Genomic DNA, 55641 nt, shown 5'->3' with positions numbered 1-55641 from the left:
ATGCGGCAACCGCCGCGAAAGCAAATGTTGTTTTCATGTTCCCTTATCCTTGTTCTGGTTTGTCCTGTATGCCTTATGCCGTCAGTGCGCCTCGCTCCTGGGAGAAAAGTTAGCTGGCTTCATAATCTTGTTTTCCGCCACCTCGATGAGATCGCGGATCTTGGGCAGGAAGGCCTGCCACCGGGGATCGGCCAAAAGCCTCTGGCGCCTCGCCTCCCGGTCGTCCAGGCTCGCAAAGGCCCAGATGTGAACGATCTCGTTGATCGTCCCGATCTCCGAAAAGAAGTAACCGACGAGCGTACCGAGATGGCTCTTCTGGATCTCGATCCCCTCCTCCTCGACGACCTTGAGATATTGCGGGATCGTGCCGTTCTTCAGCCGATAGGTCCGGATCTCGTAAAACATCGGCGCTACCTCATCACGAAGGGATCGGGGATCGGATCGTCCGATGTCCTGAGCCAGATCGTCTTGGTACGGGTATAATCGAGCGCCGCGGCCATGCCGCCCTCCCTGCCATGGCCTGACAGGCCGAAACCGCCGAACGGCGCGATCGGCGAGACGGCGCGGTAGGTGTTGACCCAGACGATCCCGGCACGCAGCCCCTTCATCAGCCGGTGCGCCCGGGTGAGGTTCTGGGTGAAGACGCCGGAAGCCAGGCCATAACGGGTATCGTTGGCGAGCCGCAGCGCCTCGGCCTCCGTCTCGAATGACACGACGGACAGGACCGGTCCGAAGAATTCCTCGATCAGGGAGGGCGAGGCGACATCGTCGCAGTCGAGAATCGTCGGCGGGAAATAATAGCCTTCGCCGTCGATCTTGCGTCCTCCCGTCACGAGCCGGGCGCCGCTTTCAATCGACTTGGCGACGAGGGCGCCGATATTGTCCTGCTGGCGCCTGGTGGCAAGCGGGCCGACTTCTGTCGCCATATCGAGCGGAGCACCGATCCGGATCGCCTCCGCCTTCTCGCGTAGCAGGGCGACGAATCTATCCTTGACGCTGCGTTCGACGATGAGGCGCGATCCGGCAACGCAGCTCTGCCCTGTCGCGGCGAAGATGCCTGCGACCTGGGCATTGGCCGCACTTTCGAGGTCCGCATCGGCAAAGACGATGAATGGCGACTTGCCGCCAAGTTCAAGCGAGGTGGAGGCGAGGTTTTCGGCCGAGTTGCGAACGACGTGCCGGGCGGTTTCGGGTCCGCCGGTGAAGGCGACGTGCGCGACCTTCGGATGGCGGCCGAGGGCGGCGCCACAGGAGGCGCCGAAACCCGTGATGATGTTGACCACGCCGGCGGGAAAGCCTGCCTCGTGCACGAGCCGTGCAAATTCGAGAAGCGGCGCCGGCCCGTCTTCCGAGGCCTTGACCACCATCGTGCAGCCGGCCGCGAGCGCCGGGCCGATCTTCACCGCGGACAGGAAGAGCTGGCTGTTCCATGGCACGACCATCGCAACGACGCCGATCGGCTCGCGACGAAGCCAGACATCCATGTCGGGCTTGTCGATCGGCAGATAGGCACCTTCGATCTTGTCGGCGATGCCGGCATAGTAGCGATAGTATTCGGCGACATAAGCGATCTGCGCCGAGGTTTCGCGGATGATCTTGCCGGTGTCGCGTGTCTCCAGTTCAGCGAGCACGTGCGCGTTGGCAGCAACGAGGTCGGCCAGCTTGTAAAGCAGCTTGCCGCGTTGGGTGGCCGTCAGTTTCGGCCATGGGCCGTCGTAAAGCGCCCTGTCGGCCGCGTTTACGGCCCGATCGACATCGGCCTCACGCGCTTCGGGCATATCAGCCCAGACCGCGCCGGAGGCTGGATCGATGCTCGGATAGCTGGCCTCGCCATCTGAAAATTCGCCATCGATATAGTGCTGGAAACGTCGCATGGTCTTACTCCTGAAATGCCGGCATGACCTCGGTGATGAAGCGCTCGAGCGACGCCTTCTTGCGCTCGAAGCTCATGCCGGTGTCGATCCAGAAGGAATATTCGTCGTAGCCGAGCGCTTCATACGCCTTGAGCCGGGCGATGACGGTCTCAGCGTCGCCAACGACATTGTTGGTGCGCATGACCTGGTCCGACAGCATCGCGTTTGCTCTGATCTGTTCGTCCGGGATCCGTTCGATCAGACCCTGGGTAACCGGCTTCTCATTTTTGAACCAGGCGAAGAAATAATTGTAGTAGACGCTGAGTTCATGGGCGGCCTGGGCGACATCGTCCTCCGACGAGCCGACATAGGTATGGCGCAGCAACATGATCTTGGGCCGCTCGATCTCAGGGTTCTTGGCGCATGCATCGTTGAAGCGCTCCATCAACGACTGAACCTCGTCGTCGCCCTGCCAGAGGGGCGTCACCTGAACGTTGCAGCCGTTGGCGACGGCAAATTCGTGCGAGTTCGGATCGCGCGCCGCCACCCATATGGGCGGGTTCGGCTGCTGCATCGGTTTCGGCGCCGACGTGGTCGACGGGAACTTGAAGAATTCCCCGTCATGCGCGTAGTCGCCAGCCCATATGCCCTTGACCGCCGGGATGAGCTCGCGCATGCGCTGGCCAGCACCCCAGGCATCGAGACCGGGCAGCAGACGCTCGTATTCGAAAGAATAGGCCCCGCGCGCGATACCGATGTCGAGTCGTCCATCGCAGATGATGTCGGCCATGGCCGCCTCGCCGGCGAGTTTGATCGGATGCCAGAAGGGGGCAATCACCGTCCCCGTCCCAAGCCGTGCCCGCGATGTGCGGCGCGCCAGATCGGCAATGGTCACAAACGGGTTAGGCGCAATGGTGAAATCCATGCCATGGTGTTCGCCCGTCCAGATCGCGTGCATGCCGCCCTTGTCGGCGATCTCACAGAGCGCGACGAATTCCTCGTAGAGACTCTTATGGCTTTGATTGGCGTCGAGCCGTTCCATATGGACGAAGAGGGAGAACTTCATGCTTTTGCGTCCTTGGCTGGAATGGGGTGAACAGTGCCGCCGGTCTCGTCGCCGAAATAGACGCCGAAATTGCCGATCGAGCTTTCCATCGCAAAACGGTTGACGATATCGGCTGTCGAACTGGTCTTGAACTTTGCCGCAACCAATGCGTCAGGCTTCAGGAACCTGCCGACGACAGGCTCGCCATCTCCGGCAACGGCGTGATAGACGATGTGCTGCTTGCCGTCGCTCTTGCCCTCATAAACCGAATAGAGAAAGCCGATGCTGACCTTCAGCCCGGTTGATGTCTCCAGGTATTTTTGCAGTGCCTCGGTCGGGCTGCCGTCATGGGCGTCGACACTTGGCAGGGAGAGCACATCCTCGCCGAGCAGCAGAACCTCCCCGCGGCGCTCGACAACGGCCGCAAGTTCCATATTGCCTTCGCTTGCCGCGGACACTGCCTTGCTTGCGAGCGTCGGCGTGAAATAACCGCCACGCGCATAGCCGAGACCGTTGCGGCCGCTATTGTCGAAAGCTTCGATGCGCCCCATCAAGATGACGTGGTCGCCAGCCTCGATGACCTCTTCCATGGCACATTCGAACCAGGCCGCCACGCTTGAGAATATCGGGCAGCCTGCCGATCCCCTCGCCCACTCGACCGCCGCGAATCTATCCTCGACCGGTCGCGCAAAGGTGTTCGACACGTCTTTCTGCGTTTCCGAAAGCACGTTGATTGCAAAATGCTGCGCTCCGGTCATGATGGCGAAATTGCGCGATGTCTTGGCAAGGCAGACGAGGAGAAGCGGTGGATTGAGCGAGACCGAGGTGAAGGAGTTCGCCGTGAAGCCGATCGGATTTCCATCCCCGTCACAGGCGGTGACGACAGTCACCCCGGTCGGAAAGGCCCCGAATGCATCTCGCAGTGCTCTTGGGTCGACAGTCTGGATTGTCATCGTTCATCCTCCCCGAACGACAGCCACTCAGCGAGCAGCGAATTGACGATATCAGGCGCGGTCAGGTTCACCATATGACGATGACCTTCGACGATGCGAGCGTAGCCCCGCGGCGCAAGCTCTGCCATTTGCGTTGCCATCAAGGGCGTCGAGTTCGGATCATCGGACCCCGTCAGAAACAGGGCCGGACCAGCCACGTCTTTCCAGCCGTCAGCGTAGGTCTCGTCTCCTCCCGCGAAGGCGGCGTAAGCGACGGCATATCCCTGGGGATCGACGAGGTTCAACCATTTTCGCGTCAATTCACGCGCAGTGATGCTGTCCGCGTCATCGCCGAACCAGCGGGCCAGAGGACCTTCCTTGTCGACGCCCGATACCGGAATGGCCGCGGCGCGCGAAAGCACGGCGGCCTTTGCTTCAGGGTCACGCTTGTAGACACCGTTGAGGTAGGCGACACGGCTGATACGCTCGCCAAAGGTCGCGGCCGCCCCTCCTGAAACCAGTGCGCCCATCGAGTGCCCGGCAACATTTGCCGTGTCGATTGCCATCTCGTCGAGAAAGCGTCCGAACCAGGTGACGAACTCCTCGAGCCGACTGCCCGCCGGCAGCTTTGCGCTCTCGCCATGTCCCGGCATATCGACAGCGATGACGCGATGGCCTGCAGACAGGAATGCGATCTGCGGAGCCCAGGCTTCGAGCCGCATGCCGACGCCGTGAATAAGAACCAGCGGCTCACCGCTGCCGGCCTCGTGATAGGCCGTTCCACTTGTCGTCTTCTTTCGGGGCAAGGCACCAGCGGCGTTTGTTGCTGCAGCGGTGCGTGTGGTCGATCCGGCTGTCAGCATCTCAGAGCCGCTCCCTCAAACGCCCGCAGGATTGGCAACGTCCTGCCCCAAGTCTTTCAGATCCTGGTAGCGGTCGCCGATGCGGTGATGCGGGCGCCCGCCTATCGAAGCACCGAGAGCCACGACGATCTCGTCGGCAGCAGGCGCGTCGGGGATCGACGTCTGGATGGTCAGGTAGTGCGAACGGCGGCCTTCATCGTTCTTGTCCATCAGCGGGATCATGATCGGCGCGTTGGCAGGACCGCGTGTGTTACAGAAGGCGAGATAGGACTTGGCGCCGACGGCCTGGCGATAAAAATTGCCGAAGCGCAGCGTGTGGATGAGCGCGGACCCGTGTTCGATCTCGCCGTCCAGGCCGACGACAGCGGATTTTCCATATCCTTCGACAGCATCGCCGGACCCGACCGCATCGATGATCATCTTGGTCAGCAACTCGCCGAGCACCGGAGCGCCTGCGTGAATTTCGGGCTTGAGGTCGTCGACAAAGCCGTGGCCCGCCCAGGGATTCTTCACGACCGCGAAGGCGGTAAACAGCTTCAGCGGAACCGCCGCGGCCTTGCCGCCTTCGATCAGCGTCGTTTCGATCTGCAGTCCCGTCTTGCGAATTTGAATGGCCATCAAGCACCTCATTTCTCAATATCGTATTATGGTATACCATAATATATGAGTGTCAAGTTGGTTCCTGGGAGAACGCGGTTCAGGCCGAGGCGGAGATCTTCAGTTTGGGCGTGCGCTCTCGACCCTTCGGAAAGCGCTTCTGGTCAGCGCGTTGTCAGCTGACAAACGACATGGCGGCGCCCCGCGGAGGCAGGCCGAGTCCAGAAGTCACGGTCGTCCCAGTTCATGGTACCGCCTTATATATTATTTAATATGGCATACCATCACATTGGACAAAGTTAGGTGTCAAGCGCGGAGTATGGATTGCGCTGAATTGCGCGGAACATCATCGCAAATGGAGTGACTTCGACAGCCGAGGTGAGCGCATTGCCAGGGCCTGCGGAGAAGCGGCAGGGGCCTGCTCGTGCCTAGTCGGCAGGCTTCTTGGCGGACAGCACCGCTTCGGCAATCGCGCTTGCCGCGGCGACGTGATCCATCGCGGCCCGGTAAGCCCCCTCGCCGTCACCAAGGCGGATGGCGTCGACGATCTTCGACATCTGCAGAGGCCCTTCGATGCCGCGCCTCTCCGTCTTGATTGTCATCGAGCGCAGGTGGTTTATGCGCACGGTGAGGAGATTGACGACACCCCAGGCAACGTTCCTGTCAACCATCGTAAACAGCGTATGATAGAAGGAAGAGGTGTTCGTCAGCACAGCTGACATGTCGTTGTCGCGGTAACTGTTGCGGATCCCAGCCAGCGATTCCTCCAGCGCGGCGACGATCTCGGGGCTGCGGCGCTCCGCGCACAGCCGCGCCGCCATGCCTTCCAGCGCGCCGCGGATCTCATAGATCTGTTTGGCTTCGTCGATGTCGAGCTGCGCGACGATCGGCCCCTTGTTCGGCAGATTGGCGACAAGCCCTTCCGATTCAAGATGTCTCAGAACCTCGCGCACGACTGTTCGGCTGACGCCGAGCTGGGCGCAGAGGTCACGCTCGACAAGGCGATCTCCGGGACGGAAATATCCGTTGACGATGGCTTCGCGGACCTTGTCGAGCGCCAATTCCCGCAAGGTCTTTGCAGGACGCTCGACTCTAATGGCGTCCTTCAGAGCACCGCTCATTCTGTACCTCAGTGTTGGACTTTGCACGCTCAACTTCCGCCGCGGCAGCCGAATGCAAGAATCGTATTATGGCGTACCAGATACTGTAGCTGGCGGCGCCCGGCAATTCAACAAGCGCTGTGCCGAGCTATAGCAGCGGGCGTCTTTTCAGACGCGCAAAAGAGGCTCTGCTGCCTACATGTCGCGAGCTAGCCTCTTGAAACGATCTCCTCGGCCACGGCCTTGGCCTGCACCCGGATATCCGGAACGGCGGTGATCTCCCAGAACTGCCCCGCCGTCAGGGCGCCGACCGCAAACAGTCGGGCAGGCGAGGACGGGGCTATCACCTTGGAAGCGGCATCCACCTGGATCCCGAGGCCGAGAGGATCGGGGGCGATCAACTCAAAGCGGCTCATCTCCTTCAAAAGCGGTGAATGGCTGATCCCGGCCCGCTCCATTCCTGTGCAGTTGACGAGCCAGTCCGCCCTGATCTCGGCGATCTCGCGCGTCGCTCTGACCCTGTAGCCGGCAGCGAGCCGCCCCTCCTCGGCCCCAAGCGATTTCAGGAAGCCCGCGTGGAAACGAACGGTTCCGTCTAAAACCAGCTTCTCAAACCTGTCGAACACGTCAGGCGCGACCCGGTGACGATGGATGTTCCACCAGGGAAGCGCATGCCTGAGGAAGCGTGCGCGCCCCTCGCTCGAAAGCCGTTGCCAGAGAGCCTGTGTTGCAGGCCTCAGACCGTCCATCACGGCTCGCCAGTCGGCAGCCGTCCTGCTCTTCGCCCGCAGGGTCTTCAATATGCCGCTGATCGTCTCGGGAAGCCTCTCGACGTCGATCGGCAGAGGCGCCGGCGGCTTCCACGCGTGTCCGAGCGGTGCGAGCCCGCGCCGCGAAAGCACATCGATCTTGCCGCTGTGGCCATGGGCGCGAAGCGCGAGGACCTGATCAATCATCGTCAGGCCGGATCCGAGGATGCACACCGCATCGGACGGTGCGACGCGCCTCAGCCAAGAAAGCCGCCACGGGTTCTCGATGATCCGCGATCGCAGCGATGGTGGGACGCCATCCGGAGCGACCGGCAGGGTCGCGTTCCCGACGCCGAGGCAGAGCACGACGTTCTTCCCGGCAATCTCGTCACCATTGCCGAGATGGAAGGCCAGCGTGCTGCTATAACGTTCAACGCATCCCGCCGCCTTGGCCTTGATGAAATCGACCCTGCAACGGCCCTCCCGCTTTCGAAGCAGCCGCGCAAGTGTATCGCGGACATAAAGACCGTAATCGCTGCGCGAGGCGAAATCGCCTGCCTGCAACCGGCGACCATGGCCTTTCAGCCAGTCGACAAAGTCGTCGGGTTGATGCGGCAGCAGGCTCATGCGGCCGGCAGGAACATTGAGGCGATGGAGATAGAGCTCCGTCCGGTACGCCGTCCCGCGGCCGAAACCAGGATCGTCGCCGACGACGGCGACCTTCGCCGAAGCGGGAAGCTGCTCGATGAGATTGCAGGTAACCGCTATCGCTGAAAAACCGGAACCGACCACGATAACATCATATGTCAAATGCATTCTCCCTGAAGCTCAGAACGTCATCGAGACATTTCGCCATTCAAGCCTCGTGTCGCTCGCCGGTCCTTGCGGATCGCACGAGCGGCAGAATCACGAAAACAATTATCTCTATAGTCTATAAATATAGTTTGTTATTTCTCCCGCTAGCCCCTCCCCAACGATTACGCTTTTGAGGGTGAGATCAAGGGCCGTGCGGCCCTGAACAAAGGGGCTCAAGATGAATTTCAAGAATTTGGTTACCGCAATCGCCGTCGGCGTCGGCACTCTAACAGCGGCGGTTGTCGCTGAAGCGGCGGACAAGAAAGTCGTCGTCGCCTATCAAACCGATGCTTTGCCGTCTTCCGTGGCGATCGCCAATGGCGAATTCGCCAAGGAGACGGGATATGACGTCGACTTCCGCAGGTTCAATTCGGGCGCCGAAATCTTTGCGGCGATTGCATCCGGCGATGTCCAGGTGGGCTATGTCGGCTCCAGCCCGTTTGCGGCTGCAGTATCACGCGGGCTCGAGGTCAAGGCCTTTTACCTCGCCTCCATCTCGGGCATCGACGAGGCTCTCGTCGTCCGTAACGGCTCCGGCATCGAAAGCCTGAATGATCTGAAGGGCAAGAAGCTTGCCGCTGCGCCGGTGTCCACGGACCACTATCAGCTGCTGGCGCTGATCAAATCGCTGGGCCTGACCGAAAAGGACGTTCAGGTTCTTCGCAATCCCTCAGCCTGAGATCGTCGCAAGCTATAATCGCGGCGACATCGACGGCGGCTTCGTCTGGGATCCGGCACTCACCGAACTGAAGAAAAACGGGAAGGTCCTGGTGACCTCCAAAGAGGTGGCAGACAAGGGTGCGCCGACATTCTCCGCCTGGGTCGCGACCTCGACGTTTGCCGCCGACAACCCGGAATTTCTGAAGGGTTTCGCCTCGGTCATCAACAAATACTACGCATCCTTCGCATCGGACAAATCCGCCTGGGGTCCCGACAGCGACAACGCCAAGTCGCTTGCCAAGCTTCTCGGCGGAACAGCTGAACAGCAGGCCTCGGCCCTGAAGAACCTCACGCTTCTGACACCTGAGGTCCAGGCATCGGATGCATGGCTCGGCGGCGGCGAAAAGGCGGGTGCCGGCAAGATCCTCAAGGACACGGCATCGTTTCTGAAGGAACAGGGCAAGGTTTCCGATGTGCTGGCGAATTATGGCGCCTTCGTCACCGCAGATGCCCTCACCGGCGTCAGCAACTGATCCTCCCTGGCGCCGGCGCAGTCGTTGCGCCGGCGTCAAACTTGCGAGCGGCAATATGCTTAAAGTCGATCACGCCAGCGTTTTCTTCGCAGCCCGCGACGGGCGGACCGTTCACGCGCTCGATCGCGTTTCCTTCGATATTCCCGAACGGGGCTTCGTCGTCGCACTCGGCGCGTCGGGATGCGGCAAATCAACCCTTCTCAACGCGATTGCCGGTTTCCTTCCGCTTTCGGATGGCCGCATCACGCTCGATGGCCGCGCGGTCGAACAACCCGGCGCAGATCGCGGCGTCGTTTTTCAGAAAGACTCGCTGCTGCCCTGGAAATCCGTTGTCGACAATGTCGCGCTCGGTTTGAAATTCGCCGGGGTCAAGCGCAAGGAGCGCGAAGCGCGCGCGCTGGAGCTGCTCCGGCTCGTCGGCCTCGACGAATTCGCCGGCGCTTTTCCCTACGAGCTGTCTGGCGGCATGCGCCAGCGTGTCGGCATCGCGCGTGCTCTGGCGACAAATCCCGACATCCTGCTGATGGACGAGCCGTTCGGCGCGCTCGACAGCCTGACGCGCGAGCAGATGCAGGAACTGCTGGTTTCCATCTGGGATAAAACGGCAAAGAAGGTTTTCTTCATCACGCACTCGATCGAAGAGGCCTTGTTCCTGGGCACACAGGTCCTGGTCATGTCACCTCGACCGGGACGCGTCGTGGCACGCTTCGATCTGGATTTCGTTCGCCGCTTCGCCGAAACCGGCGACGCCCGATCGATCAAGGCGTCGCCGCAATTTGCCGAGCTGCGCGAGGAGATCCGCGCCATTCTGCACAGCACCGAAGACCTCAGGAGCGCCGCATGAGCGATATAGTGCAGGCCCCGCCGATTGCAGCGGGTAGAGAGGACCGCCAGGTCAAGCTGGTAAAAATGGCAAGCTTCGGAGCCGGTGAGAAATCGACGGTGGCCATCAGCATTGCCACGGCGCTGGCCATACTGCTGCTGTGGTGGCTCGTATCCGCGCTCGGTGTCGTTCCACACCTGTTCCTGCCGCGCCCGGACGAGGTGCTGACACAAATCGGCGCCATCTATCGCGACGGTTACGCCGGCGCGTCGCTCTCCGAGCATGTTTTTGCGAGCCTGTTCCGCATCGTGGTCGCAGCCCTCATCGCCGTCTCCGCCGGCATTCCGCTCGGCTTGCTCATGGGGCTGAACCGCTGGGCGAAAGGCGTGCTCGACGCGCCGATCGAGTTCTACTGGCCGCTTCCACCGCTCTCCTACCTGCCGCTGATGATCATCTGGCTCGGCATCGGCGAGACATCGAAAATCACGCTGCTGGTGCTTGCGATGTTCGCACCGATCTGCCTTTCAGCCCAGGCCGGCGTTCGTTCGCTGCCGATCGAGCGCGTCAATGCCGCCCGTTCGCTGGGCGCGAGCCGGCTGCAGCTCTTTCTTGATATCGTCCTGCCATCCGCCCTGCCCGAGATCCTTACCGGCATTCGGATTGCGCTCGGTGTCGGCTGGGGTACGCTGGTTGCGGCTGAATTGATCGCGTCCACGCGCGGGATCGGTTTCATGATCATGTCGGCTTCACAGTTCCTGGCAACCGACGTCGTCTTCGTCGGCATCGGCATCATCGCGATCTGCGCGTTCACCTTCTCGGCCGCCATTCGTTTTCTGGAGGCGTTCTTCGTGCCCTGGAAGGGCAAGCTCTGACCAAACGGCGGCAGCGACGCCTGTTTCAATGGCCTCCTGCCGCCGCGTTCAGCCCGTGTATGGCAACAAGCTCGGCTGCGACCAGTTTCTGAAGCCGCCATAAATTGCGGTCCCGGATGCCGCGTTCCTCCAGATGTTTCACCGTCAGATACAGATATTCGGCGCAGGAGCCCATATGTCCGCAGGCTCTTGCGAGCACCTGCGCCACCGTCTCCAGCGGCAATTTGCGCGAAACACGCTCGCCCTTGGGACCAGCCCAAAAGACCAGCGCGCGCACCAGCCCATGCGCGGTCGCGACCGGGATCCAGCGAACCGACGCAGCATCGTCGATCGTGCCGACTTCACGACGGATCAACCGCCGAATCTGGCCAAGGCGATCATCATCGGCAAGCCTGAAGACGATGCCGTTACAACGTCCACCGCGGTCAAGTGCCATCATCAGACCCGGCTGGGCCCGCGTCCCCCGCCAGCGAGTCATCTGCAGGCAGAAGGAGCGATGCCACCCTCTTGTTGCGCCATGTTGCGATTCGACGGCATCGAAGTCCGGCTTCCATATCAATGACCCATAGGCGAAGATCCAAAGCGGAGCACCGGTAGACTCGTGGAGAAGCCGGTTGGCGAGCATCTCCACCTCCGCTTCGGTCAGCGGCTTTCGATGTGGCTCGGGGCCGACATCGATCGCGGGGCGAAGGCTCAGCGATACGAGCTCGTCCGTCAGCGCCATTCTTGATCCGGTCATCAAAAGTTTGCTTCCCCGGACCGTCACCAGCTTATGCTCCCGGATATCCGTCATGTGTCAATGCACCGTAAATCTGGCCGCATCGGCTTGGCGCCGCTGCAGGCTGCGTATCAGCATCGCGGCCTCCCTGACGATTGCCGAAAACGTCACATCATCGGCCTCTGCAATCCTTTCCGTCATCTCGCGGATGATCGTCGTCAGATGGAGGATCGAATGGCGATGCTGCGCATCTCCCGGTCCGATTTCGGCATCGGCCATGGCAAGCAGCGTCTGTACCAGCCGCTCCATGATTTGCCGGCGCCTGGTCCTCGGGTCAGCATTCGGATCTTCGCTAAGGCGCAACAGGTCGGCGACAATATCGGACATTCCACTCTGTCTCACATAGCAAAAGCCGGCGGCATCGAAACGACATGCCTTCGACCGCGCGTTTGCGTCTTCAAGCCCTCCAGCAATCGGTAACCGCTGCGCCAGCGACCAAAGCCGCTGGCGACATTGATGTGCCCGGCAAGGCCGATATTCCTGGTCTCGGCGTTCCACAAGCGGCCAAACAAGGTCAACCGATCGACCGTCATGTAGGCATCGTTCATGCTGCCGACGACGATACTTGGAAAAGGCAAAGGCGCCGTCGGCATGGCGCCAAACGAGATATGCCCCGGATGCAGGTTTTCCGTGACCGGCAGATCGCATGGAGCAACGAGCAATGCCCCTTTGACGCAACGTGCGGCACTTCGCCCGGCCAAGCGGGCGGCAAGCAGGCATCCGAGACTATGGGCAACCAGATAGGCCTCGCCGGCCTCTTCAAGCGCGCCTTCCAATCGCAGCAGCCAGTTGTCAAGGTTCGGATGATCCCAGTCATCTTGAGCGACGCAACGACTGCCCGGCTGATCCTGCAGCCAGTGCTGTTGCCAATGCCCTTCTCCCGAGCCGAAAAGCCCTGGAAGAATAAGTACATCGATCATCTGACGGCATCCTCTCTGAAGCTGCGCGCCGGTCTTTTTCCCGGTCGGGGCAAACATCGGACATCACTCATCAGATCCACCCGATCACCAGGGCGAACAGGAAAGTGAAGGAGCTGACGATCGTGCAGATTCCGGCCGCATGCCTGAAATACGACATGACGCTGCCTTCCGCTCTTCTCGCACCGTGCCGACGCAGGTCGGTCTCAACGACAATCGCCATCACGCCGTCCTCCTCAATACCAAAGGCCGGGCATGGTGCCCCAATAATGGAGTTCGTATTCGCGCGCGGACCGGTCGCGCTCGTCGTCCCGCGCGGACAATCCGTTTACAGGCTCCCGTGCAGCGGGCGGCTTCAGGCCGAGGAACCGGCCGATTGCGCGCTTCAGCCAGAAGTGAAAATCAAGCTTCATGCGAACCTCCTGTCAGGACCTGCTATTCTTCAGCTAAGAAATCAGCGAATGACGTTGTGCATTGGCGAGAAGAACGTGAAGCGATGCCGTTGGTCCGTAGAGCATCAGCAGGCGGTTCTCCTCGCGTTTGGCGAGACGATATCGTCGGGCGAATTCGAAGACGCTCCACAATTGATCGCCTGGCCCTGGCCTTTCCGCATCGGTGATCGTCGCTTCCTGAGATCGAACCATCGCGGCGACTCCTACTCGGCGGCCGCCAGGGCCGGGTTTGCGCCCGGAAAGAAGGCCGCCAATTCGCCGATCACGTCGTTGATGCGGGCCAAAAGCGCGTCGGATGAAACCGCATAGTCTGTGAAATCGCGATCGGACGCATAGACGGCAGTCGGTAGGGTGTGGGCCATGAAAAAACCAAACAGCGGCCGAAGCTGATGCTCGACCATCAAAGCATGCCGGTCACCGCCTCCGGTCGCCGTGATGATGATCGGCTTGCCCCGAAGTTCGTGGGGGTCGATCAGGTCGATGAGGTGTTTGAAATGGCCGGGATAAGAGCCCTTGTAGGTCGGCGAGCCGATGATCAGGGCATCGGCCTGCACGATCTCGTCGATGACATGCCTGGCCTGCGCGTCGAGATTCTTGCGCCACAAGGCGCTGCCTAGCGACGGACCGACATCATGCAGATCATAGGTCCTGCTGGTAAATCCATAGCGAATGCTCGCACGTTCGGCGACGTGCCGGACGAGTGCCAATGTCTTCGATGGACGGTTGAAGCTGCCAGCGATGCCGACGAGTTTGAAACCTGACATGGTTTTTCCTCTCTTTGCGTCGCCCAATTATTGTCTACAAAATTGATAGATTAAAGGAACGTGCGTCTCTCCTTCTTCGCCTGGTTGAAAAAAACGTTCGCTGCCGCTCCAGCACGCATAGGCTGCATGGCGATCGCCGTCGACATCTGCGACCTCCGGACGCTGCAATTCCAAGCCTAAGGCTTGTCGCCATGAAGATGACGTTCAAGGAAGGGCAAATTGTCCTGTCCCCAATAGATCTCGCCATCATAGACATAGGTGGGAAAGCCGAAGACGCCGCTGTCGCGGGCATGCACGCGGTCCGCCGACCATTTGTTCTGGACATCGTCATCGGCTTGTCGTCTGAGGAGTGCTGCGCCATCGAAACCTGCTGATGTCACGATCGCCTCGCGCACATCGGGCTTGCCGATATCCTTCGCCTCGCTCCAGAAGGCGTGCTGCAGGGCGCGGGCAACGCCGATCCAATCCTGTCCGTCGAGGTAAGCCGCAATCACGAAGAGGGACGCCGGCGTCGGATCGCTCAAATCCGGGCGATGTTCGAGCCGCAGTTCCTTGCCGCGCACGCGCGCCCAGCGCTTAAGATCCCGCGTCCAGTAGGCGCGCCGGATCTCCGGGCGATTGCGCGAAAAGATACCGCCATTTTCCTCGACCACCGTCGTCAGATAAGGCGTGATGACGACGTCGTTCCTCGCCGCAAGTTCGGCGAAGGCATCGAAGCCGATGTAGGACCAGGGCGAGCCGATCGAAAAGAAATATTCTACCGATTTGGTCACTGATGAATGTTCCCTGTGAGGTGATTGTTCTGGCGTCGAATGGACGACGGCATTTTCAGGAAGCGGCGCGGATGTCGGATGGCGCTTTCCATCCGAGTTCCGGTGCGATCAGCGTCGCGAAGTCGTGGAGAATCTGGCAATACTGCTCGTGCTCGAACTCGTAAGGAAGCTCCAGCCTCAACTCGCTGACCTCGGGCAGGATCGGATCGGCAAAAAGCTGCGCCAATATCTCGTCCGATGTGCCGACGACATCTCGGGCAAACAGGGTGCGCCGCTCGCCCTGCGGCGAAAGCGTCCGCTCATGGCGGCCGTCGGCATAATCTCGATATCGGCGGCGCGTTGCCGCATCGGCGCTGTCGAAAGGCACGATGACACGACCCAGCGCGACGCGGCGCTGCGACCCGGCGGCGCGATAGGTTTCGATCAGCCGCGATTGAGCGATGAAGAAATCATCGGTCCCCTCCCCTGTTATCACATTGCCGGTCAACAGGTTGAAGCCATTGCGGCCGGCCCATTCGGCCGAGCGCTGTGACCCGCCGCCATACCAGATCCGGTCGATCAGGCCCTTGGCATAAGGCTGCAGCCGTGGCCGCTGCGGGCCGAAGGGCGTCTTGATCAAGGTCTGCTCGTCGCCGAGATAGCTGCCACGCAGATTGTCGGCAAAGCGCAGCACGCGGTCATGCGAGAAATCGTAACCCGTCCAATCGCCGTCGAAGACGAACGGGGCGATCAGCTCGGCGTGCAGCGGTCGGCCGGCGCTGACGCCGATGTTCAGCCGTCCGCGCGACAGAACATCGACGGTGGCGAGGTCTTCGGCCAGCCGATAGGGGCTTTCATAACCGATCGGGATGACCGCGGTTCCAAGCTCGATCCGACTGGTTCGCTGCGTCGCCGCCGCCAGGAAGGCGCTCGCCGAAGAGATTCCAGGCTCCAGGTGCCGCTGCCGGACCCAGGCGCTGTCGAAGCCCAGATTTTCGCCATATTGCAGCTGCTCAAGCGTCTGCTCCAATCCCGACAACGGATCTTCGTCGGGATAATTGCCGGGGGTGAGGAAGCCGATATGGCTGATGGATATGTTGAACACTCGTGCCATCCGATGATCAGTATTTCGGCAGGCCGGGCGGGTTGGTCTCGGATACCGGCAAGGCTTCCTCGGAGAGATGCCAGTGATCGAGGATTTTTGCGTAGGTGTCGTCTTTGATCAGGCCGTTGGTGGCGGCAGTCAGCGCATCGGCCAACCCACTTCCCTTGCGAGTGGTGATCGCCACATCCGAGCGATCCGGCCAGCCGGCGCTCAGCGTGCCGACGCGCTTGATGTTCTTGTCGCGCGCGGCGATGAAGACGAGCTGCGCATGCGGCTGGATGATGACATCGGCCCGGCCGGATCGCAGCGCGAGAAGGCTTGCCGCCTCGTCGTCGTAATATTGCAGCTCTATCGGCTTCAGGCCCGCGGCGACATCTTCCTCACTCCACTTCACCAGGATGCGCTCCTGGTTGGTGCCGGCCCCGACGATGATCCTGAGGCCTGCCGCATCCTTGGGCTCCTTGATCGAGGTGATAGGATTGTCGGATTTTACGAAGAAACCGTGCAGGCCCTGGCGGTAGGTGGAGAAATCGAATTTTTCCTTGCGCTGCTCGGTGACCCCGACATTGGAGATGACGGCATCATACTTGCCCGAGGCGAGGCCGAGCGGCCAGTCGATCCAGGCGACCGGCACGATCTCCAGCGTTAGCCCGAGGCTGTCGGCGATGGCATAGGCATAATCGGGATCTGCCCCGACCACGGTCTTGGCGTCGGTGGCATAGGTGGCAAGCGGCGGGCCGCCGGGGCTGACGGCGATGGTGAACTTACCAGGTGTGACGAACTTGAAATCCTTCGGGATTGCGGCAATCGCCGCCTCGTTCCTGGCGGCATGAAGCCGGCCCGGTTGTTCCGGGCTGAGGTCGAAATCCTCGGCTGCTTGAGCTGCGCCAAAGGAAAGGGCCGACGCCATGGCGGCGATCAGCAGGGTCAGGAATGCCGGAAGGGCAATCATCGTCTTCAATCTCCAAATTGTCAGGCAGGAATGGCCGGCAGCATTGCCGCCGGCCCAATAAGGATCGATCAGGAGCCGCTCTTCGGCAGGCCGGGCGGGTTGGTCTGGGCCTTGTCGATCGCCTCCGGACCGAGGTTCCACGTATCGAGGATCTTCCGGTAGGCACCGCTGGCGATCAGGTCGTTGACAACATCGGTCAAGGGAGCAGCCAGGCCGCTGCCTTTGCGTGTGGTGACGGCAATTTCCGCCGTGATCGGCCAACCGCCGCTGACGGTGCCGACAAGCTTGGTCTTGCCGTTGATCCCCGCCGAATAGGCCTGCGTCGCGTTCACGCTGAAGACGGTGTCTGCTCTGCCGGACTGAACGGCGAGATCCTTGACCGGGTCGTCGTCATAATATTGCACCTCGATTGGCTTCAGGCCGGCGGCGACGTTCTCACGATCCCATTCCAGCAGGATCTTCTCCTGGTTCGTGCCGGCATCGGTGATGACCTTCAGGCCGGCAATATCCTTCGGCTGCTTGATCGCCGTGATCGGGCTATCGGCCTTGACGTAGAAGCCCAACTCGTCCTTGCGGTAGGTCGAGAAATCGAACTTCTCCTTGCGTTCTTCGGTGACGGTTACGTTGGAGATCACCGCGTCGAATTTTCCGGAGGTCAGCCCCAACGGCCAATCGGCCCAGGCAACAGAAACCAATTCGAGCTTCAGCCCCAGGCTATCGGCAATGGCCTGCGCCAGATCGACGTCGTAACCGATGACCGTCTTGGAATCGGAGGCATAATCATGCAGCGGCAGATTGCCGCTCGAGCTGATGCCGACGGTGAAGACACCATTTTCGACGAACTTGAAGTCCTTGACTTCGGCAATGCGCTTCTCGTTCTTTTCCACTCGCAGCCGGTTCGGCTGCTCGGGGCTGAGATCGAACTTCTGCTGCGCCTGAGCGGAACCGAAACCGATCGCGGTAATAGTGACTGCTCCCGCTATCAGAAGCCTTGCCCTATCTGTAAATGTCATGCCCCTTCTCCGTTTCATCTTTAGGTTGTGGTTGTTATTGTTCGGCCGGAGCAGCCCGTCGCGGCCCGGCATTTCGCCAGCGCTATCAGGCGCTAGAGAACCTTGGCGAGGAATTCCCGCGTACGGGGATGTTCCGCTTGTGCGAAGATGCGGGCCGGCGGACCAGCCTCCAGGATGCGGCCGCTGTCCATGAAGACGACCGTGTCGGCGACTTCGCGGGCAAAACCGACCTCATGGGTAACGATGACGAGCGTCGTGCCGGTGCGGGCAAGTTCCTTGATGACATCGAGCACTTCGCCGACGAGCTCCGGATCGAGCGCCGAGGTCGGCTCGTCGAAGAGCAGCACCTTCGGGCGGAGCGCCAGTGCACGAGCGATCGCCACACGCTGTTGCTGGCCGCCGGAGAGCTGGCGCGGATAGGCGTTGATCTTGTCGCTGAGGCCGATGCGTGCCAGCAGCTCCTGCGCCAGCTGCACCGCTTCCTCGCGGCCGATGCCGCGAACCTGGATCGGTGCCTCGATGAGGTTTTCGAGCACGGTCAGATGCGGGAACAGATTGAAGCTCTGGAAGACCATGCCGATATCGGCGCGGCGTTTGAGGATATCCTTCTCCTTGAGCTCGTAGAGCGTGTCGCCCTTCCTGCTGTAGCCGACGAAATCGCCGTCGACCGAGATGAAACCCTCATCGACACGCTCCAGATGGTTGATGGCGCGCAGAAGCGTCGACTTGCCGGAGCCGGACGGACCGAGGATGGCGGTCACGCTGCCGGCGGGAAGGCTGAGCTCGACATCATCGAGCACTTTCAGCGAGCCGAAGCTTTTGGAGATTCCGTGGATGCGCACCGCGCCGCCTGCGGCCCGCAGCGTCGCCGCATCCCGGAAACCGATCTTGCGCACGGTGTCGGTCGCCGTATCGAGAACAGGCAGCGGACGGCGGAAACGCTCGAAAAATGCCTGGAAGGGCAACGGCGTCGGGTTGCGCACGGCTCCTTTGGAGAAGTAGCGTTCGATATAGCGCTGAGCGATCGACAGCACCGTCATGATGATCAGATACCAGACGGTCGCGACCATCAGCAGCGGAATGACTTCGAGATTGCGGCGGTAGATCACCTGGACCGTATAGAAGAGCTCCGGCAGCGCAAGCACGTAGACCATGGAGGTGCTCTTCGCCAGTCCGATGAGTTCGTTGAAGCCGGTCGGCAGGATCGAGCGCATGGCCTGCGGCAGCACGATGCGGAAGGCCTGGCGGCGGCGCGGCAGACCGAGTGCTGCGGCGGCCTCCAGCTGTCCGTGATCCACAGCGAGGATGCCGCCGCGCACGATCTCGGCGAAGAAGGCCGACTGGTTGAGCGTCAGGCCGAGAAAGGCGGCGGCAAAGGGCGTCAGCAACTGCACGGTGGGATAGTCGAGGAAGACGGTATTGGTGAAGGGAATACCGATCTTGATCGTCTCGTAGAGGTAGCCGAGATTGTTCAAGATCAGCAGCAGCACGATGACCGGGATCGAGCGCAGCAGCCAGATATAGCCCCAGGAAAGGCCAGAGAGCAGCGGCGACTTGGAAACGCGGGCGAGCGCCAGAGCCGTTCCGAGGATGGAACCGGATATGGCGGCAAGCACGGTCAAAAGCAGTGTCCTGCCGAGACCGACGAGCACCGGCTCGGCAAAGAACCATTCAGCAAAGACACCCCAACCCCAGCGCGGATTGGTGAAGATGGAATAGAGAACGGCGATGATGACGACCGCGGCAAAGATCGTGCCCGCCAGGCGACCCGGGTGACGCGCCGGCACGATGCGGTAACGGGAATAATCCTTCGATCCTGCCGTCCTGCTGCCGGGGTCGATGCCCACGAAATCCGTCGTCAGTGCCATTGTGCTTCCCTTTTATGATTGTCGGTCTTTGCCGTTTTCAGAAATTTGCACCGGCCACGCGCAGGCGCGGTTCGGCGTCTTCGTGAGCAGGCTCAGCGAGATGGGTGATGTCCTTCTCGAAGGGCAGGCTCTTGTAGATCTCGGGATCGGCGGAGGTGTCGAAGAGAGCGGTGTAGCCGTAGTTCAGATAGAGGCCGACGGCTTCGGGCTGGCGAAAGCCGGTCGTGAGGTAGATGCGGGAATAGCCTTGGCGCGCGGCCTGGGCCTCCAGTTCTACCAGCACGTTGCGGGCAAGGCCCTGCCGGCGCAGATCGGAGCGCGTCCAGATGCGTTTGAACTCGGCCGTGCGTTCGTCATAGTGCTTGAAGGCGCCGCCGCCGATGGTTTCGCCATCACGGACCAACAGGAGAAAATTGCCGTCAGGCGGCGCAAAGGCTTCGGGAGGATAACGGTTCAACTCGGCCGCAGCTCCTTCGGCATTGAAATAGTTGCCGTAGCGGCTGTCATACTCGTAGATCAACTCATCGATCAGCGGCTTAGCGCGCGGGTCGAGAGGGCTGGTATAGAGAAACGTATCGCTCATATCGTTCATCACCCGTTGTCATCAGTGAGGAAGGTTTCGGCGAGCCGCACCCAGTAGCGGGCGGCCGGCGCGATGATCGCGTCGTTGAAATTGTAGTGGGCGCTGTGAAGAGGCGCGCTGTCGCCATTCCCGACGAAGAGGTAGCTGCCGGGATTTGCCTGCAGCATGAAGGCAAAATCCTCGCTCGCTGTCCTCGGCCGGAAATCCTTCTCGATCGCCGCCGGGCCGAGTGCGCCGTGGGCGACATCGCGGGCGAAGGCGGTCTCGGCTGCATGGTTGACCAGCGCCGGAAAGCCGAGGCGGTAATTCACCTCCGCCTCGGCGCCGAAGCTTTCGGCCTGGGCACGGGCAAGGGCCGGAATGCGCTCTCGCAACAGCTGACGAACGGTCTCGCTGAAGGCCCGCATGGTCAGCTGCATCTCGACGCTCTCAGGGATGACGTTCGAGGCGGAGCCGGCATGGATCGAGCCGACGGTCGCGACCGCCATCTCCTGCGGATCGACATTGCGCGAGACGACGCTCTGCAGCGCAGTGATGAAGGAGGCCGAAGCCAGTACCGGATCGACGGTCCGGTGCGGTTCGGCGCCATGGCCGCCCTTGCCGATGATCTTGATGATCGCCTTGTCGACCGAAGCCATGGCCGGGCCGGCGACGAAGCCGAATTGGCCTGTCGGCACACCCGGCCAATTGTGCAGCCCGAACACCGCATCGACAGGAAAGCGCTCGAACAGGCCTTCCGAGATCATCTTGCGGGCGCCGGCGCCGATCTCCTCGGCGGGCTGGAAAATCAGCCGCAACGTACCGCTGAAATTGCCGCTTTCGGCAAGATAGCGGGCGGCGGCCAAGAGGATCGAGGTATGCCCGTCATGGCCGCAGGCATGCATGACGCCGGGATTGCTGCTGGCATAGGCAAGGCCGGTCGCCTCCTCGATCGGAAGCGCGTCCATGTCGGCGCGAATGCCGATCCGCTTTTTGCCCTCGCCGCGCCTGAGGGTGGCGACGATGCCGGTTCCGGCGATGCCCGTCGCCACCTCATAGCCCCAGGAGGAAAGGCGGGAGGCCACGAGCTTGCTGGTCCTGAGCTCCTGGAACGCAAGCTCCGGATATTGATGCAGATCGTGGCGAAGCGCGATGATCTCGTCGAGATAGGCAGCGATACCCTTCTCGACCGGATCGTTGCTGCGCGGGTTCTGAGCGATGATGTTCATGACGGTTCGTCGGCGCCTCAGGCGCCGACAGCCTTTCCGCGCTCGACCTGCTCCGCGCCCGCCGCATAGCGGCTTTCGCGGAAGGGCAGACCCAGATGGTCGCGCAACGTCTCGCCCTTCAGGGCCGGATCGAAATAGCCGCGCTCCGTGAGTATCGGCAGAACGTATGTGGAGAAATCGTCGAAGCCCTCGGCGATGACAGGGAAACCGAGGATGAAGCCGTCGGCAGCACCATGATCCACCCAGCGGATGATCTCGTCAGCGATATGACCGGCCGTGCCGATGAAGGCCGTGCGTGGCGTTGCCGAATCGAGCGCCACTTGCCGGAGCGTCAAGCCCTTCTCCCGCGCCGTCTTCTTGATGCGGTCGGTGGTGGCGCGGAAATTGTTCCTGCCGATATCGCCGAGCTCGGGGAACGGCTCGTCGAGCGGATAGACGCTGAAATCGTGATGATCGAAGAAGCGGCCGAGATAGAGCAGCGCCTCTTCTATGGTGACGAGGTTGCGGATCGCCTGATACTTGGCGTCCGCCTCTTCCTGCGTCGCACCGACGATCGGTCCGATACCCGGATAAATACCGACTTCCGCGGCACTGCGGCCATGGGCAATCACGCTGTCCTTGAGCTGGTGGTAGAAGGCCTGCGCCTCCTCGAACGGGCCGCCATTGGTAAAGACCGCGTCGGCATGCTTGCCGGCGAGCCGAATGCCGGAATCCGAGGCCCCCGCCTGGAAAACGACGGGTTGGCCCTGCTTGGAACGGCCGATGTTGAGCGGCCCCTCGACGCGGAAGAAGCGGCCCTTATGGTTGAGGCGATGCATCTTCGTCTTATCGACAAAGACGCCGGTCTCACGGTTGCGGACGAAGGCGTCGTCGTCCCAGGAATCCCACAGGCCCTTGATCGCATCGATATAGTCCTCGGCAATCTCGTAGCGCAGCTCGTGTTCGGGATGTTCGCGGCTGTAATTCCGCCCCGAGCCTTCGAGCGGCGAGGTCACCGCATTCCACCCTGCCCGGCCGCCGCTGATGAGATCGATCGAGGCGAACTGGCGGGCGATGGTGAAGGGATCGCTGTAAGAGGTCGAGACCGTGCCGACGAGGCCGATCTTCGAGGTCGAGGCGGCGAGCGCCGAGAGAATGGCAATCGGCTCAAAGCGGTTGAGGAAATGCGGGATCGACTGCTCGTTGATGTAGAGCCCGTCGGCGACGAAGGCGAAAGCGATGCCCGCCGCCTCGGCCTTGCGTGCTGTCTTGACGAAGAAGTCGAAATTGACGCTTGCATCGGCCGGTCCGCTTGGATGCTTCCAGGCGTTCATGTGACCGCCGGGACCCTGCAGCATGATACCGAACGTGACGTGTTTCTGAGCCATGGGATCAATCCTTTTTGGAAACGGTCATGCGACGAGGGAAAGCCGCTCTTTGGCGAGCAGCTCGATGGAAGCCAGGCGCTCGGCAACCGAAAGTGCCGGCGTGTCGAGCACGAACTCCTTGACCCCGTAGCGGCGGTGAAGTTCGTCCAGTTCCTTGCGGATCTGCTCCGCCGTGCCATGCAGCACGCTCGGCACCTTTTCCTCGATGCGGTAATCGGTGACGCCGGCCTGGCGGGCAAATTCGGCCGCCTGCTCCTCGCTGCCGACATTGACGGTCTGGCCGTTCGGCAGGAACACCTTGACGATGCGCAACTTGCCGACGCGCTCGCGGGCATAGTCCTCGCTTTCGGCGGCAAAGGCTGCGAGCGCCAGGATCGGGCGCTTGCCGCCGGATGCCCGCTCATAAGCCTCAAAGGTTCTGCGCAGATTGTCAGGATCGCCGTTCAAATGACCGGCGAAAACGAGCTCCCAGCCCTTCTCGGCAGCGAGCTCGGCGCTTTCGAGGCTGGCGCCAAGCAGGAAACGTTCGGGAGCAGTCGGCGGGAAAGGCGTCGCTTGCGCGCCGTCGTAATTCGGGTCGGCGGCGAGATAGATGTTGAGATCGGAAAGCTGGCTCGCGAAATCCGGCTTCCTGGCCGGATCGACGGCAAGCTGCAGGGCGCGCGTCGAGAGCGGAAATCCACCCGGTGCCTTGCCGACACCGAGATCGACGCGGCCGGGCGCAAGCGATGCCAGAAGATTGAAGGTCTCGGCAACCTTATAGGCGCTGTAGTGCTGCAGCATGACGCCGCCGGAGCCGATGCGAATCCTCGAGGTCCTGGCGAGAAGGTAGGCTATCAGCGCCTCCGGCGCGGAGCTCGCCAGATTGGACATGTTATGATGTTCGGCAACCCAGAAACGGTGATAACCGAGTTCCTCGGCCCGGGCGGCAATCTTTACCGTCGCCCGCAGCGCGTCCGCCGCGGTGAGACCCTGTTCGATCGGGCTTTTGTCGAGAAGGCTGAGGAGATAGGTCATGACGCCACGATCCGATCCTTGGTTGCAAAGTTTAATCTATAAAATCAGTAGACAAACTTCATTATAAGAAATGACATTCTCTTTCGAACACGCGGAGTGAAAAAAGCGGCCGCACCCAAGATGGAAAATCGTCTGCCGGGACTGTGCGCCACCGGCATCGAAAGGCTTCTTTCAATCGACCACTTGATGGTCTATATTCTGGTCGAAAGGGAGTAACCGCATGAAGCTGTCAGAACAGGTCAAGCCGATCAGCTACCTCAAGGCGCATGCGCCGGAGATCATCCGGACGCTGAAGGATAACCCGCAGCCGGTCGTCATTACGCTTCACGGAGAGGCGAAAGCCATCCTTCAGGACGTCGGCCAATATGAAGAAACACAGGAGACACTGGCGCTCCTGAAGGTGCTGGCGCTCACCAACCGGCAAGTCGAGGAGGGCAAACTGCGCCCCGCTGCGGAATCCTTCGCACGCATCCGCAAACGTCTCGCGGACAGCCGATCCTGATGCCATATCGTGTTCTTTTCGCTGAGGACGCGGAACGCGACATTGAGGATCTGTATCGCTTCATCGCTAGCCGCGACGGCGCCGAGACGGCAGAGCGCATCCTCACGGAAATCGAGAGTGCCTGCGCCGAGCTTGAAGAATTCCCCGCCCGCGGAAATATTCCGAAGGAGTTGGCGGGTATCGGAATTTCTGAATATCGGGAACTGCACCATAAGCCGTGGCGCATGATCTATCGGATCCTGGGCACGGATGTCGTCGTCTACTGCGTGGTAGACGGACGTCGCGACATGCAGAGTTTTCTGGAGCGAAGGCTTATCCGCGCTTAGCCATACGCTGCCCACAGGAAGGTTGAACACTATCCAACCTTCCGCCCGGCCGGCGCATTTGCCCGCAGAAGTGCCATCAGCATCGGGCCGATCGCGAATTCGCCCTTTTCGCTTCGCCGCGTCAGCCCACGAAGATAGCCACCGGCCGAATTGATGTGGCCGCCACGCTCCAGGATGCATGCCATCACCGTCGCGGCGTTTTCCGGACCCATCACATTGGCCGCATTCTCATAGGCCGACGGACTGACGCCCAGCATCGATCGAACGATGACGGCTGCGGCCATCAGATCGCGCCAGTTGCGGATTACGCCATCCGGCCCATAGGCAAGAATTTCCGGGCAGGCCTGCAGAACCAATCCGAGCGGGAAGGATTTCAGTCCGCTACCATCATTGCGGACCTCCGGCCGTCGACTTTGCTCTTCCTCACCCCTCCCCTTCTCTGGCGTCACGGCCCCTCGGTCATTGTCTTGCTCAGCTATCGCGCCCTGCTTCGTTTCGAAGCTTGGTTCAAGTTCAGAGATGGATTCGGGATTTGAATTCTGTATGTGACGCTCGATATAAACGGCATTGCCGCGCTGTTCTGTTGATTTAACCCGAATTTCCAGCCGGTTAAGAATATCTGCGCGCAGGGCCTTCAATTCATCCAGCAACAGTTCAAGCTGCGCTGTCGTCGGCGATCGCGGCAGGCCTTCGATCAGGTCCCGGAATTCGCGGTATAGGCCTTGCCAATCCCCAGAGATCTCTTCTTCGACGGCCGCTTCGATCAGTTTGGCAATGTCACGGCGGCAAAGGGTGATGCGTTCACGCAGACGCTGGACATGCAGCCGCTCAGCCATCACCTCGGCCGCGAGCTGTTCGATCTCCTCGGCACGGGCAAGCAGCGGCGCCAGCGAGAAGCCGAACGCCTCGTCGACCTCCCCTGCCCTGTCCCTGCGGACGTAACGCTTGCCGTTGGGGCTATCCTTGCGCAGCAGAAGACCTGCCTCGACGAGCGCGGCAAGATGGCGCCGGACGGTCTGTTCGGCCATGCCATGCGTTCTGAGCGAAAGCTGGATATTAGACGGGAATACGATCAAGCCGTTTTCCTGGGCCAGCTCATTCTTCGGATAAAAGCTCAAAAGCGCGTTGAGCACGGCAAGCGCCCGATCGCCGATGCCAAGCAGCGGCTTTGCTTCGCACAGCGCGCGAAACAATTTCCACTTATCGACCGACTGATCCGGTTTGATCTCCCCGGCCATGACCTGGTTTGCGAGCATGCCAAGCGTCATCGACCGCCGCCCGAAGGGCGTCGTCACACTTCCGGTTTCCATATCTTCCACCTCAACAAGGCAAAAGAAATCCGCTCGCCAAAACGGCGCCAAAAACTCTTGACAGCGATTCTCGGAAGTGCGATTCTCGGAGGTGTTCAAGACTACGAGGAAAGCTTCCGTGACGGTGACGTTCGGGGGCTTTTTTCTTTTGCGCGTTATCTCCTATCCGGATTGTCAGCTGACAACCGGTCTAACTGCCTCATTTTCCCTCATTTCCTCTTCGAACTCGGCGGCGAGGCCTATCAACCGCTGAGCCAGGAATTCCGAAAACGCCGCCGATTTGACGGTGATGCGAAAGGTTTTGCCGGAGCGGGCCACCAAAGCAAGCGGCGCCCCCCCTTGGGTCCGGAGCGTCTGCTCGGCCCGCTGCGGTGCGCTCTTCTCCTCCAGTGCCTTCCAGATGACATCGAAGCGGCTGTTGGTCTCCAACGTCCCGAAACCAGCGGCACTGATGGCGGCCTGCGCCTTTTTCTGCCCGCCCGTCTCCCTGAATTTCTCCGCAAATGCCAACCAGCGCGGGCGGCCGACCTTGGGGGCCGGCCCGATGGCAAGAATGATCTCGGGATCAATCGTCTGAGCCACCTGCAGCAGCCTTGACGTTTCCGGCTTGTCTGTCGCCAGCGCCTTGGCAATCATGTCGCGGCTGAAGCCATGTTCATCCATGCGGCGTGCAAACAGGGCCCGCTCGATAAAGCTCAAGTCGACACGGGGGCCGTTCTCCTGACCCTGCGCGAGGATCAACTCTTCATCTGTGAGCTTCCGCACGACGGCCTTAACAGGAACCCCGATCTCTGCGGCCGCCCGCAGGCGTCTGTGGCCATAGGCGGCTTGGTAGTGCCCGGCCCTTGCCGGGTCCGGCCGCACCAGGATCGGAACCTGCTGTCCGCTTTCCTGGATGGACTGCTTCAATCGCTCGAACTCGGCATCCTTGTCGACCGGGATACGGTCGCGGATGAAGGACATTTCGACGGCAGCCGGATCGATCTCCAGCACCTTGTCACCGGAAGCCAGCGATTCGCGCAGCGCCTTGGCGGCGGCTGCTTCCTCTCCCAGCCGTCCAAGCGACAGGTTCATCGCCTTGACCGCTCCCGATGGCCGATGCGGTTGTTGCACGCTCGGCACCTCCGGCCGTGTTGGCTCGACGGCACCGACCATGCTCTTCAGGATGTCGCGTCCTTTTGGGCTCATGTCCTGCTCCATGCGCTGCGAATGAGTTGCTCGACCTCGGCATTGACGCTGTCGACGGATTCCACCCCGCGGTCATAGGTCTGGCGATGCATCGTCTCGCGTCCCGCCTCGTAGATTGTCTGCTTGGACAGGCCCGCATCCGAGACCGCTGTCGACTTGACCATCATCGAGGTCAGCACGCGCTCGCCGAACAGACTGCGCAGGAAGGCGACGATCTGCGCCTGCGGTCCATCATTGGCCTCATAGCGGGTGATCAGATAACGCATCCAGTCATAATCGAGATTGCCGCCTGCCTGCTTGACCACGGCCAGAAGGTCGGAGGTCATCGTCAGGAACTGGTTCATCGACGCGACGTCGAGCATCTGCGGATGGACGGTGATGAGGACGGACGTTGCCGCGCAGAGAGCAGACAGTGTCAGGAAGCCGAGGGTCGGCGGGCAATCGATGATGACGACGTCGTAGCTCTGCTCCAGCGAATGCAGCGCATTGCCGACCCGCATGAAGAACATGTCCTTGTCGTCGCGGTTGGTGTCGGCGAGTGCCTTTGGAGTATCGTGTTCGAACTCGTGCAGTTCGAGATTGCCGGGAATGAGATCGAGCCCCGGAAAATAAGTCTGGCGGACGATGTCGGCTACGTCGCGTCGCGTTTCGTCATATTTGATGGCACCGTAAAGCGTCTCGTTTTCGCCGACGTCGAATTCGGGCTGATATCCGAGCATCGCCGACATCGAGGCCTGCGGATCGAGGTCGACGGCGAGCACGCGGTAGCCGCGAAGAGCCAGGAACTGCGCCAGGTGGATTGATGTCGTCGTCTTGCCGGAGCCGCCTTTAAAATTGGTGACGGCAATCACCTGGAGATGGTCACCCGGCCGGCGCATCGGCAGATAGGAGGGTTTGGTGCGCCCAAGATGGTGGCGCATTGCATGAATTTCCTCAAGCGAGAACACCCGTCGACCGGCCGCCGTCTTTTCCGGATTGATGCTTTCCACCTGGGCGGCGAGGTGACGAACATAGCTGTCGGTAACGCCGAGCAGCTTGGCAGTCTCGGTGCTGCTGAACCGCCGTAGCGATTTGCGGGCATCGGGCGAAAACAACCGCTCGAACAGCACTTGCAATTGGCTGCTGAGCATCGTCGAGTCCTGCGCGATCGTCTCGTCGATCGATACTCGACTCGCTCTCTTGGCTTTCTCAACAATCGCGGCCTTGGTCGGCATTCACGCAAATCCTGATAAATCGGGTCATTTTGCGCAAATGATCGTGAGTCTGCCGATTCCGTCAAGCGATTTCTTGGTTAGCCAATGGATAACAAACTGGATTCGATGAAAAAATCACGTGGAATTCCGGAATCTTAGCTCAATTGTCAGCTGACAATGCCGCCGTGTCCGCATCCATCGACGGCCACCCTCAGCGCATCTCAGCATATTTCAATACGGCAGAACTCCATTACCGACTCACTGGAGGACAACATCCGCCGCTTGGGCATGCCGGATCAGGCAATCCGTTTCTCATTTATAGGCAGACGAACGGCACAGATTTTCCGCTTCCAGCCCGCGGACGGATTCGCTGCCGGAGGCCTTGTCTTTTGCGTCTTGGGTTTCGGCAACGCGGCGTGGCTGAGCAAGGCCGAGCATTTGTTCGAGACGGCCGGCATTGAGCGGAGCGCTTATTCCCTTGAAGTTCATCATCCATCTTTCGTCTGCGCATCGATTGCGTGAAGCCGTAGAGATAAGCGCAATTTGAACCTGCCGAGAACCGCCCGTCGGCGTTATCACCATCTTTTCCGATGCGACGCGGGAAAGGGGAGGGGAGACCTCCATCTGCAAGCGCCGCTCTGAAATGCGCCTTCGGCAGCGACGCTCGCCGTCTCGGATCGCTTCCGCGCGCGGGGACCGAAGAGTGGCGCGCAGAAGCGGCCTGCCATGAAGGGGCCTATCTTGCCGGCACCGGCGAACCGGGCTGTCTCGGATCATGCGGCATCGCAGAATTCCGAGACTCCGATGTGGGTCTTACTATAGGGGCGCGTTGCTGCTGCGGACCATCGGGGGAGGGGAGCTGCAGCCGGAATTTTCATGCCGATCAAAGTCGGTGGAATGCAGAGGGGCGGCTGGCGTCAAGGGGTTGCGGTTCGCTTGTCCGGAGATCCGATAATCGCCAGGCCAGGTCGATGGCACCAGTCTAATCACATGCCGCAGTTGAGCGCGAATAAGGTTGCCTACATCCCGGGGCGTCCTTAACCGCGACGATGAGAACAGCGCATGCTAGGCGAATCAGGTTTCGGCGGGTATCATCGACAGTGCTGGTAACGATCGTGCGTTCGCAGACATTGTTGCCAGCCCGATCGACCAGATCTCACCTCCATGTTTCGCAAAGCGGCCATCTTTCCTAGCGGAACCTATTGGCGAGTTCGCTTCCGTCTACGGAATTCCTTCTTGTTTACCTGCTATTTACCATAATGCGGCACGGCGGCGGCCGAGCCCGCGTTCCTGCCTGCAGAGTTGCACGAGGCAGGCATTCCACTATCGCGCCTTCGTTGCCTCGCGATTCGTAAAATGCGCATTGCCCAACCCCGTGCCGATGGTCAGCACTGCCCATCTCGACACGTCGTTCATAAAAGGGATCTGCGACAATCCCTGCACGACGGCGTCGTTGTGCATCATCACGAATGTGCTGTCGTCACCGATCTCCGGAATGGCCTTCATCAGTGCGGCGGGAAGGTTGAAGCTGTCGCTCTCCCAGTTTCCGCCCGGCAGGTTCTGTCCGCCGCGTTCGATGGAGCCATCGGCTTTGATGATGCCGGGGCATGCGATCCCGATGATGGGTGCCGGCTTGAGATTGGCCTTCTCGGCCTTGCCGATCAGATCCCGCAACATCGCGGCCAACTTCTCGATGGTCGCAGTCCGGCTTGGCTCATCGTCGGCATGACGCCAGATGGCGGATTCCCAGACGCTTGCATCCGCAAAATTCGGCACATCGTCCTTTCCGAATTGAACGACGCCGGCGCGAACGTTCGTGCCGCCGATATCGACGGCCAGGATCGCCTCGTGACCTTTGAACATCCAGCGCGGCATCAGGTGGACCGCGCCGATCAGCCCGGCCTCATCGGGGTGGTGAACGATCGGCACGACTTCGACGTCGACGCCGGCCGCTTTGAGAATGACCATGGTCCTGGCGATCGCCAATTCGCCAAAGTGGCTCCGACGGAAGCCGCCGCCAACGACGATACGTTCTGTCTTTCCCCAGCGTTTGTCCTTCAGAAACTTTCCGATCACATCGGCAAAGTCTTGCGCAAAATCCTCGACTGCCCCCATGACCAACGCCGCCGCCTCCAAATCATCGCCCTTCAAAATAGCATCGATTTTTTTCTTGGAGAGTTTCTCCGTCGCGGTCTTGCCGATTGGGTCGTCTCCGACCTTGCGGATGCGTTTTCTCCAATCGTCGAGCTTCTGTTGGAACGTCTTTTTGTTTGCGTTGTCGCCAACGAAACCATCCTTGTCACGCAGTTCGTTGTTGTAGTCGTCGATCGTCACCAATGGCAGGTTTAGAGCGCCATGTGCCAGCGGGGCATTGACCTCATCACGGGGATCGGAACTGCTTTTGGCCATCAATGTACCTTCTACGGCGCGAGTGCTCGAACGGGCGGCGAGATACAACGCGGACTAGCCTCTGGATGTTCCGGAGTCTGAAAAGCCACCTTGTCCTTGTCGGCCGGCGACCTAGGTTCCATGGTTGCAGAGTTTGGAGAATGCCGTGCAGGACGACGACGCTACTCAGGAAATGCTTTCACTGGTCTTGGAAGAGCCGGATCACTGGGCGATGTTTCTCGATATCGACGGGACGCTGCTCAATCTTGCGCCCACGCCGGATGCGATCGAGGTCCCAGAGGCGCTTCCCGGACAACTTCATCGCCTGTCGAACAAGCTCGGCGGTGCCCTGGCGCTGGTCACAGGACGATCACTTGCCTATGCAGACGAGCTGTTCAAGCCCTTTGCATTTCCGACAGCAGGCCTGCACGGCGCGGAAATCAGGAACGCCGCTGGAATGCAGACGATCGAGGCGACACCTGAATTTCAGGCGCTGAAGCATGCGCTAACCGCGGAAGCCGAGCACTATCCTGGAGTCTTGATCGAGGATAAAGGTGCGGCCGTTGCCGCCCATTACCGGCTCGCGCCCGAGTATGAAAAGGTGCTCGAAGACCGCATGCACTACTATGCGGAGCTCGCCGGGCCGAACTGGGCATTGCAGCTCGGCAAGATGGTATTCGAACTGCGTCCGGCACGGTCGAGCAAGGGCGATGCGCTGGAGCGGTTTTTCCAGTCCGACCCGTTCAAGAACCGCTCCCCGATTACCATCGGCGATGATCTGACCGACGAGTCGATGTTTGCGGTCGCCAATGCCCGCGGCGGCGTTTCCGTCCGTGTCGGTGCGATCGGCTCCCCGAGCTGCGCCACGAGCCGGCTGTCCTCCTCTGCGCTGGTTAGAAACGTCATTGCCGCCTTGGCCGCCTGAGGAACGCTCTTGAACGATGTGCAATGCGGATTGCTGTCGTCTTTACGCCGGCTGCGCAGCGTCAATTGTCAAAAAAGTATCGGTTTTAGCCGGGAATCGTGGTGGCGGGCGTGACAAGAGCCCACTACACTCCCTTCAACAATAAAGCCAAAAAGGGAATTTGGCTGGCGGGCCTGGAACCGTCCTCGGAGGAGGAGACAATGGAACCTGACTTGGAAGTCATTCAGATCAGGCCGGGCGAATCTTTCGCGACGAAGGCGCACGGTTATCCATACCATACGGTTCGCTGGCATTTTCACCCGGAATACGAACTTCATCTCGTCGTGGCGACGACAGGACGGTATTTCGTCGGCGACTTCATCGGCGAATTCGAGCCTGGTAATCTCGTTCTTGCTGGTCCCAATCTTCCCCACAACTGGATCAGCGATGTCCCGAAGGGCTCAAGCATTCCGCTTCGATGCCAGCTCATCCAGTTCAGCGAGGGCTTCATCAGCGATACGATGAAGGTGCTGGCCGAACTCGGCCCCTTCGAACCTGTTCTCGAAGCCTCCCGCCGCGGTGTGCTCTTCGGCGCCGATACCAGCCGGCAGGTTGCTCCTTTGATGAATGAGGTGCAGCAGGCCCACGGTGTGCGCCGCATCGAGCTCTTCATGATGATCATCGGCCTGCTCAGTCGGGCGCACGATGCCCAGTTCCTTGCCAGTCCGAGCTATCTGCCCGATCCGTCGGGCTACATGTCGGCCGGCATCAACAAGGCGCTCGCCTATATCAGAGAGAACCTGACAAAATCCTTCGACGAAGCCGATCTCGCGGCGATCGCCGAACAGTCGACCGGCGCCTTTTCGCGCGCATTCCGCCGTCATACCGGCATGTCGCTGGTACAGTATGTGAAACGCCTGCGCATCAATCTCGCCTGCCAGATCCTGATGAGCGATGAGCACGCATCGATCATCGATATCTGCTTCGAGGTCGGCTTCAACAATCTGTCCAACTTCAACCGGCAGTTTCTCGCGGAAAAAGGCATGACGCCTTCCCGTTTCCGACGGTTGTTGGGTGACAATATCAACGTGGCAAAGGCGGCCTAGAGGAGCCGAACGAGCACGATCCAAGGGACGAGGGAGGACAAGGAGGAGGAACAAAAACTGACACTGACTTGAACGCGGGCACGCGATGAGCGGCTCGCGATCGGAGATGCTTGTCCTCAAAAACGCCAAACCGTCGGGACAAGCGCGACCGTTCCTTCAGCCGAACGGCCACAGCAGAACAGTGCAATCACGAATCTACACAATTTTTTCAATGGGAGGAGATGGAAATGATGAAATTCTCAACAAAGGCGGTAGGCGCCGCGGTATTTGTCCTGTCCTTGTTGGGCGGTACTTCCGCCTTTGCGCAAACGGCCGTTGCGGATGCGACAGTGGCATTCCTCATGCCCGACCAGGGCTCGACCCGCTACGAAGAGCACGACCATCCGGGCTTTGTCGCGGAAATGAAGAAGCTTTGCGCGTCGTGCAAGGTTCTCTATCAGAACGCCGATGCCGATATCGCCAAACAGCAGCAACAGTTCAATTCGGCGATCACGCAAGGCGCCAAGGTCATCGTGCTGGACCCGGTGGATTCGGCGGCCGCCGCATCGCTCGTCCAGCTTGCACAGAGCCAGGGTGTCAAGGTCATTGCCTATGACCGTCCTATCCCGAAGGGCAAGGCCGATTTCTATGTCTCCTTCGACAACAAGGCGATCGGCAAGGCGATTGCGGAATCGCTTGTCCAGCATCTGAAGGCGCAGAAGGTGCCGACCGATGGCGGCGGCATTCTGCAGATCAACGGTTCACCGACCGATGCGGCTGCCGGGCTGATCAAGGACGGCATTCACGAGGGTCTGGCGAACGGCGGATACAAGACGCTTGCCGAATTCGACACACCGAACTGGCAGCCCGCGAACGCCCAGCAATGGGCGGGCGGCCAGATCACCCGCTTCGGCGAGCAGATCGTCGGCGTGGTCGCCGCCAATGATGGCACCGGTGGTGGCGCCATCGCAGCCTTCAAGGCAGCGGGTGTCGATCCCGTGCCGCCGGTGACCGGCAATGATGCGACGATCGCTGCACTGCAGCTGATCATCGCGGGGGATCAGTACAATACGATTTCCAAGCCGAGCGAAATCGTCGCCGCTGCCGCTGCCGACGTCGCGGTGAAGCTCCTGGCCGGAGAAACACCGAAGGCCGAAATGACGCTCTACGACACACCGGCGCAGCTTTTCGTCCCTGCCGTCGTCACTGCCGAAAACCTCAAGGCCGAGATCATCGACAAGAAGATCAACACCGCCGAGGAGTTGTGCACCGGCCGCTATGCCGACGGCTGCAAGAAGCTCGGCATCACCAAGTAATCGAGCCAAGAGAAAGCGCGGCTGGGCCACCGGCCGCGCTTCCGATTTTCGCTTTTTCGAAAGGCCAGGCAATGTCTGAAACCTCTCATATTCCTGACCCTTCCCGTCAGCCTGTCCTCAGCCTGCGCGGAATATCGAAGAACTTCGGGGCGGTGTCGGCGCTCACCGATATCGAACTGGATGTGCATGCCGGTGAGGTCGTGGCGCTCGTGGGCGACAACGGCGCCGGCAAATCGACGCTGGTCAAGATCCTGGCCGGCGTGCACCAGCCAAGCTCGGGCACGATCCTGTTCGAGGGCAAGCCGGTGAACCTGCCGAGCCCAAGTGCTGCTCTCGGGCTCGGCATTGCAACGGTGTTCCAGGATTTGGCACTTTGCGAAAATCTCGACGTCGTCGCCAATATCTTTCTCGGCAAAGAGCTCAGTCCCTATCAGCTCGATGAGGTCGCCATGGAGATCCGCGCCTGGCAGCTTTTGAACGAGCTTTCGGCCCGCATTCCAAGTGTGCGCGAGCCCGTCGCCTCACTGTCCGGCGGACAGCGCCAGACGGTAGCGATCGCCCGATCGCTGCTGCTCGAGCCGAAACTGATCATGCTCGATGAGCCCACAGCAGCGCTTGGCGTTGCTCAGACTGCCGAAGTGCTTGACCTCATCGAGCGTGTGCGGGAACGCGGCCTCGCTGTCATCATGATCAGCCACAATATGGAGGATGTGCGCGCCGTTGCCGATCGCATTGTCGTCCTTCGCCTCGGCCGCAACAATGGCACCATGCTGCCCGACGCGTCCAACGAGCAGCTCGTCAGCGCCATCACCGGTGCATCCAACAATTCCGTCTCCCGCCGTGCGTCGCGCCGCCAGGCGCAAAGCCAACCGAACGAGGAGGGAAGGCCATGATGAAGACTATCGAGAATGATCCGGCGGCACCGGCGCTGCTCGACCGGCGTGACGAGAGAGTACGCCATGACGATAGTTTCGGCGGCTCGATCCAGGCCTTTTGGGATCGCATCCGCTCCGGCGATCTCGGTTCGCTGCCGGTCATTGTCGGCCTGGCGATCATCTGGACGGTGTTCCAGGCACTCAATCCGGTGTTTCTCTCCAGCAGCAACGTCGTCAACATGCTGTTCGACTGCTCGACGGTCGGTGTCATCTCGCTGGGTATCGTCTGTATCCTGATGGTGGGTGAGATCGACCTATCCGTCGGCTCCGTCAGCGGCTTCGCCTCGGCATTGGTCGGCGTCTTCTGGGTCAACCAGGGTTGGCCAGTGGTCCTGGCAGTCCTCGCCGCAATGATTGTCGGCGCACTGATCGGCTCGCTCTACGCGTTTGTCTTCAACCGCTTCGGCATGCCGAGTTTCGTGTCGACGCTGTCGGGGTTGCTCGCGGTTCTCGGCCTGCAGCTCTATATCCTCGGAGCGACCGGTTCGATCAATCTTCCCTATGGTTCCTGGCTCGTGAGTTTCGGCCAGATCATGGTCATGCCGGACCCGGTCGCCTATCTGCTGGTGGCGCTCGCCGGCATTGCCTTTTTCTTCGCCAGCTACCGCACCTCGGCGCGCCGGCGGGCGGCAGGCCTGTCGGCGAAATCGGCCCGTGGGCTGCTTCTGCGCGCCGTCATCATCACACTCGCCCTGGAGGCTGTCGCGTTCTATCTCAACCAGTCGCGCGGCATTCCGTGGATGTTCGGCCTTTTCGTCGGGCTCACCGCCGCCATGAATTATGCGCTGACGCGCACCAAATGGGGACGCTCCATGCATGCCGTCGGCGGCAACAGGGAAGCAGCGCGCCGCTCGGGCATCAACGTCTCGCGCATCTATACGAGCGCCTTCGTCATGTGCGCTCTGCTTGCGGCAACCGGCGGCGTTCTCTCCGCCGCACGGCTGGCGACGGCAAGTCAGCAGGCCGGCACGGGCGACGTCAATCTCAACGCCATCGCCGCAGCAGTCATCGGCGGCACGAGCCTGTTCGGCGGGCGCGGCAGCGCCTATTCAGCCCTTCTCGGCATCATCGTCATCCAGTCGATCGCCAGCGGGCTGACGCTTCTCGATCTGTCGTCATCGCTTCGATACATGATCACCGGCGCTGTCCTTGCCGTCGCCGTCATCGTCGACTCGCTGGCACGCCGATCGCGAATCTCGCACGGCCGGGCCTAAAGCAACCAGAAAGCAGAGGAAGAAAATGGGACAGGATCTGTCTGGAAAAGTCGCGGCCGTCACCGGAGCGGCGTCGGGTATCGGCCTTGAATGCGCCAAGACCATGCTTGCCGCGGGCGCTCGGGTCGTGCTGGTCGACCGAAATGAAGACGCCTTGAAGGAAATCTGCTCGAAACTCGACGCCAACGCCATTCCCTTGGTCATCGATCTCACCGATCCGAAAAGCGTCGAACGGATGATGCCTGAGATTCTGGAAAAAGCCGGCCAGCTGGACATCTTCCACGCCAATGCGGGCTCCTATATCGGCGGCGAGGTGCTGGGCGGCGACCCGGATGCCTGGGACCGGATGCTCAACCTGAACGTCAATGCCGCCTTCCGCTCGGTGCATGCCGTTCTGCCGCATATGGTCGAGCGCAAGACCGGGGACATCATCCTAACGAGTTCCGTTGCCGGCATGATCCCCGTCGTCTGGGAACCGATCTACACGGCCTCGAAACATGCCGTCCAGGCATTCGTCCATACACTGAGGCGGCAGGTGGCCAAGCATGGCTTGCGCGTCGGCGCCGTCGCCCCAGGCCCAGTCGTCACCGCCCTTCTCAGCGACTGGCCGCAGGAGAAGCTGGATGAGGCGCTCGCCGCGGGCGGCCTGATGGAGGCGAACGAAGTGGCCGAAGCCGTGCTTTTCATGCTGACGCGCCCACGCAACATTACGATCCGCGATCTCGTTATCCTGCCGCAGAGCGCGGACATCTGACGCAAGTGCGATCGCCTTCAACAACCGCCGAGAGGAAACGGACATGATCTTCGACAGATTTCGCCTGAACGGACAGGTTGCGCTGATCACCGGCGGCACGCGCGGCATCGGGCTTGCGATCGCCGAGGCGCTCGGCGAGGCGGGCGCCAAGATCATCATCACCGGACGAACCCGTAATTCAGCGGCGGAAGACCGGCTCTCCAAAGCCGGCGTCGATTGCGATTTCATCGCTGCCGACTTGATGAAGGAAATTGCTGCCGACGAACTCGTCACTGAGACCCTCTCACGGGCGGGGCGGCTCGACATCCTCGTCAACAATGCCGGCATCGCCATTCATGGCGACAGCGGCGAGTTCTCCGATGCCATCTGGCGGGAGATCATGACCGTCAATGTCGACACCGTCTTCCGCACTTGCCGCGCCGCACTCGCACCGATGCGGCGCCAGGGCGGCGGCGTCATCCTCAATATCGGCTCGATCTCGGGCATCGTTTCTAATATTCCGCAGAACCAGGTCGCCTATAACACCTCCAAGGCGGCGGTCCATATGATGACGAAGAGCCTCGCCAGCGAGGTCGCCGCCGAGAATATCCGCGTCAACGCCATCGCGCCGGGCTATATCGAAACCGATCTGTCGCGCGGCGGCATCGAAAATCCCGACTGGTTCCCGACCTGGCGCAGCATGACCCCGATGGGACGCGTCGGGCAGCCGGAGGAGGTGGCGGGTGCTGCCCTGTTCCTCTGCTCGGCGGCGGCAAGTTATGTCACCGGCGAAGTGCTGGTTATCGACGGCGGTTATACGACGCGGTGAGACGCGAATACGAGATTGGGGGAGGGTGGCTCGCAGCCGCTTGGTCGGGGGAGGGAATTTCTCTCCCTGCTGCGTATATAATCGTGGAGTGGGCCTCGAAGACAAATTGCGGCCCCTCAGCCAGTTCCGCCGCACATCGCATCTGTGCGATCTCAGCCGGATAAGATTTGCACGGGCATGGTGATTTCGAACTCGGTGCCTGCGCCGGTCGTCTGCAGCAGGCGGATCGTACCGCCATGGGAGCTCAGCATGGCGCGGACGATACCGAGGCCCATGCCGGTACCGCCCTGTTCGCGGCGGGTTGAGAAGAACGGCTGAAAGATGCGTTGGCGATTTGCCTCGGAGATACCGCTGCCGTCGTCACGGATAAGAATGACGGCTGTTCGGCCGTCGGCCGATACTTTCAGTTCCAACAGCGTGGCGCCGTGCTGAAGAGCGTTTTCGGCAAGGTTGGCAAAGGCGATGCCGGCTGCTTCCTGGGGAAGAGCAACCGATATTTCCGTATCGCCTGCGCCGGAAATATGGAGGGCGGGAAACCGTTCGCGCAGCGAGGATAAGATGTCGGTGACGTTGCTTCTGCCTTCGGCCACAGGCGTTTCCGCCTGCGCAAGCTCCCTCAACCGCTGCAACAATGCATCGAGCCGGACTGCGTCGGCGACGATGTTGTCGAGAAAGTGCAAACGCTGCGCCTTCGTCATCGGCCTCTCGACGTCATCGTCACGCAAAAGCTCAGCCGCGCCGCGGATGGCCGTCAGCGGCGATTTCAGTTCGTGGGAGACATGAGCGGCAAAGGAGCGGACATATTCGGTGCGATCGACCAGTTTTCCGGCTAGATCGAGGAAGCTTTGAGACAGCATGGCGATCTCGCGCGTTCCATAGCTTTCCAGCGGCCGGATTGCTCCCTTGCCGCCGCGGGCGATCTCTTCCGTGCGAGCGATCAGTGCGTCGATAGGGCCGGTGATGGTGCGCGTCAGCACATAGGCAACGCCGAGCGTCAGCATGAAGGCGACGGCGAGAGCGCCGATTTCCGCCGGCGCCATTCGGTTCGAACTCACTTCAAAGGCGCGAAACCAGATGACGACCAGGATCGGCAGCGCCATGACGGCGATAAGCACGACATAGACGATCAGCGCCAGCGTCGGCCGCCATTTCATCCTGACTTTCGGTGCCGGCATCAGGTCTTCCTCCCGATTTCGCCGCCGAGTTTGAAGCCGATGCCGTGAACCGTCACGATGATCCCTTGACCGCCGGCCGCCAGGAACTTGGCCCTGATGTTGCGGATATGGCTGTCGATCGTCCGGTCGGCGACATAGGTACCAGCGCCATAAGCCGCCTCCATCAGCCGTTCGCGGCTGAAGACCATATCGGGGCGTGACAACAATGCCTCCAGGATGGCGAATTCGAGCGCCGTCGTCGCGACGGCACTCTCGCCGAACATGACCGTCCTGCCGTGGCGATCCAGGCTGAGCTCGCCGGCGACGAGGCTGGCGTGGCGTCTCTCAGGTCCTGCCCCATTGCCGCTGCGCTTCAAGATCGCCTTGACCCTGGCGACGAGTTCGCGCGGGCTGAACGGTTTGGTGACATAATCATCCCCTCCGATTTCGAGACCCAATACCCTGTCGATCTCCTCGTCGCGCGCGGAAAGAAATAGGATCGGCAATCCCGAAGTCTTGCGGATCTGGCGGCAGACTTCCAGACCGTCCATATCGGGCATGCCGATATCGAGAATGATGAGATCGATGTTGCCACGGCGGAAAACGGCCATCGCCTCGACGCCGTTGCGGGCTGCCGTCGATGTGAGGCTGGCGCGCTCGAGGGCAAAGCAGATCACATCGCGGATGTGAGGTTCGTCGTCGACGACGAGAATGCGCGGCGCCATCATCGGTCCTGCGTTAGTTTGTTGTGCCTGTTGTTATCGTTCTCGTTCTATCTTGCAATGGCTGCGGGAGACAGAAGATAGGCCTCCAGTCGCGAAGAACGAAAACTCCAGCTCCGCCAGTCACGGGGGCGATGCTCGAATTTCCAGACGAGTGAGCCCCGGATGAGCTGTGCTTCACTGATCTTGTCGGTTCTATATTCCGGTAGCGCGCGGATATGGAGATCAAGGGCCGGAATGGCGGAAGGGCCAAGCGTGGAGAGATAATAGATATCGAGCGGCGGGCCTTCGTGGCTGATCTCCTGACTGTGGACGACATTGAAGCGGGCGATGGCATCAGGGAAATCGATGAAGGCGCTGATGTAGAGCACCGCAATCAGGGAAGCGAGGTTCGCGGCGATCAGCCACTCGTTGGATCTGTTGAGCAGAATGCGCAGCAGGATCAAGACAAGGCCGATAGCGACCAGGCCCATCCAGAGACCGGCGGCGACGCGCAGTTCCGTCAGGGAATAGGCCTCGACGTAAAGCCCAAGCCGCAGCATCGAGGACAGGCAGAGAAGGACATTCTGGACGATCCAGGCATGGACGAGGCCGCGGATCAGCGAACTTTGATCGCCGGGGCCGCCGCGCCGCATGGCGAGAAGAACGAAACCGGCGGCCAGAAGCGCCGTCGCAATCAGCGGATAGGCGCCGCGATGAGCATATTCGGCGTGGCTCATGTGATCGGGCAGATCTGCGCCGCCCCAGAGATAGACGAGATCGAGAAGCGTCTGCACCGCAAAGACCGCGTTGAAGAGGAGCAGCGACCGCAGCAGCGAGGCCTGGCCGAACGGTGCATTTCTGGTCGGCACGATGACGAACGCCCTGCTGGCTTGCGACCTCGCAGCGCGCCGCTTCAGGCGCGGCCGCAACATCGCCCAGACCACAGTAGCGATCATCATCCAGAAGCCGATCCGCCAAAGGTCGAGAAACTGCAGCAGAACGGCAAAACGGATACTGCGCAGCGCGATCTCGATCAGCGGGTTCGCAGCCGCAAAAAGGAACACGAAGATTGCGGCGAGAACGAGAGGCATGATCCAGAGACCGACGCCCTGCCAAACGACAGTGAAGGAGAAACGTTTGGCCGGCGTCTTAAGATATTTCCTAATATCGTCGGCAAGCCGCAAGGGAATGACAAGAGTGAAACGGAGAAACACCAGCGGCAGACCGATCAGACTGCGAGGCATAAGCCTGCCGCCGACGAGAGCAACCACTATCAGCGCGCTGAAGCAAAGGGCGATGCCGGTGAATGAGGGCGCTTCCAGCAGAGGTGCCGAGGCCAGAACCGAAAAACCAAACAGGAGAGCAGCCATTGACGGCGCTCGGATCTTCCCGGCCGAAAGTAGAATGCCGGTGCAGACGGCGAGTGCAAACAGGAAAAGATTTATCCCGGGCATCTCACCAAAGATCAGAAAATCAGACAGCGCCACCAGTGCAAACAGCGCGGTAATCCGGCCACTGCCACGCCTGATCGGCATTGCTTCTGTCAGCGTGTCGGTTGTGTCCATTGGTGCTCCTCTCGTAGATGCCGCTTTTCGATCACGATGAGCATGGTTGCTGGGGTCTCCTCGGAGGCGGTCCCTCGAGGCCAGCTCGCCTCCGTCAGCCACCATCCGTCATTGCGGAGGCGATCCGGCAAAGCCGGACGGCGTGGCGCGAGGGGGATGTCGTTCTTGCTCATGGCGGAAGAATGCCGCGCCGGATTGCAGATTTTGTGCAGAGAGTGAGCAGCAATTCAGGAAAATCACCCGGACCTATGAGGTCATGCAGCAGGCCTCTCCAGATCATCGCGTGAAGATAGCCTAGTAGAATTTACGATTGCCGCGGACGGCTCTTTCCATTCGTGCGGGACGGCGTCGCCGGCCTGTTTCCGGCGATCGGGATCGAGGCAATCAGCCTGGCGAGAGCCGCCTGGGATCGCACCCCCGTTTTGCCAAAGCATCGGCCGGTGTGGGTTTTTACCGTGTTGGACGAAATTCCAAGAACCCGGGCAATCTCGGGCAGATTCATTCCGCTGCCGATCAGTGCGGCGACCCGGGTTTCGGCTTCGGTCAGGCCAAAGATGTGTTGCAGTTGTTGCGCTTGCCGACGCGTCTTCGCTTCCGGATCGACGATATGAATGAGCACGCGCGCTCCACTATCAACCGCATCCCATATCGAAACCGCTGTCGGTGCAAGCGGCGTGATCATCACCAGATAGGGCGGCAAACCCGATGGCCGGGAGATCGACAATGCCCCGTCGAAAGGCGTGTCTTCGCCATCGGCTATCAGCAAAGCCTGACGAATGGCGTTCACTAGGCGGGTGGATGTCTTCGAAATATGGGCGGCAAGCGAGGGCGTCTCGGATCGGCTGAGAAAAATGCCGTCGGCCTGCTTGAGCAGTGCTTCGGCTGCCGCATTCAAGAGAAGGACCGCACCCCGACCATCGATCAGCACAGCCGCATCCGCGATTGCATCGATCAGCCGTTGCGGCAATTCGGGTGCGCGGGCGATCCGGTTTACCTGAAAGGAAAGATCGATCGCCCGCGCCATGTGCGGGCTCAGCCGCCCTAACCGTGCTGCCGCTTCCGCGGCGTGCTCGTCTTGCTGACGAGACAGGAACAGAGCGACACCGCCGATACCTCCCCGCTCGTGCAGGCTGGCATGCGGCAGGAAGAGCTGATTGAAGATGTTTTGAGGCTTGCAGATATCGGCGTAAAACGCGGAATGCCTTACGGCCTCTGCATCGATCAACCTATTGCCGACTGCAATCTCGCCCGGCTTTACCTTCTCGAATGCGCGGGCATAGGGGTTGCTCGTGTAATGCTGTAGATAGAGCGCATTCAAATCTTCGCGCATACGGCCGGGGATCAGAAAGCTGCCGCGGCCATCGGGCGCCTGATAGACAATATTTCCGGCGACGGCACCGACGTAATCAACGATCGCGCACAGCGTATCCGGCCATAGTTCTGAACGGACCGCCGCCTGATAGACAGCATCAACGATATCGACATGATCCATATCAGCGCCGCTCGTTTTCACGATGATGGTTCCGCCAAATGCAACGATCGCACCATTTCGATTACTGCCTAAATGTCTAAGGAGAGGCAAAATAGCGAGCGTCACCCGATCAGGCGATATCTTGCGCCGTCTCGTTCACCGAATGACTTGCCGGGATTTGTGAGAAGATCGTTGAAGAAATGGAGGAGGCCTCATCTGAACCTTGGCGCGCGCTTGGCATTGTGAAGCAATTCGGAGGCGGTCGCGAACGGCCCAAAGAGTTTGAGCAGCAGCGCTTGTTCCTCGGAATCTATGCGGTGACGAGCGCAGAACTCCGTCACGGACCAGACTTTCGTCAGATCGTCTGTTTCGACTTGCCTGGGTTCGATGTGTTCGGTCACGGCGTGTCCTCCGAATATCAAGACTACGCCACGCCGGCATTTATAAGAACTAGCTAAAAAGAATTATGCCGTTTTGCAGACCATCGGAATATGATTGGCTCCCCCCGGCGGACTTGCGTCAATCAGGCCGATATACGAAGACGCCCGCCGATTGCGCGGCGGGCGTCATGTCTCACTGATCTATGACTGCTGATCAAACGAGAGCGTCGGTGCCCGTGATGTTGAGCGTCAGAACGCCAGCATCCGTGTGGCCTTCGCCATCGGAGATCTTGTAATACTGGACGGTTTCCGTGACGGTCTGGCCAGCAGCCAGGTCATCCGTCAGCTCATAGGTGAATTCGCCATTCGGCTTGACGTGGAAGACGCCATAGTCGCCGACGATGTCGGTAACAGCGTCGGGGCCGCTCTTAGCGCTGACATTCGTGCCGTCGAACTGGCGGAGGAAGAGGTGACCATTGTCGCCGGCAATGTCGTTGTCCAGAACGTTGCCGCCGATGGCGTCGCCTTCGTTGAAGCTGTAGTGGTCGTCAACAGCGATCGGCTTTACCTGGGTGACGCCCTGGATGTTCAGGGTGAACAGGCCGACGTCGGTATGACCGCTGCCGTCGGAGATCTTGTAGGAAACCTTCTCCTGGAACGATTCGCCGTTGGCGAAACCGATCTTGGCAGCGTCGCTCAGGACATAGGTGTAGCTGCCGTCCGGCTTGACGAAGAAGGTGCCGTAATCGCCCTGGATTTGGGTAACCTGGCTGTTGCCGCTCTTGGCGCCTACGCTTGCGCCGTCGAAGGCGCGCAGGAACAGGTGGCCGTTGTCGGAGGAATCGTTGGAAAGCAGATTTCCGGAAATAACGTCGGTTTCTTGAAATGTTGCACTATCATCAGTTGCATGTATCGGCGAAGCCATTGCTCTCTCCTCAAATTGTTTATTAGCGGGTCAATTTCGACCTCAGCGAGCGGCTCCTTTAACAACCTATTAATACTACAAGTCAATGGCCTATTTAACAGAAGGTTAATTTCGATGGCGATCTTCGCGTTGCTTCCATTCTGGCGGAATAATGTCGCTCTCGCGCCAAATTGAAGAAAATTCGACAAAAACTATACCCGGCTAACTTGAATAAAATGGCACCGAGTATATCTGAAGGCGATTAGCGGTGCCCGCGCCATGCCATCCGGGCTATCCGTTGCAATTCTGCTCGCCGAGCCCTATGTTGCTGGATGTACCCGATCCAAGCGGAAATCCAAGCCGTTGCCGGCTGCTGCTTGAGACGCTTATGCATCGGCGCGCGCCTTAAGGCTGCGTGATGGGCAATCCCACAAACAATCGATAACGTCGGCCAAGGCCGGCAAAGGATTTCTTTTTGAACAACACACATACAGCCACCGCGGTTGCGGCGGCGAATCCGCGTGAGGATGACGAGGCTGTCCGCAATGTTCCCAGGAGCTGGAAGCCGTTTCCCTGCCTTCTCACCCGCCGCGAATTGCAGGCTCTGATCGCCGAGCAGCTCGGCTGAGCGGCGATCGGGCCACCATCCCAGACAAGGAGAACTCGAAATGCAGGTACTCGTCAGAGACAACAATGTCGATCAAGCGCTCAGAGTCTTGAAAAAGAAAATGCAGCGCGAAGGGCTGTTCCGCGAAATGAAAGAACGGCGCGCCTATGAGAAACCGTCCGAACGGCGCGTCAGGGAAAAGGCGCAGGCGATCAGCCGACATCGCAAGGCTGCACGCAAGCAGATGCAGCGTGAAGGCCTGCTGCCCGGTCCGAAGCGGGCGGTGGCCGCCCGCTAGCGGCTTTATCCTCACCAGCCTTTTCGGGCTTTGGTGGTTACATTCCTGAAAGGACAGACAATGGACGAACTCAATAGCCTCACCGTTTCAGAGGAACGCCTCGAGGATTGCCGCGATGTCGTGGAGCCGGATCTGCAGGATCTGATTCAACGCGCTCTGACATCGGGCTTTTCCCGGGAGGAAGTTCTCATCGCCGTCAGTGAACTGGTCGCCGAAGACTTCGCAATGGTGATGAAAACCCCAAGCGTCCATTGATCGACTGCGTGCCTCAATCACCTTTGGAAGGGGCTCACTACTAGGGCCCGCCGCTGGGAACATCGGCCTTCGTAGATGGTTACTTCGTCTCTTGCACAGATGGAGATGACGATGGCCAATCAAGACAATGCGACACGGGTATGGGAATTGATCGACAAGATCGGGTTTTGCATGCTGACGACCCGCAGCGGCGACGATCTCAGAGCCCGCCCGATGTCCGCCTATACCGCGCAGCTCGAGAATGCGATCTATTTTCTGACGGATGTCAGCAGTCACAAGGACGATGAAATCACTCGCTGGCCAAACGTCTGCCTCGCCTTTGCCGACACCAAGGGACAGAAATATGTTTCCGTATCGGGGACGGCCGAGGTGCAAAACGACCGGGAGAGAACCAAGGAATTATGGGCGACGCCGGCAAAGGCCTGGTGGGACAATCCCGACGATCCTTCCATCCGCATCCTCAAGATGACGCCGGCTACGGCCGAATATTGGGACAGCCCCGGCACGATCATCAGCTATATCAAGATGGCGGCCGCAGCGGTCTCGAATACCAAACCTGATATGGGCGACAATGCCGAGGTCAAGCTCTAGCGCATCGTCGGCCATTAAGCCCGCTTACAGCGCCGCATCTTTTAGACGCGCAAAGGATGCTGTAACTCTTTGAATTTCTGCATATTTTATCCTTAGATCAATTCCGGCTTAAGGAATTATGCGGTAGCCGATGCCTTGACAAAGTCGATGAATGCCCGGAGCGGCGCCGGCACCAGCCGACGCCCGGGATAGTAGAGGAACGGCCCGGAGAAGCGTTGCCACCACGGTTCGAGGAGGGGTTCCAGGACGCCGTTGTCGAGATGCGGGCGCAGCCAGTCCTCGAAGAGGCAGACGATCCCTGTTCCTGATATCGCTGCATCGACGGCCAAATCGGTCGCTCCGCCGACCCGCACGATCAACGGCCCCGTTGGATCGACCCGCACTATCTCGCCATCGCGCTCGAACTCCCACGGCGCCGTCATCGCACCGCTGGAAAAGCGACCCAATAGACAGGCATGGCCGAGCAGCTCGCTCGGATGTTGCGGCCGGCCACGGCGATCCAGGTAGTCCGGGGAGGCTGCGATGGCAAAGCGCTGGACGCGTGGCCCGATCGGTATCGCGATCATATCCTGCTCCAACCGCTCGTCATAGCGGATTCCAGCGTCGCAGCCCGCCGCGATCACGTCGACAAAGCTCTCGTCGGTTACCACCTCCAGCCGAATATCGGGATAGGCGGCGAGGAACGGTGGAACGATGGCGGGCAGAACCAGCCGCGCCGCGCTAACCGGCACATTGAGACGCAAGGCACCGGCCGGCCTGTCGCGAAATCCGTTGACGACGTCGAGGGCAGACTCCACCTCGCTCAAAGCAGGGCCGAGCCGCTCCAGCAGGCCCTTGCCTGCTTCGGTCGGGACGACACTGCGTGTCGTCCGGTTGAGCAGCCTGACGCCGAGCTGGGCCTCCAGGCGGCGCACCGCTTCGCTGAGAAAGGAGGCGCTGCTGCCACTGACGCGCGCGCCCTCGCGGAAACCCCCGGCACGGGCCACGGCAACAAAGGCATTGAGATCACCCAGATCTGCTTTCATTGTTCGCCACTCCGCACAGCCCGTGCGGATTATAGCCAATTTTCACGCGCGCCGACAATGCTTATCTTGGGCCTATCTTGGCGTCATCTCTTGAAAGGAATTAGATCATGACTATCGATCAGTCCGGCACGTTCAACCTCGGCGACCGCAGCGTGAAACGGCTTGGCTATGGCGCCATGCAGCTTGCCGGGCCTGGCGTGTTTGGTCCGCCCAAGGATCATGGCGCGGCATTGGCCGTGCTGCGAGAGGCGGTCTCGAGCGGCGTAAACCACATCGACACCAGCGACTTCTATGGCCCGCACGTCACCAACCAGATCATCCGCGAAGCGCTGCATCCCTATCGCGACGATCTCGTCATCGTCACCAAGATCGGCGCCCGGCGCGGCACGGATGGATCGTGGATGCCGGCCTTCTCGCGTGAAGAACTGACCGCGGCAGTGCACGACAATCTCCGCAATCTCGGCCTCGATGTGCTTGATGTCGTCAATCTCAGGATCATGTTCGACGTGCACGGCCCGGCCGAAGGGTCAATCGAAGCGCCACTGACGGTCCTTGCCGATCTCCAGCAGCAAGGCCTGGTCCGTCACATCGGGCTGAGCAACGTCACATCCAAACAAATCGCCGAAGGGCGTGGGATCACCGAGATCGACTGCGTGCAGAACCAGTACAATCTGGCGCATCGGGCCGACGATGCTCTGATCGACGATCTCGCGCACGACGGCATTGCCTATGTGCCGTTCTTCCCGCTCGGCGGGTTCAGCCCGCTGCAGTCTTCCACCCTGTCCGATGTCGCAGCACGCCTCAACGCCACGCCTATGCAGGTGGCGCTCGCCTGGCTGCTGCGTCGCGCGGAAAACATCCTACTGATCCCCGGCACCTCTTCCGTCGGCCATCTCAGGGAGAACCTCGCCGCCGCCGCGCTCGCGCTGCCGGATGAAGCCGTCTCGGAATTGAACCGCATAGCTGATGTCGCCGCCTGACGGCAGCCGATGACTGCAAACCGATCCGATCGCTACGCCACGCTCTCGCATGGCGTAGCGAAGCAATACCGCTGCCGCTATTTCCTCAACTCCGCCGACCCGTTGCGACTATGCTTTCAATAGCGCTCCGGCACATACATTTCAGGTGGAACCGGCGCCCTGTTGTAATCGGCGTTACGGATGCGGTCCGGCAACTGGATCTCAGGTTTGGGAACATCCTCGTAAGGGATCTGCTCGAGAAGATGGGCAATGCAGTTCAAACGCGCCCGTTTCTTGTCCACGGCCTGTACTACCCACCAGGGTGCATCCTCCGTGTGGGTACGCGCCAGCATTTCTTCCTTGGCTTTGGTGTATTCCTCCCAATGGACACGGCTTTCCATATCCATAGGTGAGAGCTTCCATTGCTTCAGCGGATCGTGGATACGCATATTGAAGCGGAATTCCTGCTCCTCGTCGGTGATCGAAAACCAGTATTTGATCAGCACGATTCCGGAGCGGACCAGCATCCGTTCGAATTCGGGCACCGAGCGGAAGAACTCCTCGAGTTCATCAGGGGTGCAGAACCCCATCACGCGCTCGACACCGGCGCGATTGTACCAGCTTCGGTCGAAGAGCACGATTTCGCCACCGGTCGGAAGATGCGGGACATAACGCTGGAAATACCATTGATGGCGCTCCCGCTCGGTCGGGGCGGGCAGCGCGACCGTCCGGCAGACACGTGGATTAAGGCGCTGGGTCACGCGCTTGATCGCGCCTCCCTTGCCGGCCGAATCCCGGCCTTCAAACAGCACCACCACCTTCAGCTTCTTATGCTGAACCCAATCCTGCAGCCGCACCAACTCGTGCTGCAACCGGAAAAGCTCCCGGAAGTAGATCTTTCGCTCGAGCGTCTGCTCCGCCGGTTCCGACATTCCTTCGGCGACCAGATCGTCTAGCCGGTCTTCCTCCATCTGCATTTCCAGCTCTTCATCGAAGCTGTCGGCGATCTCGGCCTTTATGCGGCTGAGTTGGTCCTGATGTGTCTGAGACATGGATTTCCCTTCCTGCTTTCGTTGACAGGAGCATGTCAGTGCGAAGTTTATATGACGACCACTGATCGAAGGCTGAAACGGTTTACCCGGGTCCCTCGTTCCAAGCGCGGCTATAGCCGTCCTGTCCTGAATTGGTCGACAAGATTCCGACAGGCGCGGATCGTCAGGGCCATGACGGTGAGCGTCGTGCCGGCGATGCCGCTGCCGGGGAAGGCGCTGGCGTCGGTGACGATGAGGTTCGGGGCATCCCAGACCTGGTTGTAGGGGTTGAGCACAGAAGCTTGCCGGTTTTCGCCCATGCGCGCGCCGCCCGTCTCATGGATTGCGGCGCCCATGCACATGGTTTTGCGGAACCACTTGCGGAACATGAAGCGGCTGAAGGCATCGGCTTCGGGAAAGGCGCCCTTGCCCATTTCCTTGAGGCCGGTGGGCGAGCCGATGAATTCGAGGTCGCCGCCAATCTCCTTGATCATGGCGATCAACGTCTCCTCCTGCCTTCTGAGCAGCGCCTGCTCCTCCTCCTGCATGACGCAGCGGATATGCGGCACGGGAATATTCCAGGCATCCTTGCGCCTCAGATCGAGCGTGATGCGGTTGTCGGCATAGGGCAGCATGCGGCCGAAACCGAAGAAGGCGAGACGCGCATCGGTGTCCCCGGAGACCGGCGCGCGGCCGACGCTTCCCTGGTAGTCGAAATCGCCGCGGGCGGCGTCGCCCTCGCCGAAACGGGGAATGAAGATCCCGCCCGACGGATTGTAGAATGGGTCGGTCGGCGCGGAGTCGTCGGGCGCCCAGCCCTTCGCCTTGGAAAAAGACCCGAAGGCGAGGCACGGCAGCTGGTCCATGAAATAGCGACCGAGAGCGCCCGAGCTGTTGCCGAGCCCATCCGGATGTTTCGCCGAAGCCGAATTCAACAGCAGCCGCACGCTCTCTATCGGCGAGGCGGAAAGCACCACCGTCGCGGCGCGAGCCGTCGATACCGCACCCGTGTTGCGATCGATGTATTCCGCGCCGGTGGCGCGGCCGGTCTTCTCATCCGTGGTGATACGGCGAACGACGGCGTCGTAGAGGATGGTCAGCTCACCGGTCGCCTTTGCTTCTCGCAGCGGTCGCGGCATCCGGTCGGCGTCAGGCGCGATGTAACGCCAGGAGACGACGTGCCTTTCCGGCCAGCGGCTTTCGACCGCCTGCTTGAAGATCTGTTCGGCGGGCGTCAGGCTTGCCGGCTTCGCATAGACGCCGTCCGGCAGCGTGGCGACGTTGTCCTTATTGCCGTAGAGCCCGAGATAGGTCTCGACTTCGTCGTAGAAAGGCGCCAGTTCGTCATAGGAGACCGGCCAGTCCACGCCCTTTCCGGCGCGCGATCGGATCTTGAAGTCGTCGTCGGTCCAGCGCAGCAGCACCCGGCCGAAACTGTGGAGGCGCCCGCCGCCCTGGCGGCCGCGGATCCAGAGGAAGGGTTCGCCCTTCGGCGTCGTATAGGGATTCTTGCGGTCGTTGACGAAGAAGTGGCTGAAGCGCTCGGTGAAAAACGCTGCGCGCGCCTGGATCGGCTGGCCCTTGAGAGTGGCCCGCGCACGCTCCCAGATATTGATACTGCTTGCCGGCGCCTTCTTGCGCGCGGGATCGAAATCCTTCGGTCCGACGGTGGGGCCGGCCTCGAGCAGCAGCACCGACAACCCCTGTGTCGTCAGTTCCTTTACCGCAAAGGAACCCGCCGCGCCGGAGCCGATCACCAGCGAATCATAGACGATCTCAGACATGTCTTTTCAAATCCTGTCCTGGAGCAATCCTCAAAACGGCGCGAAACGCGCCCGGAATTGCGGGAAAACAAAGGGATGGCGCGTCACAGCCGCGATCCGTCAGCGCCGAAGAGGGATGCCTTGGCGATATCGAGCCCGGGAGCCAGAGCATCGCCAGGCTGCAGGGTGACATCGCCCATGAGCCGGAGCGAGAGGCTCTGGTTTGCCCAGTCGAACCAGACGACGGCGTCCGAACCCATCGGCTCGACGACGGAAACGCGACCGGGAATGGTGGGCAGGCCGCTCGTGGCGCCATCGAGCACAAGGTGTTCCGGGCGAAAGCCGAGAGTAGCAGGACCTTCCGCTGCGTCCGCCCGGAAGGAATAACCGGAGAGGTCGATAGTAAGCTCCTTACTCCGGAAGACCGGAGCGCCGTTGCCGCGCTCGATCCGGCCCTCGGCGAAATTCATGGCCGGAGCGCCAATGAAGCCGGCAACGAAGAGATTGGCCGGACGGCGGTAGATCTCGGCCGGCGAGGCGAGCTGCTGGATCACACCATCGCGCATGATGGCGATGCGGTCGGCCAGCGTCAGGGCCTCGACCTGGTCGTGGGTGACGTAGATCATCGTATTGCCGAGGCGCTGGTGCAGCTTCTTGATCTCGACGCGTAATTCGTTGCGCAGTTTGGCATCGAGGTTCGACAGTGGTTCGTCGAACAGGAAGACATCGACTTCACGCACCAGCGCCCGGCCGATGGCGACGCGCTGGCGCTGACCGCCGGAAAGCTCGGCAGGGCGCCGGTCGAGCAGCTTGCCGAGCTGGAGAAGGGCGGCGGTGCGGGCGACGCGGGCCTCGATCTCGGCCTTCGGCAGGCGGGCGACGCGAAGGCCGAAGGAGAGGTTCTTGCGGACCGACATGCGGGGATAGAGCGCGTAGGATTGGAAGACCATGCCGATGCCGCGGTCCTTCGGCTCCTCCCAGCTGACGTTCTTGCCCGAGATCCAGACCTCGCCTGATGTGATGTCCTGAAGGCCGGCAATGGCGTTCAGGAGCGTGGACTTGCCGCAGCCGGAAGGGCCGAGCAGCACCAGGAACTCCCGCGGCGCGATATCGATCGACATCTTCTCGATCACCGTATGATCGCCATAGGCGATCTTCAGGTCCTTGACGGAGACGGCAGATTGCATGGAAGCGCTACCCCTTGACTGCGCCGGCCGCGATGCCGCGCACGAACCAGCGGCCGGACAGGAAATAGATGGCAAGCGGAACGATGGCGGTGAGGATCGTCGCCGCCATGTTCACGTTGTAGGTTCGCTCGCCCATCGTGGTGTTGACGATATTGTTGAGCTGCACGGTCATTGGCAGGTTGTCTCGGCCGGCAAAGACGAGACCGAGCAGGAAGTCGTTCCAGATGCCGGTGAATTGCAGCATGGAGACCACGACGACCATCGGCACGGCAATCGGCAGCATGATCTCGAAAAAGATGCGCCAGAAGCCCGCGCCGTCGACGCGCGCCGCCTTGCAAAGCTCCTCCGGCACGCTGACGAAATAGTTGCGGAAGAGCAGCGTCACCAGCGGCAGACCGAAGATGACATGCACGAGAATGATGCCGGCCAGTGAATTATAGAGATCGATATTCGCCATCGCCCGGACCATCGGATAGAGGAAGATCTGGTAGGGGATGAGGCCGCCGGCCATCAGCAGGCCGAAGAGCAGGTTTGCCCCGCGCGGCCGCCAGAGCGACAGCGCATAGCCGTTGACGGCGCCGATGAAGACCGAGAGCGCGACCGAGGGAAGGGTGATCGCCACCGAATTCCAGAAGCCGCTGCGAATGCCGACGCAGACGGTTCCCATGCAGGCGCCCGACCAGGCAGTGGCCCAGGCAGAGAAATCGAGCGTGGCCGGCAGGGCAAAGATCTGCCCGAGGCGGATTTCATCCATTGACTTCAGCGAGGTGACGACCATGGTGTAGAGCGGAAGAAGGAAGAAAAGTGCTGCGACGACAAGGAAGACATAGAGGCCGATGCGCCCGGCGGTGATCTGTGCCGGCTTCGGGCCATTCGGATGAAGACGGGCCATCACGCGGCCCCCTTTGCTTTGTCGCGCATGTGCATCGCATAGCGGAACGGAGCGACGGCAATGATCACGCCGAGGACAAGCACCGTCGCGCCTGCTGTCGCGAGGCCGAGGTTCTGGCGCCCGAACAGATTGTCCATGATGAATTTCGCCGGCACCTCCGTCGCATTGCCGGGGCCGCCATTGGTCATGGCAACGACAATGTCGTAGGTCTTGATCACGCCCATGGCGAGCAGCATGCCGGCTGCGGCCAGCGCCGGCCCGAGCTGCGGCAGGATGATCGAGACATAGATCCGCCAGACGGGAATGCCGTCGATCCGCGCCGCCTTCCATTGCTCGGCCTCGATGCCACGCATGCCGGCGAGCGCAATGACCATGACAAGCCCCGCGCCCTGCCATACGCCGGCAAGCACCAGCGCATAGATCGCCATGTCGCGATTGACCACCCAGTCGAGGACGAAGCTTTCCCAGCCGAGCGAACGCACGCTCGCCTGGATGCCGAGCATCGGATTGAGCATCCATTGCCAGATCAGCCCGGTCACCACGAAGGACATGGCGTAGGGATAGAGGAATATGGTCCTGAAGGCGCTTTCGAAGCGGATCTTACGATCCAGCGCCGCCGCCAGCAGGAAGCCCAGCAGCAAACAGCCTGCGACGTAGAGGACGCCGAAGATCAACACGTTTTGCAGCGAGGCCAACCACTTGGCGGAAGAGAAGAGCTTCGAATACTGCGCCAAGCCGACATAGGTCGAGGACGGAAAAAGCGTCGAATTGGTGAAGGACAGGCGGATCGACCAAGCCATGGTGCCGATGAAGACCACGACCGCGACGAACCATGTCGGCAGCAAGGCGATGGTCGCGGAAAGATTGGGCTTGCGTTTGATGGACATCGGCCAGCTCGTTGACGGAGTGGAAAGCAGGGCTCGGGCCGCTGGGTGGGGCGGCAGCCGGCAGCCGTGGCGTCGGATCAGGCCGACGCCACGGGTACTATCCTACTCGAAGATGGCGAAGAAGTTTTCGGCTGCGGCGCCCGCATCGCTCGAGCCCCCGCTCCAGTATTCGTCGACGAAGTCGTCGAGCGCGCCGACCTGCTGGGGCGTCAGCACGATCGCCTGGTCCGGTACGATCGCCCCGGCGCTCATCAGCTCGACACCCTTCTGCGCGCAGGCGTCCAGCTTCGACTTGTCGACGTCGGCGCGCATCGGAACCGAACCCTTCTTGAGGGCGAATTCGACCTGGACGGCCGGGTCCATGACGACTTCGGCGAGAAGCTTCTGTGCCTTGTCGGTCTCGGCCTTGCCGGTCTTGGGGAACCAGAGGGCGTCGGCGATGTAGACCATGCCCTTCGACTCCGGCACGATCATGCAGCCATAATCCTTGCCCGGCTCCTTGCCGGCGACGGTGAATTCGCCCTTGGCCCAGTCGCCCATGAACTGCACGCCGGCCTTGGCCGTGATCAGCATGGCGGTCGCGTCGTTCCAGTTGCGGCCGGCGGCACCCGCATCGACATAACCGCGCAGCTTGCCGAGGATCTCCAGGGTCTTCTTCACGCCTTCGACGGACGCCGGGCTCTTATCCTTGTCGACATAGATCTTCAGGAAGCCGTCGATCCCGACCTGCGAGAGCAGGATCATGTTGAAGACCTTGGTTTGCTGCCAGGGCTGGCCACCCCAGGCGACCGGAACCATGCCGGCAGCCTTCAGCTTATCGAGATCGGCAAAGAGCTCGTCCCAGGTCTTGGGCTCTTGCGAAATACCGGCCTTCTCGAAGGCTTCCTTGGAATAGAAGAGCCAGCTTTCACCATGCGCGCCGGTCGGCGCAAGGTAGATCTTGCCGTCATAGGAGATGAGATCGTGGATCGATTTCGGCAGGGCGTCGGCCCATTTGCCGGCAGCGGCCACGTCGTCGATCGGATTGAACAGGCCCTGATTGATGAAATCGGCGGCAGCGAGACCGATGACGCCCTGCTTGGCGCCAGGCGCGTCACCGGCGACGATACGGTTCTGGAAGGCGGCATCGGCCGCACCGAAGCCGGCGATCGAGGAATCCTTCCAGACGCCGCCGCGCTTTTCGAACTCGGTCTTGATGACGTTGAGGGCGGCTGCTTCGCCGCCCGATGTCCAGGACGACATGATCTCGATCGTCGGCTTGTCCTCGGCATGCGCCGAGGCGAAGAGACCGGCGAACGCCACGCCGGCAAGAAAAAGCTTCATCATGGTCTTCATTGTTCCACCTCTTGAAAATGCCCTCTTTGCGGGGCGTTTGTTGTCTTAGGGATGACTGTCAGCGATAGATCGGCAGGAGCGCCTGCCGGACGAGCGTGAGCCCGTTGGCGATGTCGCGGACGGGATCCGGCGCGGCATCGAGTTCGAGGATCGCCCAGCCTTCATAGGCCCGGTCGCGCAGCAGCCGGATCCAGGCCGGCCAGTCGACCCGTCCGAGGCCGAAGCTGCAGAAATAGGGCTGGTGGTGTTCATGGATGTGCTTGTCGATCGGCGTGTCGGCGGGCATCGGGCCAATTGCATCCTTCCAGTGGGCGATGATCATGCGCTCGTGATGGCGATCGACGAGCTGGACGGGATCGGAGCCGGCAACGATGATATGGGCCGTGTCGGGGCACATGTGCACGTAGGCCGGGTCGGTCAAAAGCATCATCAGATCGACGTCGCGCGCGGCGGCAAAGATCGAGTGCGCCTCGGTGTGCAGCGCAAGCCGCACGCCCCTGCCATAGAGGGTCGCGCCGAGCCGGTTCAGAAAGTCGGCAATCACCTTCGCACGGTCGAAATCGTAGAATTGCACCGGCTGGGCGCCGAGCGTCTGGCGTAGCGGCGCGCCAATCACCATGATGTCGCTGCCGCAAGCTTTCAGGAAGTCGGCATATCGTTCCGCCTTGTCGATCAGCGCGCGCTGGGCCTCGGGCTCAGCGAAGTCGCCGGCCGCCTCAAGGTCCGCGAAGAAGCCGCTGCACAGCGTCAGACCGCGTCTTGTCAGCTCGGCTGCGAAGGCATCGACTGAACCATAGGTCTTGATGGCGTCCTGCCAGTTGAAGGGAGAGAAGGTCAGCTCGACGCCGGTAACGCCGGAGGCCTGGACACTGTCGAGGATCTTGTCCCAGAAGGCGCGCGGCTCGGCGCGTGCATGGTCGACGATCGCATCGTGGCTGTCGACGCCCCAGAAGCCGGGATGGAAGCATGTCACAAGATCGACGCCGAAGCGCAGCTTGTCAGTAGCCATAATTTGTCCATTTCTCGAGGCATGACCCACCAGCGTGCGGAAG

60 protein-coding genes and 1 pseudogene (1 of these 61 only partly in view) are annotated in these 55641 nt (G+C 60.8%); 17 read left to right on the top strand and 44 right to left on the bottom strand.

Annotation, left to right across the window (positions count from 1 at the left end):
* The 9 genes from FFM53_RS35090 to FFM53_RS35050 all read right to left on the bottom strand — a co-directional run.
* Positions 1-37, bottom strand: the beginning of a protein-coding gene (locus FFM53_RS35090; protein WP_138390204.1) for an ABC transporter substrate-binding protein. 974 nt of this gene lie to the left of the window's left edge; 37 of the gene's 1011 nt are visible here — the first part of the coding sequence; the start codon lies at positions 35-37; the stop codon falls past the left edge of the window.
* Between the two features lie 44 nt (positions 38-81).
* The gene (locus tag FFM53_RS35085) at positions 82-405 is read right to left on the bottom strand and encodes an NIPSNAP family protein (RefSeq protein ID WP_003538302.1); all 324 of its coding nucleotides are present in this window, start codon (positions 403-405) and stop codon (positions 82-84) included.
* Between the two features lie 5 nt (positions 406-410).
* Positions 411-1874, bottom strand: coding sequence for an aldehyde dehydrogenase (locus FFM53_RS35080; RefSeq protein ID WP_138390203.1), 1464 nt, complete (start codon positions 1872-1874; stop codon positions 411-413).
* A 4-nt stretch (positions 1875-1878) separates the two neighbouring features.
* Positions 1879-2919 (bottom strand): LLM class flavin-dependent oxidoreductase, encoded by a 1041-nt coding sequence (locus FFM53_RS35075; protein ID WP_138390202.1) that lies wholly within the window; start codon positions 2917-2919, stop codon positions 1879-1881.
* The gene (locus FFM53_RS35070) at positions 2916-3851 is read right to left on the bottom strand and encodes a flavin reductase family protein (protein WP_138390201.1); all 936 of its coding nucleotides are present in this window, start codon (positions 3849-3851) and stop codon (positions 2916-2918) included. The genes FFM53_RS35075 and FFM53_RS35070 overlap by 4 nt, the downstream gene beginning before the upstream one ends.
* The gene (locus tag FFM53_RS35065) at positions 3848-4693 is read right to left on the bottom strand and encodes an alpha/beta fold hydrolase (protein WP_138334578.1); all 846 of its coding nucleotides are present in this window, start codon (positions 4691-4693) and stop codon (positions 3848-3850) included. The genes FFM53_RS35070 and FFM53_RS35065 overlap by 4 nt, the downstream gene beginning before the upstream one ends.
* 15 nt (positions 4694-4708) lie before the next feature.
* Positions 4709-5311 (bottom strand): amino acid synthesis family protein, encoded by a 603-nt coding sequence (locus tag FFM53_RS35060; protein WP_138390200.1) that lies wholly within the window; start codon positions 5309-5311, stop codon positions 4709-4711.
* Positions 5312-5718: 407 nt separating this feature from the next.
* Positions 5719-6411 (bottom strand): GntR family transcriptional regulator, encoded by a 693-nt coding sequence (locus FFM53_RS35055; RefSeq protein WP_138334577.1) that lies wholly within the window; start codon positions 6409-6411, stop codon positions 5719-5721.
* 188 nt (positions 6412-6599) lie between these two features.
* Positions 6600-7955, bottom strand: a complete 1356-nt coding sequence (locus FFM53_RS35050) for an FAD/NAD(P)-binding protein (protein ID WP_138390199.1) — start codon at positions 7953-7955, stop codon at positions 6600-6602.
* A 217-nt stretch (positions 7956-8172) separates the two neighbouring features.
* Between FFM53_RS35050 and tauA the strand changes: the two are divergent.
* From tauA to FFM53_RS35035, 3 genes and pseudogenes are all read left to right on the top strand, one after another.
* Positions 8173-9187: pseudogene (tauA, locus tag FFM53_RS35045) on the top strand (taurine ABC transporter substrate-binding protein).
* Positions 9188-9242: 55 nt separating this feature from the next.
* A complete protein-coding gene (locus tag FFM53_RS35040) occupies positions 9243-10031 on the top strand; it encodes a taurine ABC transporter ATP-binding protein (protein WP_027682951.1) in 789 nt (262 codons plus the stop codon).
* Positions 10028-10882, top strand: a complete 855-nt coding sequence (locus tag FFM53_RS35035; protein WP_138390198.1) for an ABC transporter permease subunit — start codon at positions 10028-10030, stop codon at positions 10880-10882. The genes FFM53_RS35040 and FFM53_RS35035 overlap by 4 nt, the downstream gene beginning before the upstream one ends.
* 25 nt (positions 10883-10907) lie before the next feature.
* Here FFM53_RS35035 and FFM53_RS35030 read toward each other — a convergent pair whose 3' ends face one another.
* From FFM53_RS35030 to FFM53_RS34955, 16 genes are all read right to left on the bottom strand, one after another.
* Entirely contained in the window at positions 10908-11675 is a 768-nt protein-coding gene (locus FFM53_RS35030; RefSeq protein ID WP_138390197.1) for a gamma-glutamylcyclotransferase, read from the bottom strand.
* A 3-nt stretch (positions 11676-11678) separates the two neighbouring features.
* Positions 11679-11987 (bottom strand): hypothetical protein, encoded by a 309-nt coding sequence (locus FFM53_RS35025; protein WP_138390196.1) that lies wholly within the window; start codon positions 11985-11987, stop codon positions 11679-11681.
* Positions 11988-11998: 11 nt separating this feature from the next.
* Entirely contained in the window at positions 11999-12580 is a 582-nt protein-coding gene (locus FFM53_RS35020; RefSeq protein ID WP_138390195.1) for an RBBP9/YdeN family alpha/beta hydrolase, read from the bottom strand.
* A gap of 70 nt (positions 12581-12650) precedes the next feature.
* The gene (locus FFM53_RS35015; RefSeq protein WP_165422306.1) at positions 12651-12800 is read right to left on the bottom strand and encodes a hypothetical protein; all 150 of its coding nucleotides are present in this window, start codon (positions 12798-12800) and stop codon (positions 12651-12653) included.
* A gap of 13 nt (positions 12801-12813) precedes the next feature.
* Complete coding sequence (locus FFM53_RS35010) at positions 12814-12990, bottom strand: hypothetical protein (protein WP_171599997.1); 177 nt, start codon at positions 12988-12990, stop codon at positions 12814-12816.
* Between the two features lie 33 nt (positions 12991-13023).
* Positions 13024-13221, bottom strand: a complete 198-nt coding sequence (locus FFM53_RS35005) for a hypothetical protein (protein WP_138334570.1) — start codon at positions 13219-13221, stop codon at positions 13024-13026.
* An 11-nt stretch (positions 13222-13232) separates the two neighbouring features.
* Positions 13233-13793, bottom strand: a complete 561-nt coding sequence (gene msuE / locus FFM53_RS35000) for an FMN reductase (protein WP_138334569.1) — start codon at positions 13791-13793, stop codon at positions 13233-13235.
* 176 nt (positions 13794-13969) lie between these two features.
* The gene (locus FFM53_RS34995) at positions 13970-14566 is read right to left on the bottom strand and encodes a 2-hydroxychromene-2-carboxylate isomerase (RefSeq protein ID WP_138390194.1); all 597 of its coding nucleotides are present in this window, start codon (positions 14564-14566) and stop codon (positions 13970-13972) included.
* Positions 14567-14621: 55 nt separating this feature from the next.
* Positions 14622-15659: an LLM class flavin-dependent oxidoreductase gene (locus FFM53_RS34990; RefSeq protein ID WP_138390193.1), complete on the bottom strand. Its 1038-nt coding sequence runs from the start codon at positions 15657-15659 to the stop codon at positions 14622-14624.
* Positions 15660-15666: 7 nt separating this feature from the next.
* Positions 15667-16602, bottom strand: a complete 936-nt coding sequence (locus FFM53_RS34985) for an ABC transporter substrate-binding protein (RefSeq protein ID WP_138390192.1) — start codon at positions 16600-16602, stop codon at positions 15667-15669.
* 68 nt (positions 16603-16670) lie between these two features.
* A complete protein-coding gene (locus FFM53_RS34980) occupies positions 16671-17615 on the bottom strand; it encodes an ABC transporter substrate-binding protein (protein ID WP_138390191.1) in 945 nt (314 codons plus the stop codon).
* Positions 17616-17707: 92 nt separating this feature from the next.
* Complete coding sequence (locus FFM53_RS36885) at positions 17708-19483, bottom strand: amino acid ABC transporter permease/ATP-binding protein (protein ID WP_138390190.1); 1776 nt, start codon at positions 19481-19483, stop codon at positions 17708-17710.
* Between the two features lie 37 nt (positions 19484-19520).
* Positions 19521-20078, bottom strand: a complete 558-nt coding sequence (locus tag FFM53_RS34970) for a GNAT family N-acetyltransferase (RefSeq protein ID WP_138390189.1) — start codon at positions 20076-20078, stop codon at positions 19521-19523.
* Entirely contained in the window at positions 20075-21274 is a 1200-nt protein-coding gene (locus FFM53_RS34965) for a M20 aminoacylase family protein (protein WP_138390188.1), read from the bottom strand. The genes FFM53_RS34970 and FFM53_RS34965 overlap by 4 nt, the downstream gene beginning before the upstream one ends.
* A gap of 17 nt (positions 21275-21291) precedes the next feature.
* Positions 21292-22641 carry an LLM class flavin-dependent oxidoreductase gene (locus FFM53_RS34960; protein ID WP_138390187.1) on the bottom strand — a complete coding sequence of 450 codons (1350 nt, stop codon included), beginning with the start codon at positions 22639-22641 and terminating at the stop codon, positions 21292-21294.
* 24 nt (positions 22642-22665) lie between these two features.
* Positions 22666-23658 carry an LLM class flavin-dependent oxidoreductase gene (locus FFM53_RS34955; protein ID WP_138390186.1) on the bottom strand — a complete coding sequence of 331 codons (993 nt, stop codon included), beginning with the start codon at positions 23656-23658 and terminating at the stop codon, positions 22666-22668.
* Positions 23659-23878: 220 nt separating this feature from the next.
* Between FFM53_RS34955 and FFM53_RS34950 the strand changes: the two genes are divergently transcribed.
* Both FFM53_RS34950 and FFM53_RS34945 read left to right on the top strand, forming a co-directional pair.
* Positions 23879-24160, top strand: coding sequence for a type II toxin-antitoxin system Phd/YefM family antitoxin (locus FFM53_RS34950; protein ID WP_027667297.1), 282 nt, complete (start codon positions 23879-23881; stop codon positions 24158-24160).
* Positions 24160-24486 (top strand): type II toxin-antitoxin system RelE/ParE family toxin, encoded by a 327-nt coding sequence (locus FFM53_RS34945; RefSeq protein WP_027682968.1) that lies wholly within the window; start codon positions 24160-24162, stop codon positions 24484-24486. Before FFM53_RS34950 ends, FFM53_RS34945 begins: the two co-directional genes overlap by 1 nt.
* Positions 24487-24515: 29 nt before the next feature.
* On the opposite strand, the gene repC is transcribed toward FFM53_RS34945, so the two are convergent.
* The 5 genes from repC to FFM53_RS34920 all read right to left on the bottom strand — a co-directional run bounded on the left by repC (position 24516) and on the right by FFM53_RS34920 (position 30586).
* Positions 24516-25796, bottom strand: coding sequence for a plasmid replication protein RepC (repC, locus tag FFM53_RS34940; protein ID WP_138334558.1), 1281 nt, complete (start codon positions 25794-25796; stop codon positions 24516-24518).
* 174 nt (positions 25797-25970) lie between these two features.
* On the bottom strand, positions 25971-26984 hold the full coding sequence (gene repB / locus FFM53_RS34935) for a plasmid partitioning protein RepB (RefSeq protein WP_138334557.1): 1014 nt from the start codon (positions 26982-26984) through the stop codon (positions 25971-25973).
* Entirely contained in the window at positions 26981-28198 is a 1218-nt protein-coding gene (gene repA / locus FFM53_RS34930) for a plasmid partitioning protein RepA (RefSeq protein ID WP_017958286.1), read from the bottom strand. The genes repB and repA overlap by 4 nt, the downstream gene beginning before the upstream one ends.
* Before the next feature lie 291 nt (positions 28199-28489).
* The gene (locus tag FFM53_RS34925; RefSeq protein ID WP_173883716.1) at positions 28490-28666 is read right to left on the bottom strand and encodes a hypothetical protein; all 177 of its coding nucleotides are present in this window, start codon (positions 28664-28666) and stop codon (positions 28490-28492) included.
* 834 nt (positions 28667-29500) lie between these two features.
* Positions 29501-30586 carry an ROK family protein gene (locus FFM53_RS34920; RefSeq protein ID WP_138334733.1) on the bottom strand — a complete coding sequence of 362 codons (1086 nt, stop codon included), beginning with the start codon at positions 30584-30586 and terminating at the stop codon, positions 29501-29503.
* 124 nt (positions 30587-30710) lie between these two features.
* Between FFM53_RS34920 and otsB the strand changes: the two genes are divergently transcribed.
* The 7 genes from otsB to FFM53_RS34885 all read left to right on the top strand — a co-directional run bounded on the left by otsB (position 30711) and on the right by FFM53_RS34885 (position 37581).
* A complete protein-coding gene (gene otsB / locus FFM53_RS34915) occupies positions 30711-31490 on the top strand; it encodes a trehalose-phosphatase (protein WP_171600003.1) in 780 nt (259 codons plus the stop codon).
* Between the two features lie 200 nt (positions 31491-31690).
* Positions 31691-32575 carry a helix-turn-helix domain-containing protein gene (locus FFM53_RS34910; protein ID WP_138390185.1) on the top strand — a complete coding sequence of 295 codons (885 nt, stop codon included), beginning with the start codon at positions 31691-31693 and terminating at the stop codon, positions 32573-32575.
* Positions 32576-32796: 221 nt separating this feature from the next.
* On the top strand, positions 32797-33870 hold the full coding sequence (locus tag FFM53_RS34905; RefSeq protein WP_173883715.1) for an ABC transporter substrate-binding protein: 1074 nt from the start codon (positions 32797-32799) through the stop codon (positions 33868-33870).
* A 71-nt stretch (positions 33871-33941) separates the two neighbouring features.
* On the top strand, positions 33942-34763 hold the full coding sequence (locus tag FFM53_RS34900) for an ATP-binding cassette domain-containing protein (protein WP_042954202.1): 822 nt from the start codon (positions 33942-33944) through the stop codon (positions 34761-34763).
* A complete protein-coding gene (locus FFM53_RS34895; protein ID WP_138390183.1) occupies positions 34760-36019 on the top strand; it encodes a sugar ABC transporter permease in 1260 nt (419 codons plus the stop codon). Before FFM53_RS34900 ends, FFM53_RS34895 begins: the two co-directional genes overlap by 4 nt.
* Positions 36020-36044: 25 nt before the next feature.
* A complete protein-coding gene (locus tag FFM53_RS34890; RefSeq protein WP_173883714.1) occupies positions 36045-36773 on the top strand; it encodes an SDR family oxidoreductase in 729 nt (242 codons plus the stop codon).
* 43 nt (positions 36774-36816) lie between these two features.
* Complete coding sequence (locus FFM53_RS34885; RefSeq protein ID WP_138390181.1) at positions 36817-37581, top strand: SDR family NAD(P)-dependent oxidoreductase; 765 nt, start codon at positions 36817-36819, stop codon at positions 37579-37581.
* Between the two features lie 152 nt (positions 37582-37733).
* On the opposite strand, the gene FFM53_RS34880 is transcribed toward FFM53_RS34885, so the two are convergent.
* The 6 genes from FFM53_RS34880 to rapA2 all read right to left on the bottom strand — a co-directional run bounded on the left by FFM53_RS34880 (position 37734) and on the right by rapA2 (position 43780).
* Positions 37734-38756: a HAMP domain-containing sensor histidine kinase gene (locus FFM53_RS34880; RefSeq protein WP_138390180.1), complete on the bottom strand. Its 1023-nt coding sequence runs from the start codon at positions 38754-38756 to the stop codon at positions 37734-37736.
* A complete protein-coding gene (locus FFM53_RS34875; protein WP_138390179.1) occupies positions 38756-39460 on the bottom strand; it encodes a response regulator in 705 nt (234 codons plus the stop codon). Before FFM53_RS34875 ends, FFM53_RS34880 begins: the two co-directional genes overlap by 1 nt.
* 47 nt (positions 39461-39507) lie before the next feature.
* Positions 39508-41004, bottom strand: a complete 1497-nt coding sequence (locus FFM53_RS34870) for a DUF4153 domain-containing protein (RefSeq protein WP_138390178.1) — start codon at positions 41002-41004, stop codon at positions 39508-39510.
* 304 nt (positions 41005-41308) lie between these two features.
* Positions 41309-42601, bottom strand: a complete 1293-nt coding sequence (locus FFM53_RS34865; RefSeq protein WP_138390177.1) for a helix-turn-helix transcriptional regulator — start codon at positions 42599-42601, stop codon at positions 41309-41311.
* 86 nt (positions 42602-42687) lie between these two features.
* On the bottom strand, positions 42688-42876 hold the full coding sequence (locus FFM53_RS34860; RefSeq protein WP_138334545.1) for a hypothetical protein: 189 nt from the start codon (positions 42874-42876) through the stop codon (positions 42688-42690).
* Between the two features lie 193 nt (positions 42877-43069).
* Positions 43070-43780 carry a calcium-binding lectin RapA2 gene (gene rapA2, locus FFM53_RS34855; protein ID WP_138334544.1) on the bottom strand — a complete coding sequence of 237 codons (711 nt, stop codon included), beginning with the start codon at positions 43778-43780 and terminating at the stop codon, positions 43070-43072.
* A gap of 454 nt (positions 43781-44234) precedes the next feature.
* On the opposite strand from rapA2, the gene FFM53_RS34850 reads away from it, so the two are divergent.
* From FFM53_RS34850 to FFM53_RS34835, 4 genes are all read left to right on the top strand, one after another.
* Positions 44235-44387, top strand: coding sequence for a hypothetical protein (locus tag FFM53_RS34850; protein ID WP_171600006.1), 153 nt, complete (start codon positions 44235-44237; stop codon positions 44385-44387).
* 40 nt (positions 44388-44427) lie between these two features.
* Entirely contained in the window at positions 44428-44664 is a 237-nt protein-coding gene (gene rpsU, locus FFM53_RS34845; protein ID WP_003538346.1) for a 30S ribosomal protein S21, read from the top strand.
* A 60-nt stretch (positions 44665-44724) separates the two neighbouring features.
* Positions 44725-44919 carry a hypothetical protein gene (locus FFM53_RS34840; protein WP_003538349.1) on the top strand — a complete coding sequence of 65 codons (195 nt, stop codon included), beginning with the start codon at positions 44725-44727 and terminating at the stop codon, positions 44917-44919.
* A gap of 111 nt (positions 44920-45030) precedes the next feature.
* Positions 45031-45510, top strand: coding sequence for a pyridoxamine 5'-phosphate oxidase family protein (locus tag FFM53_RS34835; protein ID WP_138390176.1), 480 nt, complete (start codon positions 45031-45033; stop codon positions 45508-45510).
* A 116-nt stretch (positions 45511-45626) separates the two neighbouring features.
* On the opposite strand, the gene FFM53_RS34830 is transcribed toward FFM53_RS34835, so the two are convergent.
* Entirely contained in the window at positions 45627-46535 is a 909-nt protein-coding gene (locus tag FFM53_RS34830) for a LysR family transcriptional regulator (protein ID WP_138390175.1), read from the bottom strand.
* 104 nt (positions 46536-46639) lie between these two features.
* Between FFM53_RS34830 and FFM53_RS34825 the strand changes: the two genes are divergently transcribed.
* Entirely contained in the window at positions 46640-47515 is an 876-nt protein-coding gene (locus tag FFM53_RS34825; RefSeq protein WP_138390174.1) for an aldo/keto reductase family oxidoreductase, read from the top strand.
* 116 nt (positions 47516-47631) lie between these two features.
* On the opposite strand, the gene ppk2 is transcribed toward FFM53_RS34825, so the two are convergent.
* The 7 genes from ppk2 to FFM53_RS34790 all read right to left on the bottom strand — a co-directional run bounded on the left by ppk2 (position 47632) and on the right by FFM53_RS34790 (position 55598).
* Positions 47632-48546: a polyphosphate kinase 2 gene (gene ppk2, locus FFM53_RS34820; RefSeq protein ID WP_138390173.1), complete on the bottom strand. Its 915-nt coding sequence runs from the start codon at positions 48544-48546 to the stop codon at positions 47632-47634.
* Positions 48547-48656: 110 nt separating this feature from the next.
* Positions 48657-50309 carry a GMC oxidoreductase gene (locus FFM53_RS34815; protein WP_138390172.1) on the bottom strand — a complete coding sequence of 551 codons (1653 nt, stop codon included), beginning with the start codon at positions 50307-50309 and terminating at the stop codon, positions 48657-48659.
* A gap of 83 nt (positions 50310-50392) precedes the next feature.
* A complete protein-coding gene (locus tag FFM53_RS34810) occupies positions 50393-51475 on the bottom strand; it encodes an ABC transporter ATP-binding protein (protein WP_138390171.1) in 1083 nt (360 codons plus the stop codon).
* A gap of 7 nt (positions 51476-51482) precedes the next feature.
* Positions 51483-52367: a carbohydrate ABC transporter permease gene (locus tag FFM53_RS34805; protein WP_138390170.1), complete on the bottom strand. Its 885-nt coding sequence runs from the start codon at positions 52365-52367 to the stop codon at positions 51483-51485.
* On the bottom strand, positions 52367-53254 hold the full coding sequence (locus FFM53_RS34800; protein ID WP_138390169.1) for a carbohydrate ABC transporter permease: 888 nt from the start codon (positions 53252-53254) through the stop codon (positions 52367-52369). The genes FFM53_RS34805 and FFM53_RS34800 overlap by 1 nt, the downstream gene beginning before the upstream one ends.
* Positions 53255-53356: 102 nt before the next feature.
* Entirely contained in the window at positions 53357-54589 is a 1233-nt protein-coding gene (locus tag FFM53_RS34795) for an ABC transporter substrate-binding protein (RefSeq protein WP_138390168.1), read from the bottom strand.
* A 58-nt stretch (positions 54590-54647) separates the two neighbouring features.
* Positions 54648-55598 carry a sugar phosphate isomerase/epimerase family protein gene (locus FFM53_RS34790; RefSeq protein WP_173883712.1) on the bottom strand — a complete coding sequence of 317 codons (951 nt, stop codon included), beginning with the start codon at positions 55596-55598 and terminating at the stop codon, positions 54648-54650.
* Between the last annotated feature and the right edge of the window lie 43 nt (positions 55599-55641).

The sequence above is a fragment of the Rhizobium indicum genome (assembly GCF_005862305.2).
Lineage (GTDB): Bacteria > Pseudomonadota > Alphaproteobacteria > Rhizobiales > Rhizobiaceae > Rhizobium > Rhizobium indicum.
The sequence above is the reverse complement of the archived record's forward strand: the minus strand, read 5'-3'. Positions and strand labels throughout refer to the sequence as shown.

Coding starts and splice junctions, on each gene's coding strand:
- FFM53_RS35010 (WP_171599997.1), bottom strand. CDS start 12,990: ATGAAGCTTGATTTTCACTTCTGGCTGAAGCGCGCAATCGGCCGGTTC.
- FFM53_RS34920 (WP_138334733.1), bottom strand. CDS start 30,586: ATGGCCAAAAGCAGTTCCGATCCCCGTGATGAGGTCAATGCCCCGCTG.
- FFM53_RS34990 (WP_138390193.1), bottom strand. CDS start 15,659: ATGGCACGAGTGTTCAACATATCCATCAGCCATATCGGCTTCCTCACC.
- FFM53_RS34905 (WP_173883715.1), top strand. CDS start 32,797: ATGGAAATGATGAAATTCTCAACAAAGGCGGTAGGCGCCGCGGTATTT.
- FFM53_RS35040 (WP_027682951.1), top strand. CDS start 9,243: ATGCTTAAAGTCGATCACGCCAGCGTTTTCTTCGCAGCCCGCGACGGG.
- FFM53_RS34910 (WP_138390185.1), top strand. CDS start 31,691: ATGGAACCTGACTTGGAAGTCATTCAGATCAGGCCGGGCGAATCTTTC.
- FFM53_RS34830 (WP_138390175.1), bottom strand. CDS start 46,535: ATGAAAGCAGATCTGGGTGATCTCAATGCCTTTGTTGCCGTGGCCCGT.
- FFM53_RS34945 (WP_027682968.1), top strand. CDS start 24,160: ATGCCATATCGTGTTCTTTTCGCTGAGGACGCGGAACGCGACATTGAG.
- FFM53_RS34870 (WP_138390178.1), bottom strand. CDS start 41,004: ATGGACACAACCGACACGCTGACAGAAGCAATGCCGATCAGGCGTGGC.
- FFM53_RS35025 (WP_138390196.1), bottom strand. CDS start 11,987: ATGTCCGATATTGTCGCCGACCTGTTGCGCCTTAGCGAAGATCCGAAT.
- FFM53_RS35080 (WP_138390203.1), bottom strand. CDS start 1,874: ATGCGACGTTTCCAGCACTATATCGATGGCGAATTTTCAGATGGCGAG.
- FFM53_RS36885 (WP_138390190.1), bottom strand. CDS start 19,483: ATGGCACTGACGACGGATTTCGTGGGCATCGACCCCGGCAGCAGGACG.
- FFM53_RS35015 (WP_165422306.1), bottom strand. CDS start 12,800: ATGGCGATTGTCGTTGAGACCGACCTGCGTCGGCACGGTGCGAGAAGA.
- FFM53_RS35055 (WP_138334577.1), bottom strand. CDS start 6,411: ATGAGCGGTGCTCTGAAGGACGCCATTAGAGTCGAGCGTCCTGCAAAG.
- FFM53_RS34980 (WP_138390191.1), bottom strand. CDS start 17,615: ATGACATTTACAGATAGGGCAAGGCTTCTGATAGCGGGAGCAGTCACT.
- FFM53_RS34800 (WP_138390169.1), bottom strand. CDS start 53,254: ATGTCCATCAAACGCAAGCCCAATCTTTCCGCGACCATCGCCTTGCTG.
- FFM53_RS34925 (WP_173883716.1), bottom strand. CDS start 28,666: ATGAACTTCAAGGGAATAAGCGCTCCGCTCAATGCCGGCCGTCTCGAA.
- FFM53_RS34985 (WP_138390192.1), bottom strand. CDS start 16,602: ATGATTGCCCTTCCGGCATTCCTGACCCTGCTGATCGCCGCCATGGCG.
- FFM53_RS34880 (WP_138390180.1), bottom strand. CDS start 38,756: ATGCCGGCACCGAAAGTCAGGATGAAATGGCGGCCGACGCTGGCGCTG.
- FFM53_RS34895 (WP_138390183.1), top strand. CDS start 34,760: ATGATGAAGACTATCGAGAATGATCCGGCGGCACCGGCGCTGCTCGAC.
- FFM53_RS34815 (WP_138390172.1), bottom strand. CDS start 50,309: ATGTCTGAGATCGTCTATGATTCGCTGGTGATCGGCTCCGGCGCGGCG.
- rapA2 (WP_138334544.1), bottom strand. CDS start 43,780: ATGGCTTCGCCGATACATGCAACTGATGATAGTGCAACATTTCAAGAA.
- FFM53_RS34955 (WP_138390186.1), bottom strand. CDS start 23,658: ATGACCTATCTCCTCAGCCTTCTCGACAAAAGCCCGATCGAACAGGGT.
- FFM53_RS34875 (WP_138390179.1), bottom strand. CDS start 39,460: ATGGCGCCGCGCATTCTCGTCGTCGACGACGAACCTCACATCCGCGAT.
- FFM53_RS35060 (WP_138390200.1), bottom strand. CDS start 5,311: ATGGCCATTCAAATTCGCAAGACGGGACTGCAGATCGAAACGACGCTG.
- FFM53_RS34810 (WP_138390171.1), bottom strand. CDS start 51,475: ATGCAATCTGCCGTCTCCGTCAAGGACCTGAAGATCGCCTATGGCGAT.
- FFM53_RS34890 (WP_173883714.1), top strand. CDS start 36,045: ATGGGACAGGATCTGTCTGGAAAAGTCGCGGCCGTCACCGGAGCGGCG.
- FFM53_RS35005 (WP_138334570.1), bottom strand. CDS start 13,221: ATGGTTCGATCTCAGGAAGCGACGATCACCGATGCGGAAAGGCCAGGG.
- FFM53_RS35050 (WP_138390199.1), bottom strand. CDS start 7,955: ATGCATTTGACATATGATGTTATCGTGGTCGGTTCCGGTTTTTCAGCG.
- FFM53_RS35035 (WP_138390198.1), top strand. CDS start 10,028: ATGAGCGATATAGTGCAGGCCCCGCCGATTGCAGCGGGTAGAGAGGAC.
- FFM53_RS34835 (WP_138390176.1), top strand. CDS start 45,031: ATGGCCAATCAAGACAATGCGACACGGGTATGGGAATTGATCGACAAG.
- FFM53_RS34790 (WP_173883712.1), bottom strand. CDS start 55,598: ATGGCTACTGACAAGCTGCGCTTCGGCGTCGATCTTGTGACATGCTTC.
- FFM53_RS34950 (WP_027667297.1), top strand. CDS start 23,879: ATGAAGCTGTCAGAACAGGTCAAGCCGATCAGCTACCTCAAGGCGCAT.
- FFM53_RS34900 (WP_042954202.1), top strand. CDS start 33,942: ATGTCTGAAACCTCTCATATTCCTGACCCTTCCCGTCAGCCTGTCCTC.
- rpsU (WP_003538346.1), top strand. CDS start 44,428: ATGCAGGTACTCGTCAGAGACAACAATGTCGATCAAGCGCTCAGAGTC.
- FFM53_RS35070 (WP_138390201.1), bottom strand. CDS start 3,851: ATGACAATCCAGACTGTCGACCCAAGAGCACTGCGAGATGCATTCGGG.
- FFM53_RS35030 (WP_138390197.1), bottom strand. CDS start 11,675: ATGACGGATATCCGGGAGCATAAGCTGGTGACGGTCCGGGGAAGCAAA.
- repB (WP_138334557.1), bottom strand. CDS start 26,984: ATGAGCCCAAAAGGACGCGACATCCTGAAGAGCATGGTCGGTGCCGTC.
- repC (WP_138334558.1), bottom strand. CDS start 25,796: ATGGAAACCGGAAGTGTGACGACGCCCTTCGGGCGGCGGTCGATGACG.
- msuE (WP_138334569.1), bottom strand. CDS start 13,793: ATGTCAGGTTTCAAACTCGTCGGCATCGCTGGCAGCTTCAACCGTCCA.
- FFM53_RS34840 (WP_003538349.1), top strand. CDS start 44,725: ATGGACGAACTCAATAGCCTCACCGTTTCAGAGGAACGCCTCGAGGAT.
- FFM53_RS35065 (WP_138334578.1), bottom strand. CDS start 4,693: ATGCTGACAGCCGGATCGACCACACGCACCGCTGCAGCAACAAACGCC.
- ppk2 (WP_138390173.1), bottom strand. CDS start 48,546: ATGTCTCAGACACATCAGGACCAACTCAGCCGCATAAAGGCCGAGATC.
- FFM53_RS34885 (WP_138390181.1), top strand. CDS start 36,817: ATGATCTTCGACAGATTTCGCCTGAACGGACAGGTTGCGCTGATCACC.
- FFM53_RS34795 (WP_138390168.1), bottom strand. CDS start 54,589: ATGAAGACCATGATGAAGCTTTTTCTTGCCGGCGTGGCGTTCGCCGGT.
- FFM53_RS34960 (WP_138390187.1), bottom strand. CDS start 22,641: ATGGCTCAGAAACACGTCACGTTCGGTATCATGCTGCAGGGTCCCGGC.
- FFM53_RS35075 (WP_138390202.1), bottom strand. CDS start 2,919: ATGAAGTTCTCCCTCTTCGTCCATATGGAACGGCTCGACGCCAATCAA.
- repA (WP_017958286.1), bottom strand. CDS start 28,198: ATGCCGACCAAGGCCGCGATTGTTGAGAAAGCCAAGAGAGCGAGTCGA.
- FFM53_RS34965 (WP_138390188.1), bottom strand. CDS start 21,274: ATGAACATCATCGCTCAGAACCCGCGCAGCAACGATCCGGTCGAGAAG.
- FFM53_RS35020 (WP_138390195.1), bottom strand. CDS start 12,580: ATGATCGATGTACTTATTCTTCCAGGGCTTTTCGGCTCGGGAGAAGGG.
- FFM53_RS34805 (WP_138390170.1), bottom strand. CDS start 52,367: ATGGCCCGTCTTCATCCGAATGGCCCGAAGCCGGCACAGATCACCGCC.
- FFM53_RS35085 (WP_003538302.1), bottom strand. CDS start 405: ATGTTTTACGAGATCCGGACCTATCGGCTGAAGAACGGCACGATCCCG.